At 67.6% G+C, this 55893-nt stretch carries 50 protein-coding genes and 1 pseudogene (2 of these 51 running past the window's edge); 22 read left to right on the forward strand and 29 right to left on the reverse strand.

The window, feature by feature from the left end; all coding sequences use genetic code 11:
* Window positions 1-15 carry the 5' end (the start) of an NIPSNAP family protein gene (locus ACM6JT_RS34955; RefSeq protein WP_034180841.1) on the reverse strand. Its footprint begins 291 nt before the window's first position, so the window shows 15 of its 306 coding nt (coding positions 1-15); its start codon is at window positions 13-15; its stop codon lies beyond the left edge, outside the window.
* Between the two features lie 281 nt (window positions 16-296).
* Here ACM6JT_RS34955 and ACM6JT_RS34960 point away from each other — a divergent pair, with 281 nt between their 5' ends.
* Window positions 297-1085, forward strand: a complete 789-nt coding sequence (locus tag ACM6JT_RS34960; protein WP_105390272.1) for a GNAT family N-acetyltransferase — start codon at window positions 297-299, stop codon at window positions 1083-1085.
* A 342-nt stretch (window positions 1086-1427) separates the two neighbouring features.
* Here the strand turns inward: ACM6JT_RS34960 and ACM6JT_RS34965 are convergent, their stop codons facing one another.
* Window positions 1428-2783 (reverse strand): DUF3999 domain-containing protein, encoded by a 1356-nt coding sequence (locus ACM6JT_RS34965; RefSeq protein WP_175750139.1) that lies wholly within the window; start codon window positions 2781-2783, stop codon window positions 1428-1430.
* Window positions 2780-5764 (reverse strand): DUF2339 domain-containing protein, encoded by a 2985-nt coding sequence (locus tag ACM6JT_RS34970; protein ID WP_414858183.1) that lies wholly within the window; start codon window positions 5762-5764, stop codon window positions 2780-2782. The genes ACM6JT_RS34965 and ACM6JT_RS34970 overlap by 4 nt, the downstream gene beginning before the upstream one ends.
* 366 nt (window positions 5765-6130) lie before the next feature.
* Between ACM6JT_RS34970 and ACM6JT_RS34975 the strand changes: the two are divergent.
* The 4 genes and pseudogenes from ACM6JT_RS34975 to ACM6JT_RS34990 all read left to right on the forward strand — a co-directional run.
* A pseudogene (locus ACM6JT_RS34975) lies at window positions 6131-7588 on the forward strand (quaternary amine ABC transporter ATP-binding protein); the annotation flags it as partial.
* Complete coding sequence (gene choW, locus ACM6JT_RS34980) at window positions 7581-8477, forward strand: choline ABC transporter permease subunit (RefSeq protein ID WP_034180836.1); 897 nt, start codon at window positions 7581-7583, stop codon at window positions 8475-8477. The pseudogene ACM6JT_RS34975 and the gene choW, both read left to right, overlap by 8 nt.
* A 109-nt stretch (window positions 8478-8586) precedes the next feature.
* Entirely contained in the window at window positions 8587-9585 is a 999-nt protein-coding gene (locus ACM6JT_RS34985; RefSeq protein WP_414858184.1) for a GlxA family transcriptional regulator, read from the forward strand.
* Between the two features lie 105 nt (window positions 9586-9690).
* On the forward strand, window positions 9691-10638 hold the full coding sequence (locus tag ACM6JT_RS34990) for a choline ABC transporter substrate-binding protein (RefSeq protein WP_034180834.1): 948 nt from the start codon (window positions 9691-9693) through the stop codon (window positions 10636-10638).
* Between the two features lie 124 nt (window positions 10639-10762).
* On the opposite strand, the gene ACM6JT_RS34995 is transcribed toward ACM6JT_RS34990, so the two are convergent.
* Window positions 10763-11188, reverse strand: coding sequence for a PACE efflux transporter (locus tag ACM6JT_RS34995; protein WP_414858185.1), 426 nt, complete (start codon window positions 11186-11188; stop codon window positions 10763-10765).
* Between the two features lie 147 nt (window positions 11189-11335).
* On the opposite strand from ACM6JT_RS34995, the gene ACM6JT_RS35000 reads away from it, so the two are divergent.
* A complete protein-coding gene (locus tag ACM6JT_RS35000; protein ID WP_131947437.1) occupies window positions 11336-12298 on the forward strand; it encodes a LysR substrate-binding domain-containing protein in 963 nt (320 codons plus the stop codon).
* A gap of 45 nt (window positions 12299-12343) precedes the next feature.
* On the opposite strand, the gene ACM6JT_RS35005 is transcribed toward ACM6JT_RS35000, so the two are convergent.
* The 3 genes from ACM6JT_RS35005 to ACM6JT_RS35015 all read right to left on the reverse strand — a co-directional run bounded on the left by ACM6JT_RS35005 (window position 12344) and on the right by ACM6JT_RS35015 (window position 14642).
* Window positions 12344-13492, reverse strand: coding sequence for a WD40/YVTN/BNR-like repeat-containing protein (locus tag ACM6JT_RS35005; protein WP_414858186.1), 1149 nt, complete (start codon window positions 13490-13492; stop codon window positions 12344-12346).
* Window positions 13493-13559: 67 nt separating this feature from the next.
* Window positions 13560-13829 (reverse strand): MoaD/ThiS family protein, encoded by a 270-nt coding sequence (locus ACM6JT_RS35010; RefSeq protein ID WP_105390279.1) that lies wholly within the window; start codon window positions 13827-13829, stop codon window positions 13560-13562.
* A 123-nt stretch (window positions 13830-13952) separates the two neighbouring features.
* The gene (locus tag ACM6JT_RS35015; protein WP_217590211.1) at window positions 13953-14642 is read right to left on the reverse strand and encodes an aspartyl/asparaginyl beta-hydroxylase domain-containing protein; all 690 of its coding nucleotides are present in this window, start codon (window positions 14640-14642) and stop codon (window positions 13953-13955) included.
* A 241-nt stretch (window positions 14643-14883) separates the two neighbouring features.
* On the opposite strand from ACM6JT_RS35015, the gene ACM6JT_RS35020 reads away from it, so the two are divergent.
* A complete protein-coding gene (locus tag ACM6JT_RS35020; protein WP_034180828.1) occupies window positions 14884-15228 on the forward strand; it encodes a DUF4148 domain-containing protein in 345 nt (114 codons plus the stop codon).
* Window positions 15229-15299: 71 nt separating this feature from the next.
* On the forward strand, window positions 15300-15575 hold the full coding sequence (locus tag ACM6JT_RS35025; protein ID WP_414858187.1) for a DUF4148 domain-containing protein: 276 nt from the start codon (window positions 15300-15302) through the stop codon (window positions 15573-15575).
* A 272-nt stretch (window positions 15576-15847) separates the two neighbouring features.
* Here ACM6JT_RS35025 and ACM6JT_RS35030 read toward each other — a convergent pair whose 3' ends face one another.
* The 3 genes from ACM6JT_RS35030 to ACM6JT_RS35040 all read right to left on the reverse strand — a co-directional run bounded on the left by ACM6JT_RS35030 (window position 15848) and on the right by ACM6JT_RS35040 (window position 18564).
* Window positions 15848-16375, reverse strand: a complete 528-nt coding sequence (locus ACM6JT_RS35030) for a cytochrome b (protein WP_105390282.1) — start codon at window positions 16373-16375, stop codon at window positions 15848-15850.
* 69 nt (window positions 16376-16444) lie between these two features.
* Window positions 16445-17908: an ATP-binding protein gene (locus ACM6JT_RS35035; protein ID WP_175750146.1), complete on the reverse strand. Its 1464-nt coding sequence runs from the start codon at window positions 17906-17908 to the stop codon at window positions 16445-16447.
* On the reverse strand, window positions 17905-18564 hold the full coding sequence (locus tag ACM6JT_RS35040) for a response regulator (RefSeq protein ID WP_414858188.1): 660 nt from the start codon (window positions 18562-18564) through the stop codon (window positions 17905-17907). The genes ACM6JT_RS35035 and ACM6JT_RS35040 overlap by 4 nt, the downstream gene beginning before the upstream one ends.
* A gap of 279 nt (window positions 18565-18843) precedes the next feature.
* Here ACM6JT_RS35040 and ACM6JT_RS35045 point away from each other — a divergent pair, with 279 nt between their 5' ends.
* From ACM6JT_RS35045 to ACM6JT_RS35055, 3 genes are read left to right on the forward strand one after another with little or no spacing between them, the layout of a single operon-like run.
* A complete protein-coding gene (locus ACM6JT_RS35045) occupies window positions 18844-19194 on the forward strand; it encodes a hypothetical protein (protein ID WP_105390284.1) in 351 nt (116 codons plus the stop codon).
* Between the two features lie 51 nt (window positions 19195-19245).
* Window positions 19246-20415 (forward strand): bacteriohopanetetrol glucosamine biosynthesis glycosyltransferase HpnI, encoded by a 1170-nt coding sequence (gene hpnI / locus ACM6JT_RS35050; protein WP_407971976.1) that lies wholly within the window; start codon window positions 19246-19248, stop codon window positions 20413-20415.
* Window positions 20412-21500: a lysylphosphatidylglycerol synthase domain-containing protein gene (locus ACM6JT_RS35055; protein WP_414858189.1), complete on the forward strand. Its 1089-nt coding sequence runs from the start codon at window positions 20412-20414 to the stop codon at window positions 21498-21500. Before hpnI ends, ACM6JT_RS35055 begins: the two co-directional genes overlap by 4 nt.
* 68 nt (window positions 21501-21568) lie before the next feature.
* Here the strand turns inward: ACM6JT_RS35055 and denD are convergent, their stop codons facing one another.
* The 10 genes from denD to ACM6JT_RS35105 form a co-directional block, all read right to left on the reverse strand.
* The gene (denD, locus tag ACM6JT_RS35060) at window positions 21569-22540 is read right to left on the reverse strand and encodes a D-erythronate dehydrogenase (RefSeq protein ID WP_131947430.1); all 972 of its coding nucleotides are present in this window, start codon (window positions 22538-22540) and stop codon (window positions 21569-21571) included.
* 28 nt (window positions 22541-22568) lie between these two features.
* Window positions 22569-23345, reverse strand: a complete 777-nt coding sequence (gene otnI, locus ACM6JT_RS35065) for a 2-oxo-tetronate isomerase (protein ID WP_175750150.1) — start codon at window positions 23343-23345, stop codon at window positions 22569-22571.
* A 76-nt stretch (window positions 23346-23421) separates the two neighbouring features.
* Window positions 23422-24747: an MFS transporter gene (locus ACM6JT_RS35070; RefSeq protein ID WP_034180821.1), complete on the reverse strand. Its 1326-nt coding sequence runs from the start codon at window positions 24745-24747 to the stop codon at window positions 23422-23424.
* A gap of 121 nt (window positions 24748-24868) precedes the next feature.
* Complete coding sequence (locus ACM6JT_RS35075) at window positions 24869-25510, reverse strand: aldolase (protein WP_407971979.1); 642 nt, start codon at window positions 25508-25510, stop codon at window positions 24869-24871.
* Window positions 25507-26805 (reverse strand): 3-oxo-tetronate kinase, encoded by a 1299-nt coding sequence (gene otnK, locus ACM6JT_RS35080; RefSeq protein ID WP_414858190.1) that lies wholly within the window; start codon window positions 26803-26805, stop codon window positions 25507-25509. Before otnK ends, ACM6JT_RS35075 begins: the two co-directional genes overlap by 4 nt.
* A gap of 19 nt (window positions 26806-26824) precedes the next feature.
* On the reverse strand, window positions 26825-27715 hold the full coding sequence (gene ltnD / locus ACM6JT_RS35085) for an L-threonate dehydrogenase (RefSeq protein ID WP_414858191.1): 891 nt from the start codon (window positions 27713-27715) through the stop codon (window positions 26825-26827).
* Window positions 27716-27785: 70 nt separating this feature from the next.
* Entirely contained in the window at window positions 27786-28490 is a 705-nt protein-coding gene (locus ACM6JT_RS35090) for a FadR/GntR family transcriptional regulator (RefSeq protein ID WP_407971980.1), read from the reverse strand.
* Between the two features lie 183 nt (window positions 28491-28673).
* Entirely contained in the window at window positions 28674-29888 is a 1215-nt protein-coding gene (locus ACM6JT_RS35095) for a M20 aminoacylase family protein (protein ID WP_414858192.1), read from the reverse strand.
* Window positions 29889-29900: 12 nt separating this feature from the next.
* Window positions 29901-30986 (reverse strand): porin, encoded by a 1086-nt coding sequence (locus ACM6JT_RS35100; RefSeq protein ID WP_414858193.1) that lies wholly within the window; start codon window positions 30984-30986, stop codon window positions 29901-29903.
* Window positions 30987-31047: 61 nt separating this feature from the next.
* Entirely contained in the window at window positions 31048-32466 is a 1419-nt protein-coding gene (locus ACM6JT_RS35105) for an MFS transporter (protein WP_414858194.1), read from the reverse strand.
* 210 nt (window positions 32467-32676) lie between these two features.
* Here ACM6JT_RS35105 and ACM6JT_RS35110 point away from each other — a divergent pair, with 210 nt between their 5' ends.
* On the forward strand, window positions 32677-33591 hold the full coding sequence (locus tag ACM6JT_RS35110) for a LysR substrate-binding domain-containing protein (RefSeq protein ID WP_105390295.1): 915 nt from the start codon (window positions 32677-32679) through the stop codon (window positions 33589-33591).
* Window positions 33592-33653: 62 nt separating this feature from the next.
* Here ACM6JT_RS35110 and ACM6JT_RS35115 read toward each other — a convergent pair whose 3' ends face one another.
* The gene (locus ACM6JT_RS35115) at window positions 33654-34727 is read right to left on the reverse strand and encodes a GlxA family transcriptional regulator (RefSeq protein WP_034180815.1); all 1074 of its coding nucleotides are present in this window, start codon (window positions 34725-34727) and stop codon (window positions 33654-33656) included.
* Between the two features lie 284 nt (window positions 34728-35011).
* On the opposite strand from ACM6JT_RS35115, the gene ACM6JT_RS35120 reads away from it, so the two are divergent.
* The 8 genes from ACM6JT_RS35120 to ACM6JT_RS35155 all read left to right on the forward strand — a co-directional run bounded on the left by ACM6JT_RS35120 (window position 35012) and on the right by ACM6JT_RS35155 (window position 43950).
* Complete coding sequence (locus tag ACM6JT_RS35120; protein WP_034180814.1) at window positions 35012-36397, forward strand: L-serine ammonia-lyase; 1386 nt, start codon at window positions 35012-35014, stop codon at window positions 36395-36397.
* A 16-nt stretch (window positions 36398-36413) separates the two neighbouring features.
* Entirely contained in the window at window positions 36414-37658 is a 1245-nt protein-coding gene (locus ACM6JT_RS35125) for a sarcosine oxidase subunit beta family protein (RefSeq protein ID WP_034180813.1), read from the forward strand.
* A gap of 22 nt (window positions 37659-37680) precedes the next feature.
* Window positions 37681-37995 carry a sarcosine oxidase subunit delta gene (locus ACM6JT_RS35130; RefSeq protein WP_034180812.1) on the forward strand — a complete coding sequence of 105 codons (315 nt, stop codon included), beginning with the start codon at window positions 37681-37683 and terminating at the stop codon, window positions 37993-37995.
* Window positions 37992-41003 (forward strand): sarcosine oxidase subunit alpha family protein, encoded by a 3012-nt coding sequence (locus ACM6JT_RS35135; protein WP_414858195.1) that lies wholly within the window; start codon window positions 37992-37994, stop codon window positions 41001-41003. The genes ACM6JT_RS35130 and ACM6JT_RS35135 overlap by 4 nt, the downstream gene beginning before the upstream one ends.
* Complete coding sequence (locus ACM6JT_RS35140; protein WP_414858196.1) at window positions 40993-41625, forward strand: sarcosine oxidase subunit gamma; 633 nt, start codon at window positions 40993-40995, stop codon at window positions 41623-41625. The genes ACM6JT_RS35135 and ACM6JT_RS35140 overlap by 11 nt, the downstream gene beginning before the upstream one ends.
* Window positions 41622-42062 (forward strand): dihydroneopterin aldolase, encoded by a 441-nt coding sequence (locus ACM6JT_RS35145; protein WP_034180809.1) that lies wholly within the window; start codon window positions 41622-41624, stop codon window positions 42060-42062. The genes ACM6JT_RS35140 and ACM6JT_RS35145 overlap by 4 nt, the downstream gene beginning before the upstream one ends.
* 209 nt (window positions 42063-42271) lie before the next feature.
* Window positions 42272-42598: a helix-turn-helix domain-containing protein gene (locus tag ACM6JT_RS35150; protein ID WP_175750159.1), complete on the forward strand. Its 327-nt coding sequence runs from the start codon at window positions 42272-42274 to the stop codon at window positions 42596-42598.
* Window positions 42598-43950, forward strand: a complete 1353-nt coding sequence (locus ACM6JT_RS35155; protein WP_414858197.1) for a HipA domain-containing protein — start codon at window positions 42598-42600, stop codon at window positions 43948-43950. The genes ACM6JT_RS35150 and ACM6JT_RS35155 overlap by 1 nt, the downstream gene beginning before the upstream one ends.
* A gap of 72 nt (window positions 43951-44022) precedes the next feature.
* Here the strand turns inward: ACM6JT_RS35155 and ACM6JT_RS35160 are convergent, their stop codons facing one another.
* Window positions 44023-45096, reverse strand: coding sequence for an alkene reductase (locus ACM6JT_RS35160; protein WP_414858198.1), 1074 nt, complete (start codon window positions 45094-45096; stop codon window positions 44023-44025).
* 169 nt (window positions 45097-45265) lie between these two features.
* Between ACM6JT_RS35160 and ACM6JT_RS35165 the strand changes: the two genes are divergently transcribed.
* A complete protein-coding gene (locus ACM6JT_RS35165; RefSeq protein ID WP_414858199.1) occupies window positions 45266-46141 on the forward strand; it encodes a LysR family transcriptional regulator in 876 nt (291 codons plus the stop codon).
* 24 nt (window positions 46142-46165) lie between these two features.
* Here ACM6JT_RS35165 and ACM6JT_RS35170 read toward each other — a convergent pair whose 3' ends face one another.
* The 5 genes from ACM6JT_RS35170 to ACM6JT_RS35190 form a co-directional block, all read right to left on the reverse strand.
* The gene (locus ACM6JT_RS35170; protein WP_414858200.1) at window positions 46166-46837 is read right to left on the reverse strand and encodes a transglycosylase SLT domain-containing protein; all 672 of its coding nucleotides are present in this window, start codon (window positions 46835-46837) and stop codon (window positions 46166-46168) included.
* A gap of 221 nt (window positions 46838-47058) precedes the next feature.
* Complete coding sequence (locus tag ACM6JT_RS35175) at window positions 47059-47835, reverse strand: ABC transporter permease (RefSeq protein WP_414858201.1); 777 nt, start codon at window positions 47833-47835, stop codon at window positions 47059-47061.
* Window positions 47832-48779 carry an ABC transporter ATP-binding protein gene (locus ACM6JT_RS35180; RefSeq protein WP_034180804.1) on the reverse strand — a complete coding sequence of 316 codons (948 nt, stop codon included), beginning with the start codon at window positions 48777-48779 and terminating at the stop codon, window positions 47832-47834. Before ACM6JT_RS35180 ends, ACM6JT_RS35175 begins: the two co-directional genes overlap by 4 nt.
* Window positions 48776-49954: an ABC transporter permease subunit gene (locus ACM6JT_RS35185; protein WP_414858202.1), complete on the reverse strand. Its 1179-nt coding sequence runs from the start codon at window positions 49952-49954 to the stop codon at window positions 48776-48778. Before ACM6JT_RS35185 ends, ACM6JT_RS35180 begins: the two co-directional genes overlap by 4 nt.
* Complete coding sequence (locus tag ACM6JT_RS35190) at window positions 49951-50874, reverse strand: ABC transporter substrate-binding protein (protein WP_034180802.1); 924 nt, start codon at window positions 50872-50874, stop codon at window positions 49951-49953. The genes ACM6JT_RS35185 and ACM6JT_RS35190 overlap by 4 nt, the downstream gene beginning before the upstream one ends.
* A gap of 166 nt (window positions 50875-51040) precedes the next feature.
* On the opposite strand from ACM6JT_RS35190, the gene ACM6JT_RS35195 reads away from it, so the two are divergent.
* Window positions 51041-51970: a 2-hydroxyacid dehydrogenase gene (locus ACM6JT_RS35195; RefSeq protein WP_414858203.1), complete on the forward strand. Its 930-nt coding sequence runs from the start codon at window positions 51041-51043 to the stop codon at window positions 51968-51970.
* Window positions 51971-52060: 90 nt separating this feature from the next.
* On the opposite strand, the gene ACM6JT_RS35200 is transcribed toward ACM6JT_RS35195, so the two are convergent.
* The gene (locus tag ACM6JT_RS35200; RefSeq protein ID WP_414858204.1) at window positions 52061-54019 is read right to left on the reverse strand and encodes a Xaa-Pro dipeptidyl-peptidase; all 1959 of its coding nucleotides are present in this window, start codon (window positions 54017-54019) and stop codon (window positions 52061-52063) included.
* A 687-nt stretch (window positions 54020-54706) separates the two neighbouring features.
* Window positions 54707-55893, reverse strand: the 3' portion of a protein-coding gene (locus ACM6JT_RS35205; protein ID WP_414858205.1) for a lipoprotein-releasing ABC transporter permease subunit. 67 nt of this gene lie beyond the right edge of the window; 1187 of the gene's 1254 nt are visible here — the last part of the coding sequence; its start codon lies off the right edge, out of view; its stop codon occupies window positions 54707-54709.

Genomic DNA, 55893 nt, shown 5'->3' on the forward strand with positions numbered 1-55893 from the left:
GAAGCAGGTGACCATGTGCGCTCGCGGTGCGGTGACGGAACAGCGAGTCTGGATCGCGTCGCCGCAGGTGTCAACGGAGCACCTGCGGGGCGTCGACGCCGTCGCGGGATTCATTGCTTGCGCGAACAACGATCGGCGCATTTTCATGCGTTCGCAACGACGCTGGCAGAGCGGCGGAACGTACCGTCGCCGCCGTTTTTTCCGCGCGCGTTTCCCCGAACTTTTACGACATTTTTTCTTGCGAGGGCGGTCGGCGCGCTCCTAGACTTCGGGCATCCCAACCACGGAGCACTGCGATGTCGATACCCTGGAACGCGATTGCCGAACGTCTCCCTGCTGCGCCGCCTTCCGCGTGCGCCGACCGGGTGGTCGTACGGCGTTTCGATCCGGCAGTCGACAGCTATGCGCAACTCACGCCGATGCTGCATCGCGCGTTCGCGCGGCTCGGCGCGATGGGGCTCAACTGCACGTGCGTCGATCAGGACGAGGACGTCACGCGCCGTCGCGCGGAAGCGGGCGAGTGCTACGTCGCCGTGCGTGGCGGACGCGTGATCGGCACGGCCACGCTGTATGGGACCGATCCGTCTTCGGCCTGCTCGCTGTACCGGCAGGAAGGCGTCGCGAGCGTGCGCCAGGTGGCCGTGGATCCCGATTGCCAGAGCCGCGGGATCGGCGCATTGCTGCTGTCGTTCGCCGAGCAGTGGGCCGCGTTGCGCGGCTATACGCTGCTCGCGCTGGATACGCCGCATCCCGCGTCGCATCTGCTGGCGTTCTACGGCGCGCAGGGTTTCGAGGTCGTCGACGTGATGCGCTTCGCCGGCAAGCGCTACGACAGTGCGATCCTCTGCAAGCGGCCCGTCGCGCAGGTCGTGCGCCGCGTGTCGCCTGCGTCGCGGCTGGCCGTGCGCGTGGCAGCCGTGCGGCGTCTGGCGCATGCGTTGCCGGCACGCGTGGTGGCAGTGGCACGGCGCGACCCGCGCGTACGCCGTGGCGCGGGATGGGCGGCGCGCCGCGCGGCCGGCGCCGCGAGCTGCCGTTCGACGCCGTGGCGGCCGCGCCAGCACGGGCGCTACACGTTCGGTTGAGCGCCGCGCACCGGCTCTTTTTCCCGGTTTTACCGCGTAAACGTCGTATGAGCGGAGTGTGGCGCTTCCGCTCGTGTACGGCCCATCAGACACCCCCGCCGCATCGCGGCGAAACCGATGTTTACGCGCTTTTTATGCTTTGCCGCGATCTTCACGCGAACCTTCACAAGATGGTTCAAGTGAAAACGGATGCTGCGCGATCGTGCGCGCGATGGTGTCGGCCAGCGAAGAGCGAAGCCGAACGCCGTCACGACGGTTCGTCGCAGTGACGCGTTGCGACCGTCGAAAGAAATAGGTGTGCCGGATAAACGCTGCATAAAGACACGCGGCGGGCGAGTCGCGTCACTCGTCGCGGTTGCGTGACTCGCCGCCGCTTTTCGCAAGCCGCCAGGCAATCGTGCCGAGCGCACCGACCGCGATCACCAGCGACGCCCACAGCACGTAGCGGCGCTTCGCGTCCGTATCGGCCGCCGCCGGCGCGACCGCCGATACCGGCAGCGCCGTGCCGACGCGCGCGGGCCGGACTTCGGGTGCCATGCCGACCAGCAGCGCATCGCGACCGACGGCCGACGACACGAGCGACGCATCGCCGACGCCGAGCGTAAACGGCGGCGCACCGCGTGCGACGAAGGTCAGCGCCGCCGGATGCCAGCCGATCGCGACGGCCGGCTGGCCGGCGCCGAATCCGCCGTTGCGCATGTCGACGACGATCCGCCACGCGCGATCCGTGTTCGCCGCGAACTCGAGCGGCGGATTGCGCTGCTCGCCGGCCTTGCCCTGCAGCCGGAACAGCACGCCGCCTGCGACGTCGCGCCACGGCGCCTGCGTGTCGGCGCGGCTTTGCAGCGTCGCGCGCGCGACGGTGTTCGGCTGCGGCAGGTCGATGCGCACGCGGTCGACCGGATACGCGCCGTCGGTGTCGAACAGATACTCGCCGGGCGTGCTGCCGGCCCGTACGTGCGCGGCGTCGCGCCATTGGCGCGGCACAGATGCGGTGTCCGTCCCGCGCGCGTCGCGCGGATGCGTCTCGACGTCGATCGACGCGATCGCGGGCGCGCCGTCGAGCCAGTCCAGCCGCAGGTAGCGCGGCGCCGCACCGTCGAGTGCGATGCGTTCCTGCACCAGCATGTCGCCGCCGCGGCCGACCTTCAGCAACTGCGTGCTGCCGAGCGAGCGCCAGTTGCGCAGATCGTCGCTGGCATCGACGGCGACACGCCCCTGGTAGCTGTCGTCGCCCACGTGCACGAGCAGTGCGTCGATGTCGCCGTTCGCACGCGACAGGTCGACGAGATCCGCGCCGCGCTTTGCCGGTGCCGGCGTGGCGACGGCCGCGCGCAGCGAGCCGTCCGGGCCGACCGTCACGCCGAGCGGCGCGTTGCCGTTATCGGCGCGCACCGGCGGCAGCGGGAACCAGTGCACCGGCGTGCGCGACGTCGGCACGGCGGGCGCGGCCGCGGCGGGTGCGTCGAGCGAATACGGAACCGGCTCGCCCGCGCCGTTGAAGACGCGCACGTCGCCGAGGTCGTCGCGCCGGCTGGCCGCATACACGGGCTGCGGCACGGTGAGCTGGTAATACGCGGCGTTGCCGTCGAGGTCGAGCGAGAAGCGCTGCGCGACGCGCCCGGCGCCCGGCGTGCCGTCGGCGGCCGCGAACGACGCGAGCAGGCTCAGTCCGAGCAGGGCGGCGAGTCGTTTCATTGCGGGTCGTCCCGTTGGGCCGCGGCCTTCGGCGGCAGCGGCGAGAAATAGCCGATCAACAGCAGCAGCACGCCGATGCCGATGAACGACACGATGCGCTCGATGCCGGTCACGTGCGACAGGTCGAACAGGAACAGCTTGACGACCGTGAGCGCGAGCAGCGCGGCGCCGACGAACCACAGCGGGCGCAGCCCGCGGCGCGTGGCCCAGATCGTTGTCGCGAGCGCGCAGACCGTCCAGTACACGGACACCGACGCCTGCACGAGCGTCGATTCGGCCATCGCACCGAATTCGTACGGCACGCCGGCCCAGTGATGCAGCGTGCGCAGCATCAGCGCGTTGAACCACAGGAATACGGTTGCGATCGCAACATAGTCGACCGCGCGCGGATGCCACGCGATGCCGAGCGTCTTCAGTCGGCGCAGCCACGCGGCGAATGCGACGAAGACCAGGAACTGCGCGATGTCGAGCGGATTGAGCAGCGGCAGCCAAAAGAGCGGCGATGCGTCGCCGTCGCTTGTCACGCTGGCAATGCTCCACAGCCACAGCAGCGCGGCGAGCGGCGCCGCGCCCCACACCTGGTAAGCGCGCGGGAACGCGGCGACGGGCCAGCGCAGGCGCGAGCCGGGGCCCGATACGAGCAGGAGCAGCGCACCGAAACCGTAGGCCCACGCGCTCCAGCTCCACGCGCCTTCGGGCACGAATGCGCGCAGGCGCCAGAAGCCGTCGAGCGACAGCAGCCCGCACAGCGTCCAGAACATCAGCGTATGCAGCGGCGCGATCACGCCTGCGGCGATGGATGGGCCGATGCCGGATGCCGCACCCTGCGCGGCATCGGCGCTTGCCGGTCCGCGCGACTGGCGCCACAGCAGCGCAAGACCCGCGCCGACGGCGACGGGCCACGCGAACGCGCCCATGCCCGACAGCGGTGCTTCGTACGCGTCGAACGCGCGCAACGCGAGCAGCGCCAGCACCGGCGTCAGCGCGAGCGCGGGCCATTCCGCGAGCGGCCATGCCAGCCGGCGGCGCGCGACGTGCGCGAGCCACGCGGTGCCGGCCGCGAACAGCGCGGTTGCGTCGACGACGAAGCGGTCGGCATGCAGGTCGACGTGACGGCTCGCGTAGACGAGGATCTCGTGCAGCCCGCCGCTCACCCACCACAGCAGCCCCCATGCCGCGGCCGCGGCGCCGATCTCGGGCATCCACGCATGCCACGCGCGCGCTTCGCCGCGCCCGTGCAGCCACCAGCCGGTGAACAGGCCGGCGAGCGCGATCAGCAGCATCGCGATATACGGGCCGTTGAGCACGGGCAGCGCGGTTGCGTCGGCCGGCCCGAGCAGGCTCGTGAAGAACGCGCCGGCCGCGGCGACCTGCATCAGCAGGCCGAAGCCGAACGGCAGCAGGCGCTTCTGGCGCACCGCGAGCCACACGACGGCCGCGCCTTCGATCGCCCAGGCGGCACTCGTCGTCGGGCCGGAAAACGCGAGCGGCACGGCCAGCGTCGCGAAGATCACCGCGAGCGCGAGCATCGCTTCGAACAGCAGCGCGAGACGGTCGCGGCGCCGCGCGAGCCATGCGGCGACCGCGACGTAGAACGCCGACAGCGCGACGGCGCTCCACGCGAGCCCGAACGGCATGCCCTTCACGAGCGACGCCTGCAGCGCGGTCGCGACGATCGGCGTGCCGAACACGAGCGTGCCGTCCACGTAGTGCCGCAGCGCGAGTTCGCGTTTCACTGCATACAGCAGCGCGATGCCGACATACATCAGGAAGAACAGGATCAGGAACGGCTCGGTGCTCGCGAACAGCGCGGGGCGGTAGGCCGTCACGCCCCACGCCGAACCGATCGTGAACGTGAACACGAAGCCGAGCAGGTTCAGCGGGCGCCATGCCTTGAACCACGCGATCGCGAAGATGCCCGCGTTCAGCAGCGCGTAGTAGCTGAACAGCGCGACATGGTTGCCCTGGCCGGTCGACAGCAGCACCGGCGCGAGAAAGCCGCCCGCGCTGCCCATGAACGCGAGCGGCAGCGCGTTCTGCCTGACCGCGAGGAACGCGCTCAGCGCGCAGACCGCGACCATCAGCGGAAACGCGGCGCCGACGGGCAGCAGCGCATAGAGCTTGGTCGCGGCGAAGATCGTCAGGTACAGGATGCCGATGCCGCCGCCTTGCAGCACGAGGCCGTATGCGGCGCGGCGCGCGCGCACGCGCCAGCCGATCGCGAGCAGCGCGGCCGCGGCGAGCGCGGTGCCCGCGAGGCGGAATTCGATCGGCAGCATGTTGTTGTCGGCCGCGTACTTGAGCAGGAACGCGACGCCGAAGAACAGCACGACGATCCCGACGCGCACGACCGTGTTGCCGCCGAGCAGCCAGTCGCGCGCGGCACTGAATGCACGTTCGGCGATGCCGGGTTCGCGCGGTGCGGGCGGGGTGGGGCGGACGGGAGTTGCGGGCGCGTTCGCCGTTGCGTGGGCGGCGGCGAGAACGGGGGCGGCCGCTGCGGTTGCCGGTGCCGCGGCCGGCGTCGGCACCGATGTCGATGCCGGCATGCCCGCGCGCGCCGCGGCTGCGATTGCGGGTTGCACAGGCGGTGTCGGTGGCGTTGCCGAAGCAGCGGGTGAGAGCGGAGCGGACGAGGCGCCGGCCGCGCCGGACAAAGGCGTTTGCGCGGCACTGCCGGCGGCGGCCGCACCGGCCTTCGCGCCGGCGAGCTGGCCGCGCAGCGAATCGAGTTCGCGCGTGAGCGTTTCGACGGTCGCTTCGAGGCGCGCGACACGATCGACGAGCGGCGGTGGCGTCGCGGGCATCGCGAACGCGTCGGGCGCGGCGCTGTCGTTTTTGGGTTTGTGTTGCCGCAGCGCGTGACCGATGCAGAATCCGACGACGGCGCCGAGCAGCGAGCCGTTCGCGGCCGAGAAATCCCCGATCAATGCGGCGATGCCGCCCACGATGAAGCCGATTACGGCGAATGCCCAGTTCAACGCCTTACTCCCTCTCTCGTATCGTTATCGTCCTTCGCTCGCGGTTCGCGCCGGATCGAGGCGGGTTCAGCACGGCCGGCAGGCGAACCGGCATGCGCGCCGTTGGCGGATCGTCGTGCGCGAGGCGCGCGGCAACAGCGCGATCGGCGTGTTTGCCGGCAATGTATCACAGCGGGCATGCGGGATTTTCTGGGTTGCGGAGAGGCCCCGATGCGTGCCTGATCTTCGTTGATGACGATCGCGCGGCACGGTTTTTTCTGTACGGTCATGCTTTTTGCGGGGGGCCGACAGGCACGGCGAGACGGCCGCCGGGATGCATTGATCTGACGACAGTCGCGACGCCGGCTGATCGGACGTGAAATTGTCGCAAAACGACGCGCGCCCGATGCGGATTGGCGCGAAAAAACATGCGATTCGCGCCGCGCTGCTGCGCACAAGCTCCGCGTGCGATGCCCGTCGTTATTGGGTGTGCGCGTATTGCGCTGCCGCAATCGGGGGGCGCCGCGTGCCGCGGCCCGCCTGGCGGGGCTGGAGGCCGTGTCGTATTTGCGCAAGCGTTTGTCGTAATTCGTCGGCAGGCCGGGGTTTTTTCTAGCAACTATGTAGGCACGCTATGACTCGCGTGAGTCCCCGCTACACGAGGAGAAGGTTTCGATGGATGCCCCCAAGGTCGTAGTCGAAGGTCTGTGCAAGGTGTTTGGAAACAACCCGAAGCAGGCGCTCGACATGCTCGCCGCCGGCGCGACGAAGGACGAAGTGCTCAAGCGCACCGGTCAGGTCGTCGGCGTACACAACGTCTCCTTCGATGTGCAGGAAGGCGAAATTTTCGTGCTGATGGGCCTGTCCGGCTCCGGCAAATCCACGCTGATCCGCCTCGTGAACCGGCTGGTCGATCCGAGCGCCGGCAAGGTGCTGATCGACGGGCTCGACGTCGCGTCGGCACGCCGCTCGGCGCTCACCGCGCTGCGCCGCAAGGACATGAGCATGGTGTTCCAGTCGTTCGCGCTGATGCCGCAACGCACCGTGGTGTCGAACGCCGCGTTCGGCCTCGAGGTCGCGGGCGTCGGCAAGAAGGAACGCGAGCGCCGTGCGATGGAAGTGCTCGAGCAAGTCGGCCTCGCGCCGTTCTCGCACAAGCTGCCGTCCGAGCTGTCGGGCGGCATGCAGCAGCGTGTCGGCCTCGCGCGTGCGCTGGCCGTGAACCCGTCGCTGATGATCATGGACGAGGCGTTCTCCGCGCTCGATCCGCTCAAGCGCAGGGAGATGCAGGACGTGCTGCTGCAGCTCCAGAAGGAGCAGCGCCGCACGATCATGTTCGTGTCGCACGATCTCGAGGAAGCGCTGCGCATCGGCAGCCGCATCGCGATCATGGAAGGCGGCCGGCTCGTGCAGGTCGGCACGCCGCAGGACATCATCGCGAACCCGGCCGACGACTACGTGCGCGCGTTCTTCGACGGCATCGACACGAGCCGCTACCTGACCGCCGGCGACCTGATGCAGACGGGTGCCGTGCCGACCATGTCGAAGTGCGATGCCGCGAACGTCGCGGCGGCGCTGAACGGCAGCGACGAATACGCGTTCGTGCTCGACGGCCAACGCAAGATCCGCGGCTTCGTCACGCGCGACGCGATCGGCGATGCGTCGCCGTCCGTCCGTCCGATCGAAAGCATTCGCCGCGACGCGACGCTCGATCACGTTGTCGCCCGCGTGGTGGCGAGCCCGAACGCACTGCCCGTCGTCGACGACGACGGCTGCTACTGCGGCTCGGTCGACCGCGCACTCATCCTGAAAGCCATCACGCGTTCGCGAGGTTCCCATGTCTGAAATGATTCCGCTCGGTACCTGGGTCGACCAGTCCGTTCACTACCTGCTCGACCATGACGCCAAGACATTCGACGCGATCGGCCAGGCGATCGAGGGCCTCGCGGCGCTCGTCGAACACGGCCTGCAAGCGATCCCGATGTGGCTGATGATGGCGATCTTCATCGGCGTCGGGCTATGGCGGGTGGGCTGGCGTTTCGCGCTGTTCACGACCGCGTCGCTGCTGCTGATCTTCGCGACGGGCTTCTGGGACCAGACGGTCATCACGCTCGGCCTCACGCTGTCGTCGACGATCATCAGCCTCGTGCTCGGCATCCCGCTCGGCATCTGGGCCGCGAAGAGCAAGTGGGTCGCCGCGATCGTGCGTCCTATCCTCGACCTGATGCAGACGATGCCCGCATTCGTCTACCTGATTCCGGCCGCGATGCTGTTCGGTCTCGGCCGCGTGCCGGGGATCCTGTCGACGGTGATCTTCGCGATGCCGCCTGCGGTGCGCCTGACGAGCCTCGGCATCCGCCACGTGAACCGCGAGATCGTCGAAGCCGGCCAGGCATTCGGCTGCACGCCGTGGCAACTGCTGTACAAGGTGCAGTTCCCGAATGCGCTGCCGTCGATCATGCAGGGCGTGAACCAGACGATCATGATGGCGCTGTCGATGGTGATCATCGCGTCGATGGTCGGCGCGGGCGGTCTCGGCAACGACGTGCTCGCGAGTATCCAGCGCCTCGACATCGGCCTCGGTTTCGAAAGCGGTCTGTCGGTCGTGCTGCTCGCGATCATTCTCGATCGCATCACCGAAAGCTTCGGCCGTGCACCCGGCACCGTGAAATCGCCGCTGTTCTCGGGCCTCAAGCAGCTTTTTCGCGCGAAGGCCACACCCGCGCAAGCCTGATTGACCGGCGGCCGGCCCGTCTTCCGGCCGCCTTCCCTGATTCGATAACCGCTTCCGCGGCGTTTGCCGCGGGGCTGGCCGCTCGTAACCTGTTCGACAGGAGTCCGATGTGACGTCCGCCGCCGCTGTCGCGCCCGCCGCCTGCGTTTCACCGGTTTCGTCCCTCGCCCATTTCGGCTTCCTGACGCTGCCGAACTTCTCGATGATCGCGTTTTCGAGCGCGGTCGAGGTGCTTCGGATGGCGAACTACGTCGGGCGCGCCGATCATTACAAGTGGTCGATCTACTCGCTCGACGGCGCGCCGGCTCATGCCAGCAACGGCATCGCGGTGCGGCCCACGCAGGCGCTCGACTACGAGAACCTGCCCGACGTGATGATCGTGTGCGGCGGCATCCGCATCCGCGATGTGGTCGACGAGGGCGCGCGCGATACGCTCGCGGCGCTCGCCGAACGCGGGCTGCCGCTCGGCGGCATCTGCACGGGCGCGTATGCGCTGATGTCGAGCGGGCTGCTCGACGGCTATCGCTGCACCGTGCACTGGGAGAACCTGTCCGCGCTGCATTCCGAGTTTCCGCAGGTCGGCTTCGCCGATGAGCTGTTCGTCGTCGACCGCGACCGGCTGACCTGCACGGGCGGCACCGCGCCGCTCGACCTGATGCTGAACCTCGTCGGCATGCGGTTCGGCCAGCAGCTTGCCGCGCAGGTGTCGGAGCAGTTCATCCTGGAGCGCATCCGCAGCTCGACCGACACGCAGCCGATTCCCGTCGATGCGCGCGTCGGCTTCTCGCGTGCGGAGCTGATCGAGGTCGTGCGGCTGATGGAGGCGAACATCGAGGAGCCGCTGTCGCTCGAGGAACTCGCGCGGCTCGTACGGTTGTCGCAGCGGCACCTGCAGCGGATGTTCAAGGTGTACCTGAACGTGTCGCCGACCCACTATTACCTGACACTGCGCCTGAAACGCGCACGCGACCTGCTGCGCACGACCGATGCGTCGATCGCGCGCGTGACGACGGTCTGCGGTTTTCATTCGCCGTGTCATTTCAGCAAGGCGTACCGCGCGCAGTTCGGCCATGCGCCGAGCTACGAGCGCAGGCTGCCGGGGCGCTGACTGTCCGTAGTCTTCAAGGTCCGCGTCGCCGCCGGGATCGCGGCGCGCGGCTTCAATAAACGATCCCGCATTCATGCAAACGACATCACTTTGAGGAGAAGAAAGATGAAGCGCCTATTGATCGCAGCGGTGTGCGGGATCGGGATAACCGCGCCGATGTCGGCCGTTTATGCGGCCGATCCGCCCGTATGCAAGAACGTGCGCTTCGCGGACGTCGGCTGGTCCGACATCGCGGCGACCACGGGCCTCGCATCGACGATGCTGCAGGGGCTCGGCTACAGCCCGACGAAGACGATCGCATCGGTGCCGATCACGTTTGCCGGGATCAAGAGCAAGCAGATCGACGTGTTCCTCGGCTACTGGTCGCCGACGATGGACCCGATCATCCAGCCGTTCACGAAGGCCGGCACGATCAAGGTGCTCTCGACGCCGAACCTGACCGGCGCTAAATACACGCTCGCGGTGCCCGACTACGTGTACCAGGGCGGCCTGAAGTCGTTCGCGGACATCCAGAAGTACGCGGACAAGCTGAACGGCAAGATCTACGGGATCGAGCCGGGCAACGACGGCAACCTGCTGATCAAGAAGATGATCGACGGCAACCAGTTCGGCCTCGGCAAGTTCAAGATGGTCGAGTCGAGCGAGGCCGGGATGCTGGTCGAGGTGAACCGCGCGATCCGCGACAAGCAGTGGATCGTGTTCCTCGGCTGGGAACCGCATCCGATGAACGTGCAGATGAAGATCGACTACCTGAGCGGCGGCGACGACGTATTCGGCCCGAACTACGGCGAGGCGAAGGTGCTGACGGCAACGCCGCCCGACTACGCGCAGCGCTGCCCGAACGTCGCGAAGTTCGTGTCGAACCTGCAGTTCACGACGACGATCGAGAATCACGTGATGATGCCGATCATGAACAAGGAAGACCCGAACAAGGCGGCCGCCGCGTGGCTGAAGGCGAACCCGCAGGCGCTCGACAAGTGGCTCGCGGGCGTGACGACGCTCGACGGGAAGCCGGGGCTGCCGGCGGTGAAGGCGTATCTCGGCGTGCATTGAGCGTCGACGTGGCTGGCGCGCCTGCTGAAGGCGGCGCGCCGGCGTGATGAAGCGCGGCCCTCCCGCATCGTGCGGGCGGGCCGCGTTGCTTTTGGTGTGGCGAAGCAGCGCGCGAGGACGAAGGTCACATCCCCTTCGTCGCCGCCGGCACGTCGAACACGCGATCGAACGCCCACTGGAATACGAACGCATAGCAGAAGAAGAACGCGAACAGCCCGATATCGACGACGAACGCGTCGAACCACGAGATGTCGAGCCACCACGACACCACGGGCACGAGCATGAAGATCAGCCCGCCTTCGAATCCGGTGGCGTGCAGGATCCGCCGCCCGAGCGTGCGCGCCGGCTGCCGGCGCGATGCTTCCCAGCGCTCGAACAGCGCGTTGAAGATCATGTTCCACAGCAGCGCGATCGCCGACATCGTTGCCGACAGCGCGCCCGAATAGACGAGGTCCTGCTTGAAGATCGCCGCGATTACGGGCGAGATGCAGGAGATGGCGATCGCTTCGTAGAGCACCGCCTGCGTGATCCTGCGCGGTAGGCCTTGCACGTGGTTTCTCCGGTTCGACGGCAACCGCCGCGGCACCGTGCCGCGACGTTCCGCAAGGCTATTCGCGTTGCACGCCTGCTTCAATTCACCTAATCTCACCCCGATTGAATCGAATTCAACCCGGCCGCATCCGGCCCGCGAGGCTCCGTGTTCTCGAAAATTCCCCTGACCGCATTGCGTGTATTCGAGTCGTCGGCGCGGCTCGGCACGTTCAAGGCCGCCGCGGACGAACTGTCCGTGACGCCGGCCGCCGTGTCGCACCAGATCAAGTCGCTCGAAAGCCGGCTCGGCGTGCTGCTGTTCGAGCGCGGCGCGAGCGGCGTGCGGCTCACGGCGGAGGGCGAGCGGCTGTTTCGCGCGAGTCACGATGCATTGCTTGCGCTGAGCCGCGGGCTCGATGCGGTGCGGCCCGAAGCGGCCGACGAGCGCACGCTCGTGCTGACCACCACGCCCGCATTTGCAGCGATGTGGCTGATTCCGCGCCTGGGCCGGTTCCGCCGCGTCGATCCGCAGTTGAACATCAAGGTCGAAACCGGCAACGCACTCGCCGATCTCGAACGCGACGCGCGGATCGATCTCGCGATTCGCGCGACGTCGCGCACGTTTCCGGCGCTGCACGAGATTGCGCTGATCGACGAGTATTTCGGTGCGTATGCGGCTGCCGGGTTCGATGCGCATCGTTCGGACGAGCGTCTCGACTTGATCGAGACCGTGTGGGATACGCCGCTGCCCGTGTCGATCGACTGGGCGTCGTGGTGTCGCGCGGCCGGTCGCGACGCGTGGCTCGAACGCGCGGTGTTCAGGCATTACGACGACGAGCAATACGCGCTGCAGGCCGTGTTGCTCGGGCAGGGCGTCGCGTTGTTGAGTTCGGTGCTGGTGGCCGAGCACGTCGAGCGCGGCGCGTTGATGCCGATCGAGCCGTCGGTGCGGCTCGACGGTGCGCGCTTCGTCGCGCTGTGCCGGCCCGGGCGGGAACGCGAGCCGCAGGTCAGGCGGTTTCTCGACTGGCTTGAAGCGGAAATCGCGCACACGCGTGCGGCGGTGGCGCGGATGGCGCCGGGCGACGGCTGCGCCGACGAGCCTATGGATGCGCGATCCGGCGAGTGACCGGAAACCCGGACGTGTCGGCCTCCGGGTGCCCGCGTTACGCCGTCACCCGAACCTGACGCAATACACCGGCGGCAAATGCGCGGACACCATCTGCCAGTTGTCACCGCCGTCGCCGGACGTCCATAACCCGCCGGTCGTCGACGCCATCGCGAGGCGCGTGCCGGAATCGTCCACCGCGAGCCCGTGCCGGTACACGAGGTCGTACGCGGGCGCGGCCGGCAACCCGTTCGACAGGCTCTCGAAACTGCGGCCGCCGTCGCGCGTGCGCGTGACGACGAACTGGCCGTTCACCGGAATCCGGCACGCATCCTTCACGGCCGGCACGAACCACGCGGTGTCCGGTTCGTGCGGATGCACTGCGACCGCGAAGCCGAAGCTCGAAGGCTGCGCCTCGATCCGCCGCCAGTGCGCGGCGCCGTCGGTCGAGCGGAAGATCGCGCAGTGATGCTGCGTCCACAGCACGTCCGGGTTGGCCGCGCACTGCACGACGCGGTGCGGGTCCTGCACGTTCGGCTCGCCGCGCCGCTCGGGCGGCATGTAGTCGGCTTCCATGCCGTCGGCGGTCACGCGCCAGGTCGAGCCGCCGTCGATGGTCTGCCAGACGCCGCCGCACGAGATGCCGACCGTCACGTGCCGGCTGTCGCGCGGATCGACCATCACCGAATGGATGCCTGGCGCGTCGTACCCGCCGCCGCCCCACTCGGCGCGTTCCGGGCGATCCCACAGCGGGCGGTTGAGCACCCACGAGTCGCCGTAATCGTCGGAGCGGAACAGCCCGCCGGGTATCGTGCCGGCCCACAGTACGCCCGGCTCGTCGGTGCCGCCGGCTTCGAGCGACCAGATCTGCTGAAGCGTCCAGGGCGGCTGCGGCGGGGCGGGGGGCTCGTCGTCAGCGTCGCCCGTGCCGGCACGGGCGACGGCGCTGGCGGGCGGTTCGTCGGCAGGCTGCGGCGGATAAACGGGGACTGCGCATTCTTCCCAGTCGGTGGCGCCCGCTCGCCTGCGATGCAGCTTTACGCCGAAATGGCCGAGGTTGAGCGCGGCGTACAGCGTTCCGTCGCGCGGGTCGGCGAGTGCCATGCTGACCGGTTCGCCGACGAAATGCGGTTTGCCGAGCGTCCAGCCGCCGAAACCGTCGGGCTGCAGAACGAACAGACCCTTGCGGGTGGCGACGAGCAATCGATCGTTCATGTTGGATGTCTCCTGATTGCCTGGCCGGGTGCGTCGGCGTTTGGTCGGGGCTGATGCATAAGTCCCTTTATCCGCCCGTCAGCGCCTGCACGACATAAACCCGACTGGCGTCGCCGAGCGCATCGGACAGGCGTTGCCGGTCGCGCACCGGCTGGCCGTCGATGAATACGGAGAGATGCTTGCGCAGTGCACCCTGGTCGTCGACGATGTAGCCGCGCAGTCGCGGCTGCTCGCTGAAAACGGTGTCGAATGCTTCGCCGAGCGTGTGTGCATCGATCTCGCGCTCGGGTGTTTCGACGTGCCGCTGGATCGAAGCGGCGAAGAAGATATGCGCCATGGCAGTGGCTGGCAGGAGCCGCGCGAAAGGGACGGTTTGTAGTTTAGGCGATCCGATGGAAGCTGAAAGTCAGGATGGCGTCGCATGGGTGCTGCTGGTCCGGCGTGCGCCGGCCGTGTGCCGCTAAACCGGAATCGACCGCCCCCGCACGCGAATCCCGAGCCGCACGACGCCGATCACCGCATTCGACAGCCACGTGAGCAAACGCGGCATCCCGCGCCGGCGGATATCGAGCAGCAGCACGATCCGCACTTCATCGCTGTCGTTCCATGCCTCGTGCATGAACGTGTCGTCCCACAGCAGGAAGCGGCCTTCGTCGAGCCGGTATTCGCGGCCATCCACTTTCAGCACGGCGGCCGGCGTGCCGTCCGCGCGCTTCGGCATCGACAGCACGAGGTAGCCGCGCAGGATGCCGCGAAACGGCCCGCGGTGCGGCGGAATGTGCTTGCCCGGCGCGAGGAACGACAGCGATGCGGACAGCACGTCCGGCGACGCCGCGACGATCGACGCCACGGTCGGGCAGCGTGACAGGTTGCGCGAGAACGGCTGGCCGTACGCCTGCATGATGAACATCCGCCAGTCGCGCGCATCGTTGGCCGAGATGTCGTACTGCTCGCGCATGATTTCGTGGAAGCGCGGGATACGCGGCATGTCGCGCGCCACCGCAAGCGCTTCCGCGCGGATGGCCGGCCACTCACGCATGAAACGCTCGGCGTCCGGGAACGCGGCCATATCGAGCACCGCGCCGCCGTCGATATGGCGGTCGTACAGCGTGCGGAGCAGGCCGGCTGCATAGTCGTAAGCGGCGGACATGGTCGATCGATGGGCGATCCGTATGAGGTGGCGTCAGTCTGCCCGAAGCGCGGCGGGCGCTGCGTTACGTCAGGTTACGCCGGCTGACGAAAGAATGACAGTTCGATGAATGTCCGGCCCGAGCGGCCCGGGAAGCCGGGAGGCCGCATGGTTCGAACTGCGAAGCGCGGGAATAAACGAACGCCTTCCGTCGTCATACGGGTGTAGCACATCGTCTCGTTGACTTCTGAAGGAGTAAACCATGAACACGCATTGGCTGGTGGCCGCCACGGTGGTGGCGATGTCTGTCGCGGGTGTCGCGACGCAAGCGTCGGCACAGGCGCTCACGCGCGCGCAGGTCAGGCAGGAACTGATCGACGCCGAAAACAACGGGCTGCGCTTCGTGACCGATACGTCGTATCCGGACGTGAGCCCGCTCTTCCAGCGGCAGGTCGAACAGATGCCGCAGCGTCAGTCCAGCACGGCGGTCGGCAGCGATCCGGCCGTTTCATCCGAAGCAGGAAAACCGGCGGCGATGTCGCCGCGCCAGCGTCCGGCCGCGTGCGTCGGCCCTGCGAGCTTCTGCACGATCTATTTCGGAAGCTGACAAACCGGCCTGCATCCGCAGGTTCGGCATTCACAACGGTTGATCGATACGGAACATTGAAGGAGTTGATGATGAAAGCATATATCGTAGTACTGATGATGATCGGGGCGATCGTCGGTCAGTCGGCATTCGCGCAATCAGCCGCGCCGCTGACGCGCGCGCAGGTTCGTGACGAGCTGATGCGTCTGGAAGCGGCCGGATATGACCCGGCGAAGGGAGACGACGGCGAGTATCCGGCGGACATCCAGGCCGCGGAAGCGAAGCTCGCCGAGCAGGATCGGGCGCGGCAGGCGGCTGCCGCCATGCATGCGCCGGCCCCCGGTATGCCGGCTCAGATCAGCAACTAGGTGTCGATATGTACGCGTGTGGCTTCTGGCCGTCGTGTTCGCGGTACGGTAATCCGCGTGCGCTGCGCGCCGCGCGACGTGGCCGAAGGGCGCCTGCCGCCATGCCGCTCATCGCACGCCGCTTCGCGCGGCGTCGCGATCATCTCTTCAACCGGTCCCGATGGGTCGGCAGGTTGATCGCGCGATGAACAGGAGGGCAGGCGATGTCGCGAACCGGAACAATCCGGTTCATGCCGGCAATGGGATGGTGTGCTGAAACAGGGGCGCGACGATCACCACGGCATCATGCGTTGCACGACCTGATCGCGCAGCACGAAGCGGTGCGCCAGTGCGGCTGCCACGTGCAGGCAAATGCCGGCAAACAGTACCCATGCAAGGATGCCGTGCACGTCGCCCATCGCATGACCGAATCCGGAGCCGACCGCCGACAGCGCCGGCAACGGGACGACACCGACCAGCGTCACGGCCCAGGCGCGCGACGACGCGTTGATCCAGCCGAGCAGCGGCACCGCGATCAGCAGCGCGTAGAGCGCGAAATGCGTCACGCCGGACAGCGCGCGCATCGCGGGCGGCAGGTCGCTCGCGGGCGGACGATGCGTCGCGCGCCACAGCACGCGGCAAGCCATTGCCGCGAGCAACGCGGTACCCACGATCAGGTGCGCGGCGATCAGGCCGATCGGTTGCGTATCGCGATGCACTTCGGGCATCGTCCAGCCGATCGCATATTGCGCGACGACCAGCGTCACGATCAGCCAGTGAAGAAAGCGTGCAACTGCGTCATATCGGGCGGGCGTGGGCATGAAAACTCCTGACGAATGGCGGGAATCGTTTATATCGGCGAATTCTACGGGCGAATCCTTAACGAAACGTTAAGCACCCGGCATCGCGCGCGATCGATCGTCGTGTTCGCCGGCCGGCGCACTGTGCGGCATCGATCCGGCCGCGTTCGCCGACGGCAGCGCGACCACGACGCCAAGGCCTTGGCCGCCGATGCCGGGCTCGAACTGCACCGTGCCGCCGAAGTATTGCGCGATGCGCGTGACGATCGACAGCCCGAGCCCGCTGCCGGGCGATTGCGTACCGCTGCCGCGATAGAAGCGATCGCCGAGCCGTTCGTGCTCGCCGGGAGCGACGCCTGGCCCGTCGTCGCGCACGACGATGCGTTGCAGCGCGCCATCGTCGTGCACGCCGAGCTCGATGCGGCCACCGCGGCGGCCGTACTTGATCGCGTTGTCGACGAGATTGTCGAGCAGGATGCCGATCAGGATCGGATCGGCATCGATCGCGCGTTCGGATACATCCCCGGTCACGATGTCGATGGCCTTGTCCGACGCCTTCGCGAGATGGCGATCGACGGCGGCGTCGACGAGTTCGCGGACGACGACGGCGCGCGTCGGAATGCGTTCGTATTCGTCGAGCCGCGCGAGCAGCAGCAACTGTTCGGCGAGACGCGCGCTGCGGTCGACGCCTTGCACGACGCGCTGCATCGCCAGCTGCTTGCGCGCAGGATCGTCGGTCGCGATCGCGACCTGGGCCTGAACCTTGATCGCGGCCAGCGGCGTCTTGAGTTCGTGCGCCGCGTCGGACGTGAACGCGCGCTCGCGCACGATCGATTGCCGCAGCCTCGCCAGCAGGCGGTCGATGGCGTCGACCAGCGTGCGCACTTCCTCCGGCACGGTGGCGATGCCGAGCGGTTCGAGCGATCGCGCATCGCGTGCGCCGATTAGCGTCGACAGCGTCTTCAACGGCGCGAGACTGCGTCCGATCAGGTACCAGAGGAGGAGCGCCAGCACCGGGAGCGCGACGATCAGCGGCAACACGATGCCGCGTGCGATGCCGGTCGCCAGGTCGCTGCGCGTGTTGAGCGTTTCCATCACGCGTATCCATCGCCCCGACGGGTTGTCGCGCAGCGTATGCGTGCGCCATTGCGTGTCGCCGATGACGATCGTCCGAGGGGCGCCGCGCGGCTCGCGTGCATCGGGCAGGCCGGCGGCGTCGGCCGGCAGGTTCGATGCGACGACGTGGTTCTGCGCGTCGCGCACCTCGAACAGCATGTCGCGCGGCAGGCGATCGCCGTCGTTGTCGGAGCCCGATCTTGATTCGCCGAGCGCCAGTTCGACACGCGCGTCGGGCGGAAAGCGGGCGAGGCGGGCGAGGTCGGCCGGCGACAGACCGACGAGCAGCGACGCATACTCGACGAGGCGCGCGTCTTCCCATTCGCCGATCTCGCGCGTGGCGTGCCGGAAGCTGCCGAACACGGCGACGATCCAGACGACGATGACGCAGCCGAGCGCCATCGCCGACACGCGGCGTCGTATCGACCGCGAGATCATGGCGGGTCGACGACGTAGCCGATACCCCGGACGGTGCGGATCAATTCCGCGCCGAGCTTCTTGCGCAGGTTCGAGATATGGACCTCGATCGCATTGCTTTCGATGCCTTCCTGCCAGCCGTACAGGCCGTCCTCGAGACGCGCGCGCGACTGGGGGCTGCCCGGGTGGCTGACGAGCTGAACCAGGATCGCCCATTCGCGTGCGGTGAGCGCGATGCGCGATGCATCGCGTGTCACCGTGTGAGCGGTCAGGTCGATCGTGATGTCGCGCCATACGATCTCGTCGCCGGCGCGGCCCTGCGAGCGGCGCACGAGTGCGCGACAGCGGGCGAGCACCTCGGACAGTTCGAACGGTTTCGCGAGATAGTCGTCCGCGCCGTCGTCGAGGCCGCGCACGCGGTCGGCGACGGTGCCGCGCGCGGTCAGAACCAGCACGGGGACCGTATCGCCCGCATCGCGCAACGCACGCAGCAGTTCCGTTCCCGATTTGCCGGGCAGGCCGAGATCGAGCACGACGAGCGCGAAGCGCGTCGTCGCGAGCGCCGCGGCGGCCGCGTGGCCGTCGCGCAGCCAGTCGACGTGATAGCCGGCCTGGCTCAGGCTGACCTCGAGGCCGCTGCCGATCAGGTCGTCGTCTTCAACAAGGAGGAGTCGCATGGTCGATTCGCGTGCAGGTGTATGCGATTGTACGAGCCCGACTGTGCGTGCAAGGCAACCGATTGTAATTGAGCGATCTCAAACATCGTCCGATTCTGAAGAACGCTTAAGGTTTGCGGCCGGCATTCCCGCTACTATCGGCCTCGACATTTCTCCCCCCTGACCCCGACCCGGGTTTGCGGCGTTCGGCACGGACCGAATGCAGCGGCCCACGAATCCGCGACCCTTCAGTTTGATTTCAAATCGATCCGGGTCGCCCGCACGGGAGGTTCATTCTTCATGGCACCCTCGACGATCGAGCGATGGCGCGCCCACCTGCTGATCGCCGCGCTGGCCGGCATGTTCGTTCAGTGCTTCGTGCTGGTTTCGCTGCTTGCATTGCGCGTACCCGAGGCGTTTTTCACGACGATGACATTTCGCGCGTGGATCGTCGTCGCGGTTGCGACCGCGATCCTTTCGGCCCGCAAGCTTGCCGATGCGGCGTTCAGGGCCGCAGTCGCGTGCGGATACGTGCGCGTGACCGGAATCGATCGCCGTACGGTAGTTGTGTCATCTGATTGCGCGTACCGTCGGTTGGTCGTCCTTCATATCCGGCTCAACGGGAATCGATACGGCAGCGTGCACGGGTGATCCCGCGTGCGCGGCCGGTTGCGGTCGTACGGGTCACCACTGGGGAGAAGCATGGTTTTGCTGCATGTGCTGCACGCGCTGGCCGGGGCACTGTCGATCGTCTGCGGGCTGGGCGTGTTGCTGGGCATTGCCTACACGATCACGGCCAGCGTGCTGGTCGGCAGGTTCTTTTCCCGGGCGGCGGCGGTGCCGCGCGATTATCCGGGCGTCACCGTCGCGAAGCCGCTGCACGGCGACGAATGGGATCTCGTACAGCATCTCGAAAGCTACTTCGTGCAGGACTATCCGGGGCCGGTCCAGCACCTGTTCGGCGTGCACGATGCGGGCGACGCGGCGCTTGCGGCCGTCGAGACGCTGCGCGCGCGCTATCCGGACGCGAACATCAAGGTCGTCGCCGATGCGCGGCTGTACGGGCCGAACCGCAAGGTCGCGAATCTCGTCAACATGCTCGAACATGCGGAGCATTCGGTGCTTTGTCTTGCCGACAGCGACGTGCTGGTCGGGCGCGATTATTTGAGTGCGGTCGTCGGCGCGCTACAGCAGCCGGAAGTCGGTATCGTGACGAGCGTGTATCGCGGTGTCGCGTCGCCGGGCTTCTGGCCTGGCGTCGCCGTCGCGATGACGAATTACCATTTCCTGCCCGGCGTGATTACCGGGCTTTTCATCGGGCGTGCACGGCCATGCTTTGGACAGACGATTGCGATCACGCGCGCGACGCTCGAACGCATCGGCGGGCTCGCGCGTTTCGCGCATCACCTGGCCGAGGATCACGCGCTCGGCGAAGCGGTGCGGCAGGTGGGCGCGCAGGTCGTCATCCCGCCGTTCGTCGTCGGGCATGCCTGTGTCGAAGAGACGTTCGCCAAGTTGTATGCGCACGAATTGCGCTGGAGTTGCACGATTCGCGCGGCGGACCGGCTCGGTCATGCCGGGTCGGTGCTGATGCACCCGGTGCCGCTCGCGCTGCTGGCCGTGCTGTTCTCCGGCGGTACGCCGGCCGCCTGCTGGCTGACGGTCGCGGCGCTCGCCGCGCGGGCGCTGCTGATGCTGAAAACGAGCCGTGCGACCGGCGCCGGCCTGCGCGGCGCCCTCTGGCTGCCGTTCGTCGATCTGCTGCAGTTCGTGGTCTTCGTGGCGAGCTTCTTCTCGTCGCACGTCGTCTGGCGCGGCACGCGCTTTCGCGTCGACCGGGAAGGCTTGCTGTCGCCGGCAGGTGAATCATGACGACGCAGACGAACACCGCCAACGCCGACGCGGAACGCGTGTCCGCGCGTCACGACGCACGGCTGCGACATGCGGGACGCGCGGCGGCGCTGGCCGGGCTGGCGCTCGCGGTGTGGCTGATCTGGCGCGAGCATCCGCTGGAGATCCTGCATCGGCTGCGGGTCGCCGGCGCCGGGCTGCTCGTCGCCGCGTTGGCCCACGTTCTGCCGATGCTCGCGAATGCGTGGGACTGGCGGATGCTGATCCGCGGCCCGCGCCGGCCGTCGTTCGCGACGATGCTGAAGCTCGTGTGGATCCGCGAATCGATCAACGGGCTGTTGCCGGTCGCGCGGATCGGCGGCGAGATCGTGTCGTTCGGGCTGTTGCGGCAGGCGGGCGTGCGGCCGGCGACCATCGTGGCCAGCCTCGTCGCGGACATGCAGCTCACGCTGATCAGCCAGCTGGTGTTCGCGCTGATCGCGATCGGCTACGTGCTCGAACACGTATCGTCCGACGCCGCGCAGGTGGCCGCGCACCTCGCCATCGGCATGGCGGCGCTGGTGCCGGTGCTGCTGCTGTTCGCGCTGGTGCAGCATGCGCGGCCGTTCGAGCGCGCGATGCGCGCGGTCAACCGGATCACGAGCGGCAAGGTGGTCGCGCTGGTCGGCGAATCGGCACGCACCGATCAGTCGATCCGGATGATCTGGAGAAAGACCGGCATCGTCGTGCGCTATCTGGGGATCTGGCAGACGCTGCAGTTTGCGGGTTATGCGCTGGAAATCTGGCTCGCGCTTTACTTCCTCGGCGCCGATCCGACCTTTGCGCAGGCGCTCGCGATCGAGGCGCTGATCCAGCTCGTGAGCAGCATCGCGTTCATGATGCCGGGTGGTTTGGGCGTGCAGGAGGGCGGGTTCGTGCTGATCGGCGGGCTGCTCGGGTTCGACGCGCCGACCTGTCTCGCGCTGGCCGGCGCCCGCCGCGTGCGCGATCTGCTGTTCTATCTGCCGGGCTTGCTGGCGTGGCAGTGGGCGGCCGGTTCGGCGAACCGGCAGGGCGGCACGAAGCGCGCGTCGCCGAGCATCGGGGAATCCGCCAGGCCGCGCTGACGCGGCCCGACGACGCTGCGTGCGTGCCCGGGCGGGCACGTATCGGCCGACGCAGCGCGGCGCGTGAATCAGCGCCGTTCGTCGGCGATATGGCTGCGGATCACGTCCGCGAACGACGTGTCGCCCTTCAGCCCGAGCGCTTCCGCGCGCGTCGTGTCCCAGCGGCCCGGCCAGCTGCCGACGATCTTTTCGACGCGCTCGTCGGGCGCATGGCGAATCAGCTTCACGACGTCGTCGCCCGCGACTTCGCGCAGCGCTTCGATCATCTCGTCGACCGACACCGACAGGCCGGGCAGGTTGATCACGCGCTTGTTGCCGAGCTTCGCGCTGTCGATCTCGCAGCCCGCGACGAGCGCTTCGATCGCGCCGCGCGGCGACAGCAGCCACAGCCGCGTCGAACCCGGTACCGGGCACACGCTTTCCTCGCCGTTCAGCGGCTCGCGGATGATGCCGCTCGCGAACGACGAAGCAGCCGCGTTCGGGCGGCCGGGCCGCACGCTGATGGTCGGCAGCCGCAGCACGCGGCCGTCGACGAAGCCGCGCCGCGCGTAGTCGCACAGCAGCAGTTCGGCGATCGCCTTCTCGGCGCCATATGACGATTGCGGGTTCAGCGCGGTGTCGTCCTGCACGACGTCGGGCAGTGCGCCGCCGTACACCGCGACGGAGCTCGTGAACACGACGCGCGGCTGGTGGCCGCGGGCGCGGCACACTTCGAGCAGCGTGCGCGATGCGTCGAGGTTGATCCGCATGCCGAGATCGAAATCGGCTTCGGCCTGCCCGCTGACGATCGCCGCGAGGTGGAAGATCGCGCCGGTCTGCGTGTCGATCGCGCTTTCGAGCACCGCGCGATCGGCGATGTCGCCGACGATCGAGGTCACGCGCGCATCGCCGAAATCGCTGCCCTTGACGACGTCGAGCAGCACCAGCTCGTCGATCTTGCTGGTCCGCCCGTCGGGGCCGGTCAGTTCGCCGCGCTCGAGCAGCTTGCGCGCGAGACGCTGGCCGAGAAAGCCGGCGCCGCCGGTGATCAGTACTTTCATGTTCTTTATCCTCTGGGGAATACGGGAATCACAGGTACGGCTTGAGCCAGCCGAGGCCGGCCGACGTGCCGGCCTTCGGGCGGTATTCGCAGCCGATCCAGCCGTCGTAGCCGAGCGCGTCGATCAGCTCGAACAGATACGGGTAGTTGAGTTCGCCGAGATCCGGCTCGTGGCGCTCGGGCACGCCCGCGATCTGGATGTGGCCGATGCCCGCGAAGTCGCGCTTGAGTTTCATCGCGAGATCGCCTTCGACGATCTGGCAGTGGTAGCAGTCGAACTGCACCTTCAGGTTCGGCGCGCCGACTTCCGCGCAGATCGCCTGCGCGTCGTCCTGGCGGCTCAGGAAATAGCCGGGCATGTCGCGCTGGTTGATCGGCTCGATCAGGATCGTGACACCGCGCGCGTTGGCGGCCTGTGCCGCATGCCGCAGGTTCGACAGGTAGGTGTCGCGATGGCGCGCGCGGTCGGCGCCCGGCGCGACCATGCCGGCCATCACGTGCAGCTTCTTGTTGCCGAGCACGCGCGCATAGTCGAGCGCCTGGTCGATGCCGCGTCGGAACTCGTCCTCGCGGCCCGGCAGCGACGCGATGCCGCGTTCGCCCGCGGCCCAGTCGCCCGGCGGCGCGTTGAACAGCGCCTGTTCGAGGTTGTGCGAGTCGAGGCGCGCGCGGATGTCCTCGGCCGCGAAGTCGTACGGGAACAGGTACTCGACGGCCTTGAAGCCGTCGTAGGCGGCAGCGGCGAAGCGTTCGAGGAACGCGTGCTCGTTGTACATCATCGAGAGGTTGGCGGCGAAGCGTGGCATGGCAGCGGGTCCGGTGAATGAATGGGGCGGGGCGTACCGCGCCCCGCGTCGAATGGTGGCTCAGCGGTTCGGCAACTCAGCGGTTCACGAGTTTCGCGGGCGTGAGCCACACGGCGATCGCGCCGATCACGAGCATTGCCGCCAGCACGTACATGCCGGACGACGTGCTGTGCGTGGCGTCCTTCAGGTAGCCGATCACGTAGGGGCTCGCGAAACCGGCGAGGTTGCCGATCGAGTTGATGATCGCGATCCCGGCCGCGGCCGCGGAGCCCGCGAGGAACGCGGTCGGCAGCGACCAGAACAGCGGAGCGCAGGTCAGCACGCCGCCCGCCGCGAGCGACAGGAACACGATCGATACCACCGTATTGTGCGAGTACGACGCCGCGACCGCAAACCCGACCGCGCCCATCAGCGCGGGCACGATCAGGTGCCAGCGGCGTTCGCGGCGCTTGTCCGCGCTGTGGCCGAACAGGTTCATCACGACGATCGCGACGACGAACGGGATCGCGGACAGCAGGCCGATCTGCAGCGTATCGGTGATGCCGGTCGATTTCACGAGCGTCGGCATCCAGAACGTGAGGCCGTACTGGCCCGTGACGAACGCGAAATAGATCAGCGACATCCACCACATGCGGGGGTCCGAGAACACGGCCTTCAGCGAATGGCCGTGCTGCTGCTGTTCCTGCGGCTGCGCGGCGATCTCGTCCTCGAGCAGCTGCTTCTCGCGCTCGTCGAGCCACTTCGCGCCGCGGATGCTGTTGTCGAGATACAGGATCGTCGCGATGCCGATGAGCACGGCCGGCACGGCTTCGATCATGAACATCCATTGCCAGCCGTGGAAGCCCGAGCCGCCGTGGAAGCGCTCCATGATCCAGCCCGACAGCGGATTGCCGAAGATGCCCGATACGGGAATCGCGGACATGAACACCGCGATGATCTTCGCGCGGCGGTGCGACGGGAACCAGTACGTGAGGTACAGGATCACGCCGGGATAGAAGCCGGCTTCCGCGAGGCCGAGCAGGAAGCGCAGCACGTAGAACTGCGTCGGCGTCTTCACGAACGCGAACAGCGCGGACAGCAGGCCCCACGTGATCATGATCCGCGCGATCCAGATGCGCGCGCCGAGGCGGTGCATCAGCAGGTTGCTTGGCAGTTCGAACAGAAAGTAGCCGAGGAAGAAGATGCCCGCGCCGAGCCCGAACACGGTTTCGCTGAACGCGAGATCCTGCGACATCTGCAGCTTCGCGAAGCCGACGTTCACGCGGTCGAGATACGCGACCACGTAGCAGAGCATCAGGAACGGCACGATGCGCCAGAACACTTTCTTGTAGGTGCGGTCGAGTTCCGCGGCATGGGCGGGCGCGGCGGGCGAGCGGCCTGCGGCCGCGTCAAGAGCAGTCATCGTCGTGTCTCCAGGGATGTCGTGTGCCGGCGGCGCGTAGGCTGCCGGATCGTATGTGTGTGCTGACGGAAGGGCCCGCGCACACGGCGGGCATGGGAATCGGTACGGGGTGCGCGCCGCGTTACCAGCGCGCGCCGAAGGTCTGGCGCAGTTCGTCGAGCGCCGCGTCGGAAAGCGGCTCGGGCTTCGGGTTCGTCATCAGCCACAGCCGTGCGGTTTCCTCGAGCTCCTCGAGCGCATACGACGCGTGCGACACCGACGGCCCCCACATCACGGGGCCGAGGCGGTCGAGCAATACGCCGCGCACCTGGTCGGCGAGCGCCGTGACTTCGGCCGCGACGGCCGGGTCGCCGGGGCGGCGGTAACGGATCAGCGGAATGTGGCCGACCTTCATCACGTAGTACGGCGTGATCGGCGGCAGCACGTCGGTGTCGCGCCACACGCCCGCGAGCGTCAACGCGACGAGGTGCGTCGAATGCGTGTGGACGACGCCGTTCGCTTCGGCATTGCGCGCGTAGATGCCGCGATGCAGCGCGAGCGTCTTCGACGGCTTGCCGCCCGATACGGGCTGGCCGTCGGCGCCGACCTTCGCGATGTCGTTCGGGTCGAGCCGGCCGAGGCACGCGTCGGTCGGCGTGATCAGCCAGCCGTCGGGCAGGCGCGCGCTGATGTTGCCGGCGCTGCCGACCGCGTGGCCGCGTGCATACAGGCTCGCGCCGACGACGCAGATCTCTTCGCGCAGTTTTGCTTCGTCGCTCATCATGCGGCTCCGTCCAGCGCGCGCAGCGCCTTGTCGAAAAAGTCCGTCGTGCCGAAGTTGCCGGATTTCAGCGCGAGGCCGAGCGGCTGCGCGTCGATGGTGGCCGTGGCCGGCACACCCGGATCGATCTGCGCGCCGATCTGCAGCGATTTCACGTCGAGCGCCTGCACGACCGCGCCGGACGTCTCGCCGCCGGCGACGACGAACTTGCGCACGCCGAGTTCGCGCAGGCCCTGCGCGATCGCCGCGAGCGTGCTTTCGACGAGATGTCCGGCCGCTTCGACGCCGAGCGTCTGCTGCACGGCCTTCACTTCGTCGGGCGTGGCAGTTGCGTAGATCAGCACCGGCTGCGGCAGGTGCGAGCGTGCGAAGGCGAGCGCTTCGTCGACGACGGGCTCGCCGCGCGACGCCGCGAGCGGATCGATGCGGAAGCTCGGCCGCGTCGCGCGCCATGCGGCGACCTGTGCGTTGGTTGCTTTCGACGCGCTGCCGGCGAGCACGGCCGACAGCCCGTCGATGCGCGGCAGCGATGCCGCGTTGTCGCGTTCGGGCAGTTGCTCCGCGCGGCGGAAATTCGCGGGCAGGCCGAGCGCGATGCCCGAGCCGCCGGTGACGAGCGGCAGGCCCGCGCAGGCTTCGCCGAGCACGTAGAGATCGCGGTCGGACAGCGCGTCGGCGATCGCGAAGCGCGCGCCTTCCGCGCGCAGCTGGTCGATCCGCGCGCGCACGGCAGCCGCGCCCAGCGCGATCGTGTCGTAGCGGATCAGGCCGACCGGCGACTTCGTTTGCCGTTGCAGCACGCGCACCAGGTTCGCGTCCTTCATCGGCGTGAGCGGATGGTTCTCCATGCCCGATTCGTTCAGCAGCACGTCGCCGACGAACAGGTGGCCGCGATAGATCGTGCGGCCGTTCTCCGGGAACGCCGGGCACGCGATCGTGAAGCCGCCGCCGGCCGCATCGAGCAGCGCGTCGGCCACCGGCCCGATGTTGCCCGCATCGGTCGAATCGAAGGTCGAGCAGTACTTGAAGAAAAACTGCCGGCAGCCTTGCGCGCGCAGCCATTCGTACGCGGCGAGCGATTGCGCGACGGCATCGGCCGCGGGGATCGTGCGCGACTTCAGCGCGACGACGATCGCGTCGGCGTCGACTGCAGTGTCGACTGCGGCATCGCCGGCAGGCACGCCGATCGTCTGCACGGTGCGCATGCCGCTCTTGACGAGCATGTTCGCGAGATCGGTCGCGCCGGTGAAATCGTCGGCGATGCAGCCGAGCAGGGGACGGGAAGCGGAAGCGGTCATGGCGGGAACGTCGTTCGAATCAGCGGGCGGGCGGCAGCGTGATGCCGGGGAAAGTCTTGATCACGGCGGAATCGTCCTCGCCGCCGTGGCCGGCGCTCGACGCGCTCATGAACATCTGGTGCGCGGTGGCCGACAGCGGCAGCGGGAACTTGCTGCGGCGCGCGGTATCGAGCACGAGGCCGAGATCCTTCACGAAGATGTCGACGGCCGACAGCGGCGTGTAGTCGCCGTTCAGGATGTGCGGCACGCGGTTCTCGAACATCCACGAATTGCCGGCGCTGTGCGTGATCACGTCGTACAGCGCGTCGGCATCGACGCCTTCGCGCAGGCCCAGCGCCATCGCCTCGGCGGCCGCCGCGATGTGCACGCCGGCCAGCAACTGGTTGATGATCTTCACCTTCGAGCCGATGCCGTGCGCGTTGCCGAGGCGATAGACCTTGCCGGCGATCGCGGCGAGCACGTCCTCGCAGCCCGCGTACGCGGCGGCCGGGCCCGACGTCATCATCGTCATTTCGCCCGATGCCGCGCGTGCGGCGCCGCCCGATACGGGCGCATCGAGCATCTGCAGGCCGGCGGCCTCGATGCGTGCGCCGAGCGCGACCGCGAATTCGGGCGCGACGGTCGCGCTCGCGATCACGACGCCGCCCGGCTTCATCGCCGCGACCGCGCCGTGCTCGCCGAACAGCACCGTTTCCGTCTGCGCGGCATTGACGACGAGCGTGACGACGACGTCGCACTGTGCGCCGAGTTCGGCCGGCGTCGCGCTGGCAATGCCGCCTTCGGCGGCGAATGCCTGCAGCACGGCGTCGCGCACGTCGCATGCGTGCACGCGCAAACCTGCGCGCAGCAGCGAGCGGGCGACGCCGAGGCCCATCGCGCCGAGGCCGATGACTCCAACATTTCGTGACATGGTCAACCTTGATCGATTCGGGAGAGGTTCGGGACAACGGCGGCACCTGGCTCGGCAGGCGCCGCCGGCTTCAGCAGATGCCGGCTTCCGCGAGACGGCGGGCGGCGTTGTACATGTGCGTGCGCGCCGCGTTGCGCGCCGCCATCGGGTCGCGCGCGCGGATCGCGTCGGCGATCGCCGCGTGTTCCTCGCGCACCTGGCGCGAGAAATCCTCGCGCGTCGCTTCGTTGCTGCGCGTGACTTTCACGCCGGCTTCGAGGTACTGGTTCAGGAACTGCAGCGTCTTCAGGAAATACGGGTTGCCGGTGACGGCGGCGATCGTGCGGTGGAACGCGACGTCTTCCGCGACGCCGTCGCGCCCTTCTGCGACCGCAGCGTCGATCTTGCGCAGCGCGTCGTCGATGTCGGCCATGTCGTCGTCGCTGTGATGCAGCGCGGCTTCGGCCGCGACTTCAGCCTCGATCGCGCGGCGCACCGCGAGCAGGTGCGGCATCGAGCTCGCCTCGACGGCTTCCGCGTAGTCGATCCGCAGCGGCCGGATCGCGCCGTGCTGGTTCACGTACACGCCGCTGCCCTGGCGCGGCTCGACCACGCCTTCGTTCTTCAGCCGCGAGATCGCCTCGCGGATCACGGTGCGGCTCACGCCGAATTCCTGCGCGAGCACGGCTTCGGTCGGCAGCTTGCCGGTGGCCGAGAAACTGCCGACTTCGATCTGCTTGAGCAGTTGCTGCGCGACGTGATCGCTCATCGCGCGGGCGGGAATTTTCTCGAACATGGGGCTCTGGTTTGTAAGGTGATGTGGTCATCATACAAATTTGAGCGAAGCGAAGCATCCGGAATAACCCTCGATCTACGGTGTGCAACGTCGGTCAGTCTGATTGGAACCAGTTCCAGTTGGCGTTGATTTGACGTGAACGTGCGGTCGGTGTGCGGCAGGGACGCACACCGGCCGTGCCGCTTATGTCGATCGACCTGCGTCGTGCAACGACAAAAGGCGCTCGACCAGCGCCGTCCAGTACGCCGCGCCGACCGGCAGCAACGCGTCGTTGAAGTCGAACCACGGGTTGTGCACGATGCACGGCCCCATGCCTTCGGTGTCGCCGCGATGGGCGCCGTCGCCGTTGCCGATGAACAGGAATGCCCCCGGCCGTGCTTGCAGCAGATAGGCGAAATCGTCGCCGGCCATGGTCGGCTCGATGTCGGGGAACACCGCGTCGGGGCCGAGCAGCGTCCGCGCCACGTCGACTGCGACGGCCGTTTCCGCGGCGCTGCAAATCGACGGCGGATAGCCGTCGTCGAAGCGGGTCGTGCCGCGCGCGCCGCTGGACGCGCAAATGCCTTCGACACATGCGGCCAGGCGCTGCTTGACCGTCTGGGCCGCTTCGACCGAGAAGGTGCGCAGCGTGCCGCGCATCCTGACGGTTTCCGGAATGATGGTTGGCGACACACCGCCCTCGATCTGCGTGATCGACAGCACGATCGGGTCGCCCGGATGGCCGAGCCGCGTCGGCAGTGCGGCGGCGGCCGATACGATTTGCGCGGCGACGGCGATCGGGTCGATCGCGAGATGCGGTCGGGCCGCATGGCCGCCGCGGCCAGTCACTTCGATGTCGATCGTCGTCGTGCCGGCGGTGATCGCGCCGACACGCGTGCCGAGTGCGCCTTCCGGCAGCGTGGCGACGTTGTGCATGCCGAACACCGCGTCGCACGGAAAGCGCTCGAACAGGCCTTCGTCGAGCATCCGGAGCGCGCCCGCGCCGCCTTCTTCCGCCGGGCGGAAGATGAAATGCACGGTGCCGTCGAAACGGCGGGTCCGCGCGAGTTGCCGTGCGGCGCCGAGCAGCATCGCGGTGTGGCCGTCGTGTCCGCATCCGTGCATTTTCCCGGCGTGGCGCGACGCGTGCGGGAACGTGTTCCGTTCCTGCATCGGCAGCGCGTCCATGTCGGCCGTGATCCCGATCGCGCGGGTACTCGCGCCGGCCCGCAGCGTGCCGACGACGCCGGTGCCGGCGATGCCGGTCGCGACGTCGATGCCGGCCGCCTGCAGTTCGCGGGCGACGATGGCCGCGGTCCGGAGTTCCTCGTAGCCGAGTTCGGGATGCGCGTGGATGTCCCGGCGCAGGCGGGACAGCGGGGGCAGTTGCTCGTGGAGTGCATTCAGCAGTGGATGCATGTGGACCTCGGTTCAAAAGTTATGGCGCATGCCGATCGTGACGGCGGTCTGGTTCCGGCTGGACGAGGCAGGCAGCACGAACAACTGCGCGACGGCGCCGGAATCGTCGACGTGCATGCTCACGACCTGCAGGTAGACATTCGTGCGCTTCGAGTAGTAGTAGTCGAGCGATGCGGACGGCACGATCCAGCGATGCGCGTCCAGCGTGTAGTACGTGACCGCCGCGCCGGCCGACGCCCCCGGCGAGATCCAGTACGTGGCACCGGCGTCGAACGCGCGCAGCGCGGCCGAGCGGCCGTCCTTGTGCAGATTCGACAGCGTGAACAGCGCGGCGACGGTCCACTTGTCGGCCTGGTACGCGGCGCCCGCGCCGTACACGTCGATGCGGTCGAACACCGCGTTGACGGGCGTGCCGGTCAGGTTGGTGCCGAGCACCGTGGTGCCGATCCCGAGGCCCGCCTGAAAATTCTCGACGGACGTCAACGCGCCGCCGGCCTGGAAGTTGCCGTTCTTGTAGGTGATGCCGATACTTTTCGCGCTGTTGCGGTTGAAATCGCCCGCTATGCCGCCGAACGAGAACATCGCGCCGGCGCGGAAGCCCGCGATCGTCGGCGTGCGGTACTGGATGCTGTTGTTCAGCCGCTCGCCGCCGAGGCGATCGAGATCGCCGAGATGGAACGAATAGAAGCCGCCGTTCCCGCTTGCCGCCGCCGTGTAGGGCACGAGATCGATCATGAAGTCGTACTGGCGTCCGACGCGCAGTTCGCCGAGACGCTCGCTGCTCAGGCCGACATACGCTTGCCGGCCGAACAGCAGGCCGCCTTGCCCGAGCCCGCCCGTCGCGAGGTTGTAGCCGTTCTCGAGCACGAAGTTCGCGCTCAGGCCCCCGCCGAGCGCTTCGGTGCCGCGGAATCCGATCCGGTTCGGACGGTCGCCGCCGCCGCCGACCATTGCGATCGCGCGCTTTCCGCCTTCGTTGCTGACATAGGCAATGCCGGTGTCGACGATGCCGTAGAGCGTTACGCTGCTCTGTCCGTGCGACGCCGTGCTTGAAATTAGTAATGCGAATGAAATGGCCGAAAGCCTGCGCTTCTTCATGGTCTCCTGCTCCGGTGGAAAATGGGCCGGCGTCACCCCGGCCGTGGCCGGGGTGCGCAGATCAGGCTTCGAGCGCTTCGAGCGTCTTGTTGCGGGTTTCGATGCCGAACCTCGCGATCGCGATGGCGGCGATCAGCGGCACGGCGGCGAACAGGAAGAACGCGGCCTGCAGGCGGCCCTGCTGGACGAGCGTCGCGAGCACGACCGGTGAAACGATCGACGCGATCTTCAGCCATGCGCTCGCGAGCCCGCAGCCCGCCGCGCGCACGCTCGTCGGATACAGCTCGGGCGTGTAGACGTAGGCCGTGATGAAGCCGCTTGCCATCAGGCCGAATGCCAGCGCGCAAAGGCCGGCGACGACATACACCGAACTGGCGTGGAAGATGCCCGCCAATGCGAGGCAGAGCGCGCACAGCGTCAGCGACACGGCGATCACTGGCTTGCGTCCGACGCGGTCGACGATCAGCGCGCAAACGAGCGAGCCGACGATGCCGAGCACGGATGCGCCAAGCGCAAGGTTCAACGACTGCTGGAACGGCACGTGATACACCTGCCGGTAGATCGTCGGCAGCCACGTGGAGAGGCCATATTGCAGGAACCCGCAGGTGATCCACAGGAACCAGACCGACACCGACCGCCGCCGGTACGCGCGGCTCACCACGATCGACAGCTTCGATCGCGACGGTGCGACCGGCGCAGGCGGAACGCCGTCGCTCGCGGCCGCGATGCCGCGAACCGGCGCGAGTGCGGTGCGCGCACGCGCCTCGAAGCGCGCGACGGCGAGGTCGGCGTCTTTCAGTCGCCCCTTGCTGGCGAGCCAGCGCGGTGATTCGGGCACGTAGCGCCGCAGCAGCACGCAGAGAAAGAGCGGAACGGTGCCGAGCCAGTACATGACCTGCCATCCGTAGCGCGGCACGAGCCAGGATCCGAGCGCGCTTGCGGCGAGCAGCCCGACCGGGAAGATCAGTTCATACAGCAGCACGAAGCGACCGCGGTTCCGCGCTGTCGTGACCTCGTTGATATAGGCGGCGGCAATCGGCACTTCGCCGCCGAGGCCGATGCCTTGCAGTACCCGCAGCAGCACGAGCGTTTCATACGAACGGGCGAACACGAACGCGAGCGTGGTCGCGCCGATCAGCGCCGAACTCCAGGCGACTGCGTTTACGCGGCCGTACCGTTCGGCGAGCGACGGAAACAGAAACGCGCCGATCAGCGCGCCGACGGCGCCGGCCGACAGCAGCAGGCCGACCTGTTCCGTGCGCAGCGACCACTGTGCGATCAGCAGCGGCAGCGCGCTCGCGATCGCAATCGAGTCGAAGCCGTCGAAGAACGTGGCGAGACCCATCAGCACCCGCACGCGGGCATGCATGCCGTTCGGCGGCATCCGTTCGATGCGAGCCGCAATTGTATTCAGGGCGGGCGGTGCCGGCTCGTCGGCGATGGCCGCGGCGGTGTCGTGACAGGTCGACGCCGTATTCATGGCGCGGGCTCCTTTGGTCGATGTGGTGCGCCAGTCTAGGAAGGCAAAAAAGATCCCGGAATTAACATTTTTCTAAGGGCCGGATACTTTTGGTTAAGGCCGAGGACGGCATTTTTGTCATGTGATCATTGGCGAATCGACCATTGCCTCACTCGGGTTTGCCCGAATATCAGGGTGAGCGGAAACCATTTGGAACCGGGGGCGTTTCCGATGAAAGTGCATCAGCTTCGCGTGCTCGTCGCCTGTGCGGAAGCGGGCAGTCTGCGGGGGGCCGCCGATCGGCTGTCGCTCACCCATCCGGCCGTCACGAAGACGATTCGCGAACTGGAAGAAGAGGTCAGGGCGCCGCTGCTCGTGCGCAGCGCGAAAGGCATCGAGTTGACGCGCTACGGACAGGCGCTTTGCAAGCGGGCGCGCCAGATTCTCGAGGATCTGCGTCGGGCGGCCGACGAGATCAGTCAGTTGCAGGGCGGCCTGACCGGCAAGGTGTCGATCGGCGTGTCGGGCAGCATGGCGCTGACGGCGATTCCGGCGGCGCTCCAGCAGTTCCGCGACACGATGCCGGGCGTCGACATCGAGATATCCGAACTCCCGGTCGAGTACCTGACGGCCAGCCTGCTGGACGGCTCGCTCGATTTCCTGGTCACGCACGCGCGCGTCGACGCACGGCTCGACTGCGAGCAAACCATTCTGTGTGGCGGGCATCTCGTCGTCGCCGTACGCAAGAACCATCCGGCGACGCGGGCCGGCGTGACGTCGCTGGCCGACCTGACCGCGTTCGAGTGGCTGTTTCCGAAAATGATCGTCGACCGGCACGAATTCGACGCGCTGTTCGCCCGCATCGGGATCGCGGCGCCGCGCCGGGTCGTTTCCTGCCAGTCGTCGATGGCGTCCCTGGCGCTCGTGACGGATACGGACATCGTCGCTCTTTTCTCCGTGCCGTTCGTCCGGCACCCGGCTGTACGCGACCGCGTGGCCACGTTCGCGTTCGACGACGTGCTACCGGAAGTCGCGCCGAGCATCGTCACGCGCCGGGATGTGCAGCTCACGCCGGCGGCACGGCATTGTCGCGACATTATCCGGGGCGTGGTGGAAGCGCTGCCCTGGAGCGCGACCGCACGCTGACGAGCCCCGGGGCGACGAGGCTCGCGCGCGAACGGTAGGGCCCGCGGGCCCGAGCGTGGCCGTCAGTCGGCCGTGTCCTCGACGGGGTCGGCCGCCGCATCCGGCGCTGCGCCGGCTTCCACCGCTTCGCCGCCGCGCTCGCGATACGTCGCCGGCGGCACGCCGAACTGCTTGCGGAATTCGCGCCCGAGGTGCGACGCATCGGCGAACCCGCAGCTCGACGCGATATCGGCGACCGTCCGGTCCGAACTCGTCAGCAGCCACGCGGCCGTGCGCAGCCGCACCTGCTTCGCGAACACCTGCGGGCTCTTGCCCGTCTCGGCCTTGAACAACCGCTCGAGCTGTCGTGTCGACAGGTCGAGCTTGCACGCCAGTTCATCGAGCGGCAGCGTGCGCCCGACATGCTGTTCCATCAGGAGAATCGCGCGCTTGACCTTCGGATGCGTCGCGGGTTCGAGCCCCGGCGGGTGCGGCTGCGGCGCGTTGCCCTTCTGCATCTCGCCGACGAGCAGGATGCGCAGCGCCTTCTGCACGGTCGCGTGGTCGAAATGGCGCAGCAGGATCGCGGCGGCGACGTCGATCGACGCGCGGCCGCCCGAGCAGGTGATCCGGCGCCGGTCGATCACGAACAGCCGGTCGGCGATCAGCAGGTCGGGATCGGCGGACGGGAAGCGTTCGATGAAATCCCAGTAGTGGAACCAGCTCACGCAGGTGCGGTAGCCGTCGAGCACGCCGGCGCGCATCAGCGTGAACACGCCGGTGCAGATCCCGACGACCGTCGCGCCGCCGGCCGCCGCGCGGCGGACGAAGTCGAGCGTTTCGGGGCCGGCTTGCGGCCCCGAATGCAGCAGCCCGCCGACCACGACCACATAGTCGAACGGTTCGGACGCGTCGAACGTCTCCCACGGCGTGATCTGGATCCCGCAACTCGCGCGCACCGGCGCGAGGGTCTCGCCGATCACGCTCCACGCGCAGCGCACGGGCTTGCTGTAGTCGCCGTCGTCGGCCGACAGCCGCAGCATGTCGACGAAGCCCGAGAAGGCCGTCAGCGTGAAGTTCGGCAGCAGCACGATGCCGAAGCGGATGCGCCGCGGCGCGGGTTCTGCGAGGGGGGAAGCGGGTACGTCGGGTGTCATCGCGGCCAATCTCGTCACGCCGGGCAGGCGGTCTCACTCGTTTCACTCTGGTTGCGGGTACGGCTGCCGGGGCGGCGCGGATGGTGCCAGCGTCGCCGATCGGCTTCGGCCGGACTTGTGGTTTTCCGTCGCGAACCATCGCCAAACCGTACTTTTGCACCGGCCGGCGCGGCGCTTGGCGGCGGTATCCCACGCCGATGCCGTTTTTGTTCTATCGGCCAATTTTACGCTTTGATGTACTGGTGCCCAACGTCATTCCACGCATGTCATCCAGAGGAAGCCAGATGAACGTCAGCGCGTTCGACCTGTTCAAGATCGGCATCGGCCCGTCCAGTTCGCATACGGTCGGCCCGATGATCGCCGCGTGCCGCTTCGCGTCGCACGTGGAGGACGCGAACCTGCTCGGCTTCGTGCGCCGCGTGCGGGTCGAGCTGTATGGCTCGCTGGGCGCGACCGGCAAGGGCCACGGCACCGACAAGGCCGTGCTGCTCGGCCTCGAGGGCCACCTGCCCGACACGATCGATCCGGACCTGATCGAGCCGCGGCTCGCCGCGATCCGCGCGGAGAAGTCGCTGTCGCTGCTCGGCAAGCAGACGGTCCGCTTCGAGGAAAAGGAGCACATCGGCTTCTTTCGCAAGCTGATGAGCGGCACGAGCATCGTGCACCCGAACGGGATGCGCTTCCAGGCATTCGACGAACACGGCCAGTTGCTGGTCGAGAAAGAGTATTACTCGGTCGGCGGCGGCTTCGTCGTGAACCGCGACGGCGATCGCGTGAACGGCGTGCGCGCGGCGGTCGAGGTGCCCTATCCGTTCCGCACCGGCGACGACCTGATGCGCCAGTGCCGCGAACACGGGCTGTCGATCGCCGAGCTGATGCTGCGCAACGAAAGCGCGCTGCGCCCCGCCGACGAAGTGCGCGCCGGGCTGCTCGCGATCTGGCGCACGATGGCCGCATGCGTCGAGCGCGGCTGCAAGGTCGAAGGCGAGCTGCCGGGCCCGATGCGCGTGAAGCGCCGCGCGGCCGAGATGAACGGCAACCTGCGCGCGCGTTCGGAAGAGTCGCTGCGCGACCCGCTGTCGATGCTCGACTGGGTCAACCTGTACGCGATGGCCGTCAACGAGGAAAACGCGGCGGGCGGGCGCGTCGTCACCGCGCCGACCAACGGCGCGGCCGGCGTGATTCCCGCGGTGCTGCACTACTACGTGAAGTTCGTGCCGGGCTCGAACGAAGCCGGCATCGTCGAATTCCTGCTGACGGCCGCGGCGATCGGGATCATCTACAAGGAAACCGCGTCGATCTCCGGCGCGGAAGTCGGTTGCCAGGGCGAAGTGGGCGTCGCGTGCTCGATGGCCGCGGCCGCGCTCGCCGCCGTGATGGGCGGCACGCCCGACCAGGTCGAGAACGCCGCCGAGATCGGCATGGAGCACAACCTCGGCATGACCTGCGATCCGGTCGGCGGGCTCGTGCAGATCCCGTGCATCGAGCGCAACGCGATGGGCGCGATCAAGGCGCTGAATGCGTCGCGCATGGCGCTCAAGGGCAACGGCCAGCACTACGTGTCGCTCGACTCCGTGATCAAGACGATGCGCGAGACGGGTGCCGACATGAAGACGAAATACAAGGAAACGTCGCGCGGCGGTCTCGCCGTGAACGTCATCGAATGCTAACGAAGGGTCAATCATCATGAGCCGCTACTCGATATTCAGCCTGTTCCGCAACGGCCTCTCGTATCACGAGAACTGGGAAAAGCAGTGGAAGAGCCCGGAACCGAAGAAGGAATACGACGTCGTGATCGTCGGCGGCGGCGGCCACGGCCTCGCGACCGCGTACTACCTCGCGAAGGAACACGGGATCACGAACGTCGCGATCCTCGAGAAGGGCTGGATCGGCGGCGGCAACACCGCGCGCAACACGACGATCGTGCGCTCGAACTATCTGTGGGACGAATCGGCCGCGCTGTACGAGAAGGCGATGAAGCTGTGGGAAGGGTTGTCGCAGGACCTGAACTACAACGTGATGTTCAGCCAGCGCGGCGTGATGAACCTCGCGCACACGCTGCAGGACGTGCGCGACACCGAGCGCCGCGTCAACGCGAACCGGCTGAACGGCGTCGATGCCGAATTCCTGACGCCCGCGCAGATCAAGGAAATCGAGCCGACGATCAACCTGAACAGCCGCTACCCGGTGCTCGGCGCATCGATCCAGCGCCGTGCGGGCGTTGCACGCCACGACGCGGTGGCCTGGGGCTTCGCGCGCGGCGCGGACCGCGCCGGCGTCGACATCATCCAGAACTGCCAGGTGACGGGCATTCGCCGCGAAGGCGGCGCGGTGGTCGGCGTCGATACGGTGAAGGGCTTCATCAAGGCGAAGAAGGTCGCGGTGGTGGCGGCCGGCAACACGACGACGCTCGCCGACATGGCCGGCGTGCGCCTGCCGATCGAAAGCCACCCGCTGCAGGCGCTGGTGTCCGAGCCGATCAAGCCGGTCGTCAACTCGGTGATCATGTCGAATGCGGTGCACGCGTATATCAGCCAGTCCGACAAGGGCGACCTCGTGATCGGCGCGGGCATCGACCAGTACACGGGCTTCGGCCAGCGCGGCAGCTTCCACATCATCGAAAGCACGCTGCAGGCGATCATCGAGATGTTCCCGGTGTTCTCGCGCGTGCGGATGAACCGCCAGTGGGGCGGCATCGTCGACGTGTCGCCGGACGCGTGCCCGATCATCACCAAGACCGACGTGAAGGGCCTTTATTTCAACTGCGGCTGGGGCACCGGCGGCTTCAAGGCGACGCCCGGCTCGGGCTGGGTGTTCGCGCACACGATCGCGCGCGACGAACCGCATCCGCTGAACGCGCCGTTCGCACTCGACCGCTTCTACACGGGCCACCTGATCGACGAGCACGGCGCTGCCGCCGTCGCGCACTAACCCCACCATTGGAGAAAGAAACATGTTGCTGATCGAATGTCCGTGGTGCGGGCCGCGCGCCGAATCCGAATTCTCGTGCGGCGGCGAAGCCGACATCGTGCGCCCCGTCAACAACGAGAACATGACCGACCGCGAATGGGGCGAGTACGTGTTCATGCGCGAGAACAAGCGCGGGCTGCACAAGGAGCAATGGCTGCACACGCAGGGCTGCCGCCGCTGGTTCAAGGCCACGCGCGACACGGTGACCTACGATATCAAGGGATACGAAACGTTCGGCGGGGCTGCCATCAGCGGCGCGGCCGCCGGCAACGCACACGAAGAGGGCACGAGCAAATGAGCCAGAAAGACCGTCTCGGCACCGGTGGCCGCATCAATCGCGCGATTCCGTTGACGTTTACGTTCAACGGCCGCACGTACCAGGGCTTCCAGGGCGACACGCTCGCGTCCGCGCTGCTCGCGAACGGCGTGCACTTCGTCGCGCGCAGCTTCAAGTACCACCGTCCGCGCGGGATCGTGACCGCGGACGTCGCGGAACCGAATGCCGTCGTGCAGCTCGAATCGGGCCCGTACACAGTGCCGAACGCGCGCGCGACCGAAATCGAGTTGTACCAGGGGCTCGTCGCGACCAGCGTGAACGCGGAGCCGACGCTCGAGAACGACAAGTACGCGATCAACCAGAAGCTCTCGCGCTTCCTGCCGGCCGGCTTCTACTACAAGACCTTCATGTGGCCGCGCAAGATGTGGCCGAAGTATGAAGAGAAGATCCGCGAGGCGGCCGGCCTCGGCAAGGCGCCCGAGGCGCTCGACGCCGATCGCTACGACAAGTGCTACGCGCACTGCGACGTGCTCGTCGTCGGCGGCGGCCCGTCGGGCCTCGCGGCCGCGCATGCGGCGGCCGTGGCCGGCGCGCGCGTGATCCTCGTCGACGACCAGCGCGAGCTCGGCGGCAGCCTGCTGTCGTGCCGCGCCGAGATCGACGCGAAGCCCGCGCTGCAATGGGTCGAGAAGATCGAGGCCGAACTGCGCAAGCTGCCCGACGTGACGATCCTGTCGCGCAGCACCGCGTTCGGCTACCAGGACCACAACCTCGTGACGGTCACGCAGCGCCTGACCGATCACCTGCCGGTGTCGATGCGCAACGGCACGCGCGAGCTGCTGTGGAAGGTCCGCGCGAAGCGCGTGATCCTCGCGACCGGCGCGCACGAGCGTCCGATCGTGTTCGGCAACAACGACCTGCCGGGCGTGATGCTCGCGTCGGCCGTGTCCACCTACGTGCATCGCTTCGGCGTGCTGCCGGGCCGCAACGTGGTCGTGTTCACGAACAACGACCGCGCGTACCAGACCGCGCTCGACCTGAAGGCGTGCGGCGCGAAGGTGACGGTCGTCGATTCGCGCGCGTCGTCGAACGGCGCGCTGCCGGCCGCTGCGAAGCGGCAGGGCGTGACGGTGATGAGCGGCGCGGTCGTGACCGCGGCATCGGGCAAGTGGCGCGTATCGTCGGTCGACGTCGCGTCCAGCACGAACGGCCAGGTGGGCGGCAAGCTGCAGACGCTGCCGTGCGACCTCGTCGCGATGTCGGGCGGCTTCAGCCCCGTGCTGCACCTGTTCGCGCAGTCGGGCGGCAAGGCCTGCTGGAACGACGAGAAGGCCTGCTTCCTGCCGGGCAAGCCGGTGCAGGCAGAGGCCAGCATCGGTGCGGCGGCGGGCGAATTCGGCCTGGCGCGCGCGCTGCGGCTCGCGGTCGATGTGGGCGCGGAAGCGGCGAAGGCAGCGGGCTTCACGGCCGCGCAGCGTCCTGCCGCACCGCAGGTTGCCGAAACCGTCGAAGGCGCACTGCAGCCGCTGTGGCTGGTCGGCAGCCGCGAGGCCGCGACGCGCGGGCCGAAGCAGTTCGTCGATTTCCAGAACGACGTGTCGGCCGCCGACATCCTGCTCGCCGCGCGCGAAGGCTTCGAGTCGGTCGAGCACGTGAAGCGCTATACGGCGATGGGCTTCGGCACCGACCAGGGCAAGCTCGGCAACATCAACGGGATGGCGATCCTCGCGCAGGCGCTCGGCAAGTCGATTCCGGAAACGGGCACGACGACGTTCCGCCCGAACTACACGCCCGTGTCGTTCGGCACGTTCGCGGGCCGCGAGACCGGCGATTTCCTCGACCCGATCCGCAAGACCTGCGTACATGAATGGCACGTCGAGCACGGCGCGCTGTTCGAGGACGTCGGCAACTGGAAACGGCCGTGGTATTTCCCGAAGAACGGCGAGGATCTGCACGCGGCCGTGAAGCGCGAATGCCTCGCGGTGCGCAACAGCGTCGGCATCCTCGACGCATCGACGCTCGGCAAGATCGACATCCAGGGCCTCGATGCAGTGAAGCTGCTGAACTGGATGTACACGAACCCGTGGAACAAGCTCGAAGTCGGCAAGTGCCGCTACGGGCTGATGCTCGACGAGAACGGGATGGTGTTCGACGACGGCGTGACGGTGCGCCTCGCCGACCAGCATTTCATGATGACGACCACGACGGGCGGCGCGGCGCGCGTGCTCACGTGGCTCGAACGCTGGCTGCAGACCGAATGGCCCGACATGAAGGTGCGGCTCTCGTCCGTCACGGATCACTGGGCGACGTTCGCGGTGGTCGGCCCGAAGAGCCGCAAGGTCGTGCAGAAGGTGTGCCAGGACATCGATTTCGGCAACGAAGCGTTCCCGTTCATGAGCTACCGCAACGGCACCGTCGCGGGCGCGAAGGCGCGCGTGATGCGGATCAGCTTCTCGGGCGAACTGGCCTATGAAGTGAACGTGCCGGCGAACGCGGGCCGCGCGGTGTGGGAAGCGCTGATGGCGGCCGGTGCCGAATTCGACATCACGCCGTACGGCACCGAGACGATGCACGTGCTGCGCGCGGAGAAGGGCTACATCATCGTCGGCCAGGATACCGACGGCTCGATCACGCCGTACGACCTCGGGATGGGCGGCGTCGTCGCGAAGTCGAAGGACTTCCTCGGCAAGCGTTCGCTCGCGCGCTCGGATACCAAGAAGGAAGGCCGCAAGCAGTTCGTCGGCCTGCTGACCGAGGACGAGCAGTTCGTGCTGCCGGAAGGCGCGCAGATCATCGAGAAGGACACGCAGGTGTCGGCGGTCGATCCGACGCCGATGATCGGACACGTGACGTCGAGCTACTACAGCCCGATCCTGAAGCGCTCGATCGCGCTTGCGGTGGTGAAGGGCGGCCTGAACAAGATGGGCGAGAGCGTCGTGATTCCGCTGGCCAACGGCAAGCGCATCACCGCGAAGATCTCGAGCCCGGTTTTCTACGATACCGAAGGGGTGCGCCAGCATGTGGAATGAAACGAGAAACCAGACGCAGGTGGCGGGCGCCGGCGGCGTGACGCTTGAATCGCCGTTCGTCGGCGCGGCCGACGTGCTGAAGACGCACCAGGCGCGCGCATCGAAGAAGTTCACGCTGCGCGAGCGGCCCTTCCTCGACCTCGTCAACGTGCGCGGCGAGTTGAGCGATCCGGCGTTCGTGAGCGCGTTCGAGCGCGTGGTCGGCTGCCGGCCGCCCGCGCGGCCGAACACGATCGCGCGCGGCGCCGAGTACGACGTGCTGTGGCTCGGCCCCGACGAGTGGCTTGTGCGCTCGAACGGGCCGGTGCAGGCCGGCGTGCTCGAGGCGAAGCTCGCGGAGGCCGTGCAGGGCACGTATTCGGCGGCCGTCGACGTCGGCAGCGGCTACACGGTGGTCGAGATCAGCGGCGAACGCGTGCGCGACGTGCTCGCGCGCGGCTGCCCGCTCGATCTCCATCCGCGTGCGTTCAAGCCGGGCCAGTGCGCGCAGTCGCATTACTTCAAGGCGTCGATCGTGCTGATCCCGACCGGCGACGATACGTTCGAGATCGTGCTGCGCCGCAGTTTCGCCGACTACTTCGTGCGCATCATGCTCGACGCGGCCGCGCCGCTCGCGTCATGAAGCCGTTCGACGAACCGTTCGTGGCGATCGACGCGCCGCGCCTGCGCGGGCGCGGCTGGAGCGTGTTCGTCGACGAACTGAAGGTGCCCGCGCGGATCGGCATTCATGCTCACGAGCATGAAGCGCCGCAGCCGATCGTGATCGATGCGCGGCTCGGGTATCGCTGCGAGCCGAGCGAGCAGGGCGAGTGGATCGATTACGACGGCTATTGCGCGCGTGTCGCGTCGTTTCTGTCGCACAAGCCGCATACGCGGCTGCTCGAGACGCTCGTCGCCGATATCGCGGTGCTGTCGTTCCGCGAATGGCCGGCGCTGGAGTCGCTGACGCTGTCGGTGTACAAGCCGAAGATCCGGCCGGGCACGAAACGCGTCGGCGTGTCGCTCGACTGGACGCGTGGGGATTATTTGCGGTGGACGGGGGCGGCGGGGCAGATTTGATGTCGACGACAGTGCCGTCGGGTCCGTTCGCCGAGATAGATAGTTCCTGAAATGTGAGAACAATCGGCATCCAGTGAATGTGGGTGCATTTGTTCCTGAAATATAGGAATAATTGGCGGCTTCAGGCTTGCACGGATATAATTCCGGTATTTTCGTAACAATGTCGACCGGCCTCACCGGCGGCTCTTTGTTCCTGGAATTCCGGAATTATGGCCCGTACCTTACCTCGCCCGATTGCGACACCCGACCCGCTGGCACTGGATCTGGTCGCGCTGGGTGCGCTCATCCGCAACCGGCGAGCGCAGAACCAGATGCGGATCGACGACGCGGCCGATATGCTCGGCGTCTCGAAGGACGTGCTGTCGCGGCTGGAAAACGGTCGCGCAGTGAGCCTCGATAAATTGTTCAAGGTACTCGACGGCCTGGGTCTCAATTTGCTCGTCGTGCCGAAACGCGAAGTGCCTGTGGCACGCAAGGCGTTACACGAACATATGGCATCACAAGCCAATCCGGCGGGGTCGCAGGAGGTGGCTTGATGGCCCATCGCCTGAGCATTTCGACCAACGGCTCGCCTGTCGGCCGGCTGACCTACGATGCCCGTCAGGATGATTACGGATTTTCGTACGATCCGACGTGGCAGGCGCGCGCCGACGCATTCGCATTGTCGCCGTGCATTCCTCTCGATGGCGGTCCACCTCCTGCCGGTGCGGTCCAGCGCTTCATCGGCAACCTGTTGCCCGAGGGCCGCGCACTCGAAGTCGCCGCGGCGATGTATCAGATCTCGAAGGACAATGTTTTCGGTTTGATCCGCATGCTCGGGAAAGAGCCTGTCGGCGCGTTGAGCTTTTTCCCCGACGACAATGCCGATGCGCAGGCGCCGGAGGCCCACGAATCGGTGCGGCGCGTGATATCCGCGGAGGAGTTGACCGACCGCATTCGCAAGCGCGACGCGATTCCATTTCCCGTCTGGGACGATCAGGTCCGTCTGTCGATTGCCGGTCATCAGGACAAACTGCAGGTACTGGTCGAGGGCGAGCAATTCGCGCTCGTCGAGGGGCGGCTCAGCAGCACGCATATCCTGAAGCCGGAGTCCCGCAACCCGCATGCCCCGTTCATGGTCGCGAACGAGCATTTCTGCATGACGCTGGCCGCCCGAATGGGGCTGCCGGTGGCCCATGTCGAGATGCGGCGTATTCCGGAACCGATTCTGCTCATCGAACGATTCGACCGGATCGTGACGACCGAACCGGACGATCCGCAGCGCGTCCGCGCGGTGCGGCGTCTCCATATCATTGACGGATGCCAGGCGCTGGATTTGCCTGCGACGCTCAAATACGAACGCAACCTCGGCAACAACGCGGACGTACGTAATATTCGCGAGGGCGTGAGCTTCGAGAAGCTGTTTTCCTTGACACCGTTCCTCGAGACGCCGGCGGCCGCTCGTACGGCGATGCTGCGCTGGGCGCTGCTGCAATTGCTGATCGGCAACAGCGACGCGCACGGCAAGAATATTTCGTTCTTCGTCAGCGGCGGTGGGCTCGATCCGGCGCCGCTATACGACCTCGTTTGCGTCAACGTGTACGGTGACGCGTATGTCCAGGATATGGCGATGGCTTACGGGGATGTGTTCCGAATGGAGGAACTGACCGCTTTTGCCTTGGCGGATTTTGCGCATCGCGCGCAAATCCGGCCGTCGTTCGTCGCACGTGAAATGACAAAAATGGCGACGCTGGCGAGGAAACTGGCTCCCGAGTTGGCAGAGTCCGGGGTGTATGCGGGCGAAGAGCGTGCCTGGGTGCGAAATATTTCGGAGTACGTGTGTGCTCAGGCCGACCGTACGCTGCGTATTGCCCCAATGATATCCAAGGTAAACGTCGATCTTCTCTGATATCGGACGGTTGGCAGGCGACGCTGCGACACCCGATTCAGCATGTCGCAGCGATTGCCCTATACGGATGCGTTACGCCGCAGCCGCGCCGCTCAACGCCGGATAATCCACATACCCGCGCGCATCGCCGCCGAAGAACGTGTCGCGCTGCGCGTCGTTCATCGGTGCGCCCGTCTTCAGCCGCGTCACGAAATCCGGATTCGCGAGCACCATCTGGCCGTACGCTTCGAGATCGGCGAGGCCCGCGGTGACATCCGTGCCGATCGCGTCGCGCGTGCGGCCCGGCCGGTTCACGATCAGCGTGCCGCTCCAGCGCTTGCGCAAGTCAGCGAGCAGCGGCTCGTCGCCCTGATGCATCACGTGCAGGTACGCAAGGCCGAGCCGGTCGAACTGCGTCGCCAGGTGGCGGTACAGGTCCGGCCCTTCCGCGCCTTCGTCGATCCCCCACAGCGTGGTGCCGGGCGACAGGCGGATCGCCGTGCGGTCCGCGCCGATCTCGTCGGCGATCGCCTCGGCGACCTCGATCGCGAAGCGCGCGCGATTCTCGATCGAGCCGCCGTACGCGTCGCTGCGCGTGTTGGCGTTCGGCGCGAAGAACTGCTGGACCAGATACCCGTTCGCACCATGGATCTCGACGCCGTCGGCGCCGGCCTCGATCGCGCGGCGTGCGGCGAAGCGGAAGTCGTTCACCGTGTCGCGCACCTCGTCCGTCGTCAGCGCGCGCGGCGCGGGAATCTCCTGCATCCCCTTCATCGTGAACATCGGCACGCCCGGCGCGATCGCCGACGGCGCGACGCCCTGGCGATGATGCGGCGTATTGTCGGGGTGAGACATGCGCCCCACGTGCATCAACTGGATGAACAGGCGGCCGCCGCGCGCATGCACGCGGTCGCTGATCGCCTTCCAGCCGGCGACGTGCGCATCGGTGTAGATGCCGGGCGTCGTCAGGTAGCCCTGACCGTCGTCCGACGGTTGCGTCCCTTCGCTGACGATCAGGCCGAGGCCCGCGCGCTGCGCATAGTATTCGGCGGCCAGTTCGCCGGGCGTGCCGTCGAACGCGGCGCGGCTGCGCGTCATCGGTGCCATGACCAGGCGGTTCTGCAGCGTGTAGCGGCCGACACGGGCCGGGGTGAACAGTGCGTCCATGATGCGTGACTCCTCGAAGTTCGGGATCCGGGATCGGGGCGATCCCGCATCGGGCGGCGGCCGCGCACGTTGCGCCGACCTCGCCTCCACGTGTGCATCATCCATTGCTTCTTTTTCGAGATAAATATGGTAATTTGGATAACATTGATCCATTCATGGAGCAGTGGGCGTGGAACTGCTGAACGACATGGCGCTGTTCGTGGAGGTCGTTAAGGCGAAGGGCTTTCGCAGTGCGGCCGACGCGCTGGGGATGCCGAATTCGACGCTGTCGCGGCGGATCGGCGCGCTGGAAAAGGCGATCGGCTTGCGGCTGCTGCATCGCACGACGCGCCGGATCGAGCTGACGGAGGCCGGGCAGCTGTATTTCGAGCGCTGCAAGCGCATCGTCGACGAGGCGCGGCTCGCGCACGAGCAGCTCGGCGAGCTGCTGGCCGAACCGTCCGGCGTGCTGCGCGCGTCGTTTCCGGTCGATTTCGCGGTGATCTACCTGACGCCGCTGATCGTCGAATTCGCGAGCCGTCATCCGAAGCTGACGTTCGATTTCGAGCTGACGTCACGGCGCGTCGATCTGGTGAGCGAGCCGTTCGACGTCGCGATCCGCATCGGCGAATCGGCGGATTCGCAGCTCGTCGCGCGGCGGCTCACTACGTTCCGCAATCACCTGTATGCGTCGCCGCGCTATCTGGAGCGCTCGGGCGAGCCGCGCGAGCCGGACGACCTGACGCGGCATCAGTGCCTGAGCGTGCTGCACGTCGATGTGTGGACGCTGCATGACGGCGTGCGGGAGGTCGAGGTGCCGGTGGGCGGGCGGTTCGTCGTGAACAGCGTCGGCATGAACCGGCAACTGGCCGTGCATGACGCGGGGATCATCCGGATGCCGGAGGAGATCGTGGCCGACGACGTCGCCGCAGGAAGGTTGCGTCGCGTGCTGCCCGGATGGGAGGGCACGCCGGTGCCGGTCTATGCGATGACGGAAACGCGTTTGCTGCCCGCGAAGACGCAGATTTTCATCGAGTTTCTGCGCGAGCATTTCGCGCACAAATGACGGGTTGTGCCGCGCGGATTGCGTTTATTTGGCGTTGCGGTTCGCGGCCGCGGGCGACATCGACGATTCGCTGACCGGCACCATCCGTGCCTTCGTGTCGTTCGCGGCTTTCGCATCGTCGTCGGGTTCGAGCACAAAGCGGAACGAATCGACCCGCTGCATCACCTTTGCCGCATATGCATTCGAACCGCCGTAGTTCTTCAGCCCGGCCTGCACGTTGCCGCCGGCCGCTCTCACGTAGCCCGACAGGATCGCGGACCCGACCTCGACATTCGCGTTCGGCTCGGTCAGATCCTTCACGTTGCGCAGCAGGCCGCGGTGCGCGGCCGGCACGACCTGCATCAGCCCCGTCGCGCCATGCTGGCCGCGCGCCTTTTCCTGGAAGCGCGATTCGATCGAAATGATGGCGTAAACGAGTGCCGGCGGCAGCGAATATTTCGTCGCGGTCACGCTCACGATATCGGCGAGCTTCGCGGCCCGTTCCTTCGCGACGCCGAATTTCTTCGACAGGTAGGCCGTGATGCGGCGGTTTGCTTCGTTCGGCTGATCGTTGGCGTTGGCGAGCGGCGCGGATGCGACGGACGGTGCCGATGCGGCCGCTTCGGGCGCGGACGCAGGCAGCGCGGGCGCTTGCTGCGCCGACGCCTGTTGCGCGATGCCGAGCGAAAGCACGATCAGACAGAGAAACCGTCGCATGGTGGAGTGCTGGGAATTGGGAGGCGCATAGTATATCGGCCAATCGCGGCCGGTGGTCGAGCGCCGGCTCGAATGAAAGCGCCGTGTAGGCTTGTATCGGTTCGCGACGATCGATGGGCCGATCGTTGCACGGACACGCATTCGGAGTCCGGATGAACGTCGCCGCCGGTTCCGGGATCGTATCCTCATTTCCCCGTGCACGGGAAAGCGACGCGAGCCGCCTATGCGCGCCGCGCGGCCGCCACCCGCGCAATTGCGCCGATCGCATCGCTGACGAGCACCGCGAGCAGCCCGACGATCACGCCGCCCTGCAGCACGAACGCGGTGTTCGACGTCTGCAGGCCCGCGATGATCACGTCGCCGAGCCCGCGCGCGGCGACCGTCGAGCCGATCGTCGCGGTGCCGAGATTGATCACGACCGCGAGCCGGATGCCGTTGACGATCACCGGAAACGCGAGCGGCAGCTCGACCGACACCAGTTGCTGCCAGCCGCTCATTCCCATCCCGCGCGCGGCGTCGACGACGTCGCGCGGCACGTCTTCGAGCCCCGCGATCGTGCTTTCGAAAATCGGCAGGAGCCCGTACAGCACGAGCGCGATCAGCACGGGTTTCAATCCGAAACCGACGGCCGGCACCGCGAGCGCGAGCACCGCGACCGGCGGGAAGGTCTGGCCGATGTCGACGACGCTGCGCGCGACCGGCAGGAAATCCGCGCCGGCCGGCCGCGTGACCGCGATGCCGGCCGCGACCGCGACAATCGTGCCGATCAGGCTTGACAGCGCGACCGTGCCGAGATGCGCGAGCGTGAGATCGAGCAGGCTCGCGCGATCGTAGATGACCGGCGCGCCGTTGTCCGCGAACGGCGCGAACAGCCCCTGAAGCCATGCAGGGTGCAACAGCAGCACGAGCAGCAGCGCGAGTGCGGCCGTGCGGGCCGCATACGCGGGCAGTCGCCGGCGCAGCGCCGAATGCGTTGGCCGCACGCCGTGCGTTGTCATGCGGGCTTCCTCGCGTGCTCGCGGATCGCGTCGAGCGTGATGCGGCGCGTGTTGTGCGCGTTGCTGCCGCCGCCGTCATCTACCGGTAGCGCGTCCGCGCCGCGCCACAGCAGCTCGGACACCGCATCGCGCAGCGTGCGCGTCGCGGCGATCGGTTCGCCGTCGGCATGGCCGGGTTCGGCTACCGCGTCGATCGGCGTCAGCGCGAGCAGGCGCAGCGGCCGGTCGACGCCCGCGACGAGCTGCTCGACGACGCCGGCCGCCGGCTTGCCGAGAATCTCGGCGGGCGGCGCGACCTGCAGCAGCCGTCCGCCGTCCATTACCGCGATCGTGTCGCCGAGCTTCAGCGCTTCCTCGATATCGTGCGTGACGATCACGACCGTGACGCCGAGGCGGCGCTGCAGCGCGAACAGGTCGTCCTGCGCCTTGCCGCGAATGATCGGATCGAGCGCGCCGAACGGTTCGTCCATCAGCAGCATCCCGGGCTCGGCCGCGAGCGCGCGCGCGACGCCGACGCGCTGCTGCTGGCCGCCCGACAATTCGTGCGGCAGCTTGTCCGCGAATTCGGCCGGCGCGAGATGGAACAGGTCGAGCAGTTCGTTCACGCGCGCGTCGATGCGCGCCGGCGGCCAGCCGAGCAGGCGCGGCACGGTCGCGATATTGCGCGCGACGCTCCAGTGCGGAAACAGCCCGTGCCCCTGGATCGCATAGCCGATGCCGCGCCGAAGCTGCTCGGGCGCGACGGTGGCCGTATCGACGCCGTCGATGCGGATCGTGCCGCTGGTGGGCGCGATCAGCCGGTTGATCATGCGCAGCAGCGTCGACTTGCCGCTGCCCGATGCGCCGACGAGCGCGGTGATCGTGCCGCGCTTCATCGTCAGCGATACATCGTCGACGGCGACGACGTCGCCGAAGCGTTTGCCGACACGTTCTATCTCGATCATCCTGCACGCCCCTTCGCGAGCGACGTCGCGGCTTCGAACACGACGGCGGCCGCCAGTGCGAGCGCGATCGTCGGGATCGCGCCGAGCAGCACGAGATCGGCGGCCGATTGCCCGATCCCCTGGAAGATGAAGGTGCCGAACCCGCCGCCGCCGATCAGCGCGGCGACCGCGGTCAGGCCGATGTTCTGCACGAGCACGATGCGCACGCCGCTCAGGATCACCGGCAGCGCGAGCACGAGGTCGACGCGCAGCAGCCGCTGCGCGCGCGTCATGCCCATCGCGCGCGCCGCTTCGGTCACGTGCGGCGGCACTTGCTCGAGCCCGACCACGACGCTCGATGCGATCGGCAGCAGCGAATACAGGAACAGCGCGAGCACGGCCGGCGCGACGCCGATGCCGCGAATGCCGAGCGCGGCCGCGAGCGGCACGTGCGCGGCGAGCAGGCCGAGCGGCGCCATCATCAGCCCGTACATCGCGATGCTGGGAATCGTTTGCACGATATTGAGCACGGGCATCGCGACGGTGCGCACCGCCGCGATGCGCGCGCACGCGATGCCGAGCGGCACGCCGGCGACGAGCGCGGCCGCGACCGAGCCGCCCGCGAGCGACACGTGCCGGGTCGCTTCGCGCCAGAAATCGTCGCTGCGCACTGCGTATTCGCGCATCACGGAGAGGCCGTCCCACCAGCCGCTCGCGAGCGGCACCGAGATCGCCGCAATCGCGACGACGAGCGCGACGAGGCGCCGCCATGGGCCGAACGCGAGCCGCGCGAGCGCGTCGGCGACGAGCACGGCCCACGCGAACAGCAGCAGCCAGACACCGGCGGCGGGCGACACGCGCGCGAGCATGTCGTCGGGCGCGACGACGTGCGTCGCGGCCGCACCGACCGCATACGCGAGCGTCGCGAGCCACGTGCAGCCGGTCGCGAGCCGCCACGCGGGGCGGCTCGCCGTCATCGCCCACAGTGCGCCGGCGATCCACAGTGCAGCGAGCGCAGCGCCCTGCACGGCGGGCAGCGCGGCAAACACCGACAGCCCCGTGCCGGCCGCGATCCGGTTCGGCCGCAGCACCGCGAACGGCATGCCGAGCACCGCGACGATCGTCAGGACACCGATCAGGATGCCGACCTTGTCGGGTATCACGCGCCGCGCGGACGCCGCCGCGCGACCCGTCATTTAACGAAGCCCTTCGATTTCAGGTAGCTTTTCGCGACACCTGCCGCCGGCTCGCCGTTGATCTGGATGCGTGCGTTCAGCGACTGCAGCGTCTTCAGGTCGAGGCTCGCGAACACGGGCTTCAGGTAGTCGGCGATCTGCGGATGGGCTTTCAGCGCGGCTTCGCGGATTACGGGCGTCGGCGCATAGACCGGCTGCACGTGCTTGTCGTCGTCGAGCACCGCGAGGCCGCTCGATGCGATGCCGCCGTCGGTGCCGTAGACCATCGCGGCATTCACGCCGTCGGTCTGGTTCGCGGCGGCCTTGATCGTCGCGGCCGTATCGCCGCCGGACAGCACGACGAGCTGCTCGGGCTTCAGCTTGAAGCCGTACGCCTTCTCGAACGACGGCAGCGCGGACGCGCTGTTCACGAATTCGGCCGACGCCGCGAGCTTCAGCTTGCCGCCGCCCGCGATCCATTTGCCGAAATCGGAGAAGGTCTTCAGGTGCTGCGACTGAGCGACAGGCGCGAGCACGGCGACGCCCCACGTGTTGTTCGCGGGCGCCGGTGCGAGCCACACGAGATGGTTCGCCGCGTAGTCGAGCTTCTTCGCGGTGTCGTAGCCCTGGCTTGCGTTCTTCCACACCGGATCGTCGGCCTTGTTGAAGAAGAACGCGGCATTGCCGGTGTATTCGGGGTAGATGTCGATCTCGCCGCTCGTGAGCGCCTTGCGCACGATCGGCGTGGTGCCGAGCGCGATCTTTTCGGTGACCGGAATGCCGTGGGCCTTCAGCACCTGCGCGATCAGGTTGCCGAGCAGGTTGCCTTCGGTGTCGATCTTCGACGACACCACGACGGGCGTGTCGGCGTGCGCGCCGGGGGCGACGACCGCGGCGGCAAATGCGAGGCCCAGGATCCGGGCGGGCAGGGCGAGTTTCATCGGGGCCAATCTCCAGGACGGGGGCGTACGCCGAAAGTTACTTGACTGAGCCGGCTTTGGCAAACCGCGTACGGCGGCGTGCCCACAGCCCGTGTGGGGATAACCCGCATCCGTCATGCGGGCTTGATACACTGAAATCCGTTCCCGCCTGTGGACACTTGCTGACATGAAGCCCGAGCTGCTGGTCCTCATCGCATTGCGCGGCGACGCGCATCGCGAGATCGCCGCGTCGTTCGACGTGCGCTACGCCCCGACCGCCGAAGAACGCGAACGCGCGATCGCCGAACACGGCGGCACGATTCGCGCGGTGCTGACCAACGGCAGCACGGGTCTGGCCGCTGCCGACATCGATCGTCTTCCACAACTCACGTTCGTCAGCGCGCTCGGCGCCGGCTACGAGCATATCGACGTCGCGCATGCGAAGGCGCGTGGCATCACGGTCGTGACGGGCGCCGGCACCAACGACGATTGCGTCGCCGATCACGCGTTCGCGCTGCTGCTCGCGGCGGTGCGCGGCGTCGTGCGGCTCGATGCGAAAACCCGCGCGGGCGTATGGCGCGAGGGGCTGCCGATGCCGCCGAACGTGTCGGGCAAGAAGCTCGGCATCGTCGGGCTCGGCAAGATCGGCGAGAAGTGCGCACGCCGCGCGGCCGGCTTCGACATCGAGATCGGTTATCACAACCGTTCCGTGAAGGACGTTCCTTACCGCTATTTCGACCGGCTCGACGCGCTCGCGCAGTGGGCCGATTTCCTGATCGTCGCGACGCCGGGCGGCGCGGGCACGCGGCACATGATCGACCGCGCGGTGCTCGATGCGCTCGGCCCCGGCGGTTTTGTCGTCAACGTATCGCGCGGCAGCGTTGTCGATACCGCTGCTTTGGCAGACGCGCTGCGCGAAGGGCGCATCGCGGGCGCGGGGCTCGACGTGTATGAAGGGGAGCCGGAGCCGCCGCGCGCGCTGACGGATCTCGACAGCGTCGTGCTGACGCCGCACATGGGCGGCTGGTCGCCCGAGGCGCTCGATCGTTCGGTGCAGCAGTTTCTCGACAACGCCGCGCGGCATTTCTCGGGGCAGCCGGTGCTGACGCCCGTTTGAGTCGGGTTTTTCGCAGATAAAAACAGTGCGGACGGCGACCGACGTCGAAAAGACATCGGTCGCCGTCCGCTTTGCGTCATGCGCGCCCGCTTACGATGAAGCCGAAACCAGCGGCACCGTCACCGACGTGCCGGCCGGATCGAGCGTCAGGCCGGTGCCCGGCGTCGGCCGCAGCGTCGCCTCGTTGTCGCTGGACAGCACGACGAGCCCCAGCCGGTGGCCGGCTTCGAGCTTGTAATCGCGCGGCATGAACGTCAGCTTCAGGTCGTACGGCATCCCCGGCAGCACGGGTTCCGACAGCCAGTCGGACAGCCGGTTGCGCGGGTCGGTCCATGCACGCGTGACGATCGTCGCCGTGCCGTCCGGTGCGCGGTCGACCAGCAGTGCCGTCACGTTGGCCACGCCCGTGAAGGTCAGCCTGACCTTTGCCGTCGCGGTGCCGGAAAGCCGCGTCGCGGCCGTGAACGGCGCGGTCTCGAAGCGGCTGCGGTTTTCGCCGGTCGGTGCATTCGCCAGCGTGAGCGCGGTAATGCGCGCATCGTCGGTGAAGCGTGCGAGCGGGCCGCCGGTCGGCATCCGCAGCAGCGTGCCGGTACTCGCGCCGTCGCCGCCCGCGAAATACGAAACCGGCGTCGCATGGCGCGCGGCCCAGTCGGCTTCCTTCAGCAGCTTGCCGTCCGCCTGCTCGATCACCGCGCGCGGATCGTGTTCGACGCCGTTGTCATAACCGATCAGGTAGCGCGTAAACCACCGGTTCACCTCCGCGGTCCACGCATCGGCCATCGCCGGCACGCGCGTCGGATCGGTGTGTTTCAGGCGGTGCAGCCACAGCTGCGTCGACACGCCCTGGCGCCGCATCGCGAGATACCACGACGTCGACTGGTCGACGCGCACGTTGTCGTCGGTCAGCCCTTGCGCGACGAGTGCCGGCGCGGCCGCGAACGCGGTCGGGATGTCGCGTGCGGCCCAGAACGGCGAATAGTCGCCGGTCGTGCGGTTTTCCTTCTGCAACGCTTCGTCGATCAGGTGCGTGCAGCGCTCCGGATGCGCGTTCGTCAGCAGCGCCTTGATATACACGTCGACGTCTTCGCCCTGATAGCCTTCCGGCGCGCGCACGAGCCCGCCCGAGCGGTAATAGCCGTACATGTTCGACAACCCGGCGACCGGCACGATCGCATCGAGCCCGCGCGTGCGCAGGCTCGCGACCATCTTCGGCAGCGTGCCGTCGTACGACACGCCGTACATGCCGACGTGGCCCGTCGACCAGTTCGCGACGACCGTCTTGCCGCTCGCGTCCTTCGCGGTCGCGTCGCGGCCGAGCCAGCGGATCACCGACGCCATCGCGACCGATTCGTCGCGCGTCAGGATCGTCGGGCAGCCGTCCGAGCCGGCGGTGCCGAGCGAATCCGCATAGACGATCGTGAAGCCGCGCGGCACGAAATAGCCTTCGATCCACGAGCGCCCGGCGGCGGCCGCTTCGACCTGCTGCAGCATTCGCGTCTGCGGCGCGGCGGCCATGATGCGCGCGGACGTCGATGCCGACGCGGATGCGTTCGCGGCCGGATGCGGCGTGCCGTCGAGCTCGACGTCGACGTCGTGGTTCGGGCTGTCGGCGAGCCCTGCGTAGTACGGGCTCGCGAGCACGATGACGGGCGTGCGTGCGCCGTTCGCAGTTTCGGCCGGGCGCACGATGCGCACGTGGATGCGGTCGCGCGTGCCGTCGCCGTCGGAATCGACCGGCGTGTCGACCCACGCGTTCTCCTCGATCGTGCCGCCCGACAGCGACGGCTGCACCTGGCCGTTCGCGATCACGGGCCGGTAGCGCCCGCCGCTGGCCGGATTGGCGTACGGGACGCCGGACGGCGAAATGCGTGACGCCAGCGACTGCGTATCGGCCGCCGATGCGGCGGCCCCCTCCTGTTGGCCTTGCGCGAGCGCAGATGCACCCACCACGCTGCCGCCGTCGTCGCCGCCGCACGCGGCGAGCGTCGCGGCCGCAACGAGCGCGGGAAGCCATGCGCGCCGCAATCCGGTTCGATGAAAGTTCATTAGCGACCTCATTCTTGTTTGCGATTGTCCGGAACCGGCCGGTCCGCGATATGCCCCCTGCGGCCTGGCCGGGTGCTGCATCGGATGAAGCGGAACTGCACCTTCGAAAGCGCCGGGCGAGACGCCCGGATGTCACGGCCGGCGTCGGCGCGCGTGATGCGGCGCGCAAACCGGCGAGCGTCGGGGCGACTGCATCGCCCCGACCGGAAAGCGTCAGCGCGGCGGCCGGTTCGGGCCGCGCGGCCGAAGCGATATCGGCCGCGTGATGCGAATGCAGGAGTGCGAATCAAATGCGGGCATGCCCGACCTTCCTTCAGGTTTCAGATGAAACGGAACGGCACGATGCGATGAGGCGGGGGTGTTGCGAACGACGGTGCTGCAACGGCAGGAAAGCGCGACGCGTGTCGGCATGGCTGGCCGGATTTCTTTCCGGAAGCTTGCGCAAACTTATCTCAGTGAAATCTTGGTGTCAAACTTTTTTAGTTTGTGTCAAACAAAGTTTCGGCGCGCGCACGGCATGCGGCCGTGGATCCGTGCGGCATCGGTGTCAGCTTCGCTGGAGTCGATCCGTAAACAATCAAAAACAGCCTGAAAAGAGAGAGGGGCGTGACGATTCCGGTCACGCTGGACGACGGCAACAGCGCCGGTTTCCACGACATCGCGTAACGCCCGCGCCGGACGCCGCGCCTATTCGTCGCGCAAAGCTTCGGCCGGCCGGACCCGCGCGGCACGCCAGCTTGGGTACAGCGTCGCGACGCACGACATCAGGAACGCGGCCGCGGCGATCTCGATCACGTCGATCGCCGCGAGCTTCGACGGCAGCGAACTGAGGAAATACACGGACGGCGTCAGGAAGCGGATGCCGAGCAGCTGCTCGATCGCCGGCAGCACCCACGGGATGCTGACCGCGATCGCGCAGCCGAGCGCGACGCCCGCCAGCGTGCCGGCGAGGCCGATCGTCATCCCCTGGATCGCGAAGATCTTCGTGATCGACCCGGGCGGCGCGCCGAGCGTGCGCAGGATCGCGATGTCGCCCTGCTTCTGCGTGACGGTCATCACCAGCGACGATACGAGATTGAACGCGGCGACCGCGACGATCAGCATCAGGATCAGCGACAGCATGCGTTTCTGCAGCCGCTCGGCTTCGAACCACGTACGGTTTTGCCGCGTCCAGTCGCGGATATAAAGATCGCCCGACAACGTGCGCGACAGCGCCAGCGCGATGTCCGGCGCGCGCTGCAGATCGTCGAGACGCAACCGGATGCCGGTCGGCGCGGACACGTTGAACAGCTTCCGCGCATCGCTGATATGGATATACGCAAGCGCGCTGTCGTATTGATAGTGGCCCGACTCGAACGTGCCGACCACGTTGAACTGCCGGAACCGCGGCAGCGCGTCGCCGATGCGCGCGCCGTTGCCGGGCGCGAAGAACGTGATGCGGTCGCCGATTGTCACGTGCAGCGCGTCGGCCAGCGCGGCGCCGAGCACGATGCCCATTTCGCCCGGCACGAGCGCGTCGAGGCGCCCGGTCTTCAGCTTGCGCGCGATCTCGGACACGCGCGGCTCGAGCACCGGATCGATGCCGCGCAGCGCGACGCCCGTCACGCTGCCCGCGTTCGTCAGCAGCGCCTGCGCGTCGACATAGGGCGCGACGGCGCGCACGGCCGGGTTCTGCAGCGATTCGTGCGCGGTGAGCCGCCAGTCGGGCAGCGCGCCGGACGGCGAGAAGATTTCCACATGCGCGAGCACCGACAGCATCCGGTCGCGCACCTCGGTGCGAAAACCGTTCATCACCGACAGCACGACGATCAGCGCGGCGACGCCGAGCGCGATGCCGGCCATCGCGGCGCCGGCAATGAACGACACGAAGCCGT

Source organism: Burkholderia sp. IT-111MI5, assembly GCF_949752865.1.
Taxonomy (GTDB): Bacteria; Pseudomonadota; Gammaproteobacteria; order Burkholderiales; family Burkholderiaceae; genus Burkholderia; species Burkholderia pyrrocinia_C.

What these genes read in the sequence shown, in the direction of transcription:
- ACM6JT_RS35055 (WP_414858189.1), top strand. Translation starts at nt 20,412, where the DNA reads ATGACGACGCAGACGAACACCGCCAACGCCGACGCGGAACGCGTGTCC.
- ACM6JT_RS35115 (WP_034180815.1), bottom strand. Translation starts at nt 34,727, where the DNA reads ATGACACCCGACGTACCCGCTTCCCCCCTCGCAGAACCCGCGCCGCGG.
- ACM6JT_RS35020 (WP_034180828.1), top strand. Translation starts at nt 14,884, where the DNA reads ATGAACACGCATTGGCTGGTGGCCGCCACGGTGGTGGCGATGTCTGTC.
- ACM6JT_RS35015 (WP_217590211.1), bottom strand. Translation starts at nt 14,642, where the DNA reads ATGTCCGCCGCTTACGACTATGCAGCCGGCCTGCTCCGCACGCTGTAC.
- hpnI (WP_407971976.1), top strand. Translation starts at nt 19,246, where the DNA reads ATGGTTTTGCTGCATGTGCTGCACGCGCTGGCCGGGGCACTGTCGATC.
- ACM6JT_RS34965 (WP_175750139.1), bottom strand. Translation starts at nt 2,783, where the DNA reads ATGAAACGACTCGCCGCCCTGCTCGGACTGAGCCTGCTCGCGTCGTTC.
- ACM6JT_RS35030 (WP_105390282.1), bottom strand. Translation starts at nt 16,375, where the DNA reads ATGCCCACGCCCGCCCGATATGACGCAGTTGCACGCTTTCTTCACTGG.
- ACM6JT_RS35105 (WP_414858194.1), bottom strand. Translation starts at nt 32,466, where the DNA reads ATGAATACGGCGTCGACCTGTCACGACACCGCCGCGGCCATCGCCGAC.
- ACM6JT_RS35045 (WP_105390284.1), top strand. Translation starts at nt 18,844, where the DNA reads ATGGCACCCTCGACGATCGAGCGATGGCGCGCCCACCTGCTGATCGCC.
- ACM6JT_RS35110 (WP_105390295.1), top strand. Translation starts at nt 32,677, where the DNA reads ATGAAAGTGCATCAGCTTCGCGTGCTCGTCGCCTGTGCGGAAGCGGGC.
- ACM6JT_RS35130 (WP_034180812.1), top strand. Translation starts at nt 37,681, where the DNA reads ATGTTGCTGATCGAATGTCCGTGGTGCGGGCCGCGCGCCGAATCCGAA.
- ACM6JT_RS34960 (WP_105390272.1), top strand. Translation starts at nt 297, where the DNA reads ATGTCGATACCCTGGAACGCGATTGCCGAACGTCTCCCTGCTGCGCCG.
- ACM6JT_RS35140 (WP_414858196.1), top strand. Translation starts at nt 40,993, where the DNA reads ATGTGGAATGAAACGAGAAACCAGACGCAGGTGGCGGGCGCCGGCGGC.
- ACM6JT_RS35160 (WP_414858198.1), bottom strand. Translation starts at nt 45,096, where the DNA reads ATGGACGCACTGTTCACCCCGGCCCGTGTCGGCCGCTACACGCTGCAG.
- ACM6JT_RS35010 (WP_105390279.1), bottom strand. Translation starts at nt 13,829, where the DNA reads ATGGCGCATATCTTCTTCGCCGCTTCGATCCAGCGGCACGTCGAAACA.
- denD (WP_131947430.1), bottom strand. Translation starts at nt 22,540, where the DNA reads ATGAAAGTACTGATCACCGGCGGCGCCGGCTTTCTCGGCCAGCGTCTC.
- ACM6JT_RS35035 (WP_175750146.1), bottom strand. Translation starts at nt 17,908, where the DNA reads ATGATCTCGCGGTCGATACGACGCCGCGTGTCGGCGATGGCGCTCGGC.
- ACM6JT_RS35170 (WP_414858200.1), bottom strand. Translation starts at nt 46,837, where the DNA reads ATGCGACGGTTTCTCTGTCTGATCGTGCTTTCGCTCGGCATCGCGCAA.
- ACM6JT_RS35095 (WP_414858192.1), bottom strand. Translation starts at nt 29,888, where the DNA reads ATGCATCCACTGCTGAATGCACTCCACGAGCAACTGCCCCCGCTGTCC.
- ACM6JT_RS35075 (WP_407971979.1), bottom strand. Translation starts at nt 25,510, where the DNA reads ATGATGAGCGACGAAGCAAAACTGCGCGAAGAGATCTGCGTCGTCGGC.
- ACM6JT_RS35070 (WP_034180821.1), bottom strand. Translation starts at nt 24,747, where the DNA reads ATGACTGCTCTTGACGCGGCCGCAGGCCGCTCGCCCGCCGCGCCCGCC.
- ACM6JT_RS35185 (WP_414858202.1), bottom strand. Translation starts at nt 49,954, where the DNA reads ATGACGGGTCGCGCGGCGGCGTCCGCGCGGCGCGTGATACCCGACAAG.
- ACM6JT_RS35190 (WP_034180802.1), bottom strand. Translation starts at nt 50,874, where the DNA reads ATGAAACTCGCCCTGCCCGCCCGGATCCTGGGCCTCGCATTTGCCGCC.
- ACM6JT_RS35155 (WP_414858197.1), top strand. Translation starts at nt 42,598, where the DNA reads ATGGCCCATCGCCTGAGCATTTCGACCAACGGCTCGCCTGTCGGCCGG.
- ACM6JT_RS35180 (WP_034180804.1), bottom strand. Translation starts at nt 48,779, where the DNA reads ATGATCGAGATAGAACGTGTCGGCAAACGCTTCGGCGACGTCGTCGCC.
- ACM6JT_RS35145 (WP_034180809.1), top strand. Translation starts at nt 41,622, where the DNA reads ATGAAGCCGTTCGACGAACCGTTCGTGGCGATCGACGCGCCGCGCCTG.
- ACM6JT_RS35175 (WP_414858201.1), bottom strand. Translation starts at nt 47,835, where the DNA reads ATGACAACGCACGGCGTGCGGCCAACGCATTCGGCGCTGCGCCGGCGA.
- ACM6JT_RS35200 (WP_414858204.1), bottom strand. Translation starts at nt 54,019, where the DNA reads ATGAACTTTCATCGAACCGGATTGCGGCGCGCATGGCTTCCCGCGCTC.
- ACM6JT_RS35100 (WP_414858193.1), bottom strand. Translation starts at nt 30,986, where the DNA reads ATGAAGAAGCGCAGGCTTTCGGCCATTTCATTCGCATTACTAATTTCA.
- otnK (WP_414858190.1), bottom strand. Translation starts at nt 26,805, where the DNA reads ATGACCGCTTCCGCTTCCCGTCCCCTGCTCGGCTGCATCGCCGACGAT.
- ltnD (WP_414858191.1), bottom strand. Translation starts at nt 27,715, where the DNA reads ATGTCACGAAATGTTGGAGTCATCGGCCTCGGCGCGATGGGCCTCGGC.
- ACM6JT_RS35135 (WP_414858195.1), top strand. Translation starts at nt 37,992, where the DNA reads ATGAGCCAGAAAGACCGTCTCGGCACCGGTGGCCGCATCAATCGCGCG.
- choW (WP_034180836.1), top strand. Translation starts at nt 7,581, where the DNA reads ATGTCTGAAATGATTCCGCTCGGTACCTGGGTCGACCAGTCCGTTCAC.
- ACM6JT_RS35005 (WP_414858186.1), bottom strand. Translation starts at nt 13,492, where the DNA reads ATGAACGATCGATTGCTCGTCGCCACCCGCAAGGGTCTGTTCGTTCTG.
- ACM6JT_RS35040 (WP_414858188.1), bottom strand. Translation starts at nt 18,564, where the DNA reads ATGCGACTCCTCCTTGTTGAAGACGACGACCTGATCGGCAGCGGCCTC.
- ACM6JT_RS35125 (WP_034180813.1), top strand. Translation starts at nt 36,414, where the DNA reads ATGAGCCGCTACTCGATATTCAGCCTGTTCCGCAACGGCCTCTCGTAT.
- ACM6JT_RS35120 (WP_034180814.1), top strand. Translation starts at nt 35,012, where the DNA reads ATGAACGTCAGCGCGTTCGACCTGTTCAAGATCGGCATCGGCCCGTCC.
- ACM6JT_RS35025 (WP_414858187.1), top strand. Translation starts at nt 15,300, where the DNA reads ATGAAAGCATATATCGTAGTACTGATGATGATCGGGGCGATCGTCGGT.
- ACM6JT_RS35150 (WP_175750159.1), top strand. Translation starts at nt 42,272, where the DNA reads ATGGCCCGTACCTTACCTCGCCCGATTGCGACACCCGACCCGCTGGCA.
- ACM6JT_RS35090 (WP_407971980.1), bottom strand. Translation starts at nt 28,490, where the DNA reads ATGTTCGAGAAAATTCCCGCCCGCGCGATGAGCGATCACGTCGCGCAG.
- ACM6JT_RS35195 (WP_414858203.1), top strand. Translation starts at nt 51,041, where the DNA reads ATGAAGCCCGAGCTGCTGGTCCTCATCGCATTGCGCGGCGACGCGCAT.
- ACM6JT_RS34990 (WP_034180834.1), top strand. Translation starts at nt 9,691, where the DNA reads ATGAAGCGCCTATTGATCGCAGCGGTGTGCGGGATCGGGATAACCGCG.
- otnI (WP_175750150.1), bottom strand. Translation starts at nt 23,345, where the DNA reads ATGCCACGCTTCGCCGCCAACCTCTCGATGATGTACAACGAGCACGCG.